A 57,215-nucleotide genomic window follows, 5' to 3' on the forward strand; every position below is an offset into this window, starting at 1 on the left:
CCGGTGAACTCAAGCAGCTGGGCGTGACCAACTACTTCATCATGGGCGAAGGCAGCCCGACGCGCTGGGGCATTTCACTGGGCGTGTTCAAGTCCGAGACCAGCGCCCAGAATCACCTGGCCTCGCTCAATAAACAGGGCGTGCACAGCGCCCGCGTGGCGCCGCGCTACAGTTCGAGCAAACAGCTGGCCTACCAGTTCCGCGACCTCGATGCCACCACCCGCGAACGGCTCGACGCGATTGCAGCGAAGTTTGACGAACAGAGTGTGCGCAGCTGCAAATAAGGTGCGTAGGTCGGATTAGGCCCTTTGGGCCGTAATCCGACAACATTGTTGGCGTCAGTGGTGTTGTCGGATTACGGCCTGCGGCCTAATCCGACCTACCCTCTTCCGGATTACCTTACCGCTCAATCACAATCGGCTTGATCCCCGCCGATGCCGGCAGGCTGGCCGCGGCGCGCGCGGCGTCGGAACGGCTGGCAAACGGGCCGCCATACAGGCGGAACAGCGCGCCGGCCTGCACCACGCCCAATTCACCAAGGGTGGACGAATACGGCGCCAGTTGCTGCTTGCCCGCTTCGGCATTGTCGGCGCGCGAGTAGGCACCCAGCTGCAGGTAAAAGCCGGTGGCCAGCGCGGTGGGCGCCGGCGCCGCCACGGTCGGGTCCACCGCCATGGCGGTGATTTCCGGCTCGATCACCGCCCCCGTCTCGGGCGGCGTGTCGATCGAGATGGCCTGTACCGTCGGGTTCTGCGCCTTGGGCGCAGCGCGCGCGGCCAGGATGGCGTCGATATCGGCCGGCAGCAAACGCTCGACAATCACCTGGTGGCTACCCTTGCCCAGAAAGCCCAGCTTGAGCGCTGCCGTGTACGACACATCGATCACGCGCGTGGCATGGAACGGGCCGCGATCGTTGATGCGCACGATCACCTGTTCGCCGCTGTCGATGCTGGTCACGCGCGCATACGACGGGATCGGCAGCGTCGGATGGGCCGCCGTCATCTTGTACATATCGTAGATTTCACCGGACGAGGTGCGCTGGCCATGAAACTTCTTGCCATACCAGGTACCGGTGCCGCGCTGCGTGAACGGCTGGTTGTCGGTGATCGGCGTATAGGTCTTGCCAAACACCACATACGGGCGGTTCGAGCGGGTCGAATACGGTTCGTTGCGCACTTCGGCGTCAGGCACGTCGCGCAGGTTGGCCGGCGGGTTGTCGCCCGGGCCGTCATCCTTGTAGTAGCCGCCGCGGCCGGAACCGGCAGCCGGCAAGGCCGGCAAGGTCGGGTCCTGGCGCACCGGCACCTTGACCTTGCCGCCTGACGGCATCGGCACGTGGACCGGCTTTTGCGGCGTGGTGCCGCAGGCGGCCAGCAGGGCCAGTACAGCCAGCGAGATGGCCGCATTGGCGCCGCGCGTGCGCAGCATGTTGGTCGGCGCGCGCATCACGTCTGCACCAGCTTGCGGTGGCGCTGGATGCTCATCAGGAGACCCGAAGCGATGCCCAGCGTCAGCAGCGCCGTGCCGCCGTAGCTGAGGAAAGGCAAAGGCACGCCGACCACCGGCACGATGCCGCTGACCATGCCCATGTTGACAAAGGCGTAGGTAAAGAAAATCATGGTGATGGCTCCTGCAAACAAGCGAGTAAAAAAGTTCGGTGCATTGGCCGCGATCATCATGCCGCGACCGATCAGCAGCAGATACATCAGCATCAGGATCAGGTTCCCGATCAGGCCGAATTCTTCCGAATACACAGCAAAAATAAAGTCGGTGGTGCGCTCGGGCACGAAGTCCAGATGGGCCTGGGTGCCGTGGGTCCAGCCCTTGCCGGTCATGCCACCCGAACCGATGCCGATAATCGACTGGATAATGTGAAAGCCCTTGCCCAGCGGGTCCTTGGTCGGGTCGATCAGCATCATCACGCGGTCGCGCTGGTAGTCATGCATGTGCGACCACGCGATGGGAGCATAGCAGGCCACGGCCAGCACCACGCCCAGCATCACGCGCCACGACAGGCCGGCCAGGAAAATCACCGTAAAGCCGGCCGCCACCACCAGCAGCGAGGTGCCCAGGTCGGGCTGGCGCGCAATCAGGTAGACCGGGGCAAACAGCAGCACGGCGGCAATCAAAAAGGACTGCCAGCGCAGGGTGCCGGCATTGTGCTGGAAGAACCAGGCCAGCATCAGCGGTGCGGCGATCTTCAGGAACTCCGATGGCTGGATATCGATCACGCCGATATGCAGCCAGCGCCGTGCACCGAGCTTGATGGTACCGAACAGCGCCACCGCAATCAACAGCATCACCGAAATGGTGTAGGCCGGCACGGCGATGCGCATCATCATTTGCGGCGTGATATTGGCGGCGACCCACATGACGAAAAAGCACAGCGCGATATTGCGCAGATGGTCTTCGATCTTGCCGGGTATGCCGATGCTGGCCGAATACAGCGTGACCAGGCTGGTGGCAAACAGCATCATGATAATGACCAGCAGCGGGCCGTCGAATACCGTCAGGTAAGGCTTGGCGCGCCGCCACAGCGAGCGCCTTTCATTGATGGACATGCATTTCCTTATTGCCTGGCAGGCGGCGCGGCCTGCTCGTCATTGATCTCTTCGAGGGTGCGCACTTCGTCGACGTCTTCCTTGGGCACCTTGGTGGTGTCGCGGTCCTTGTCGGCGGGACGCTTGCCCAGCAAGTAGTAATCGAGCGCCTTGCGCGCAATCGGCGCGGCCACGCCAGCGCCGAAGCCGGCGTTTTCCACCACGATGGCCAGCACGATGCGCGGCTTGTCAGCCGGCGCAAAGGCGGTAAACAGTGCGTTGTCGCGCAGGCGCTCGGCCAGCAGCTTGGCATTGTACTTCTCGTTTTTCTTGATGCCCACCACCTGCGCGGTACCGGTCTTGCCGCCCACCGTGTAAGGCACGCCGGCAAAGATCTTGGCGGCCGTGCCACCTGCTTCACTGGTCACGCCGACCATCGCGCGCTTGATGATATCGATATTTTCCTGCTTGAGCGGAATGCGATAGCTTTCCTTGGGCACCGTCAGCGTACGTGCGCGGGTGCGCGCATCTTCGATGATCTTGACCAGATGCGGCTTCATCACCACGCCGTTGTTGGCCAGGTTGGCCGTGGCGTGGGCGATCTGCAGCGGCGTGTAGGAATTGTAGCCCGAACCGTTGCTGACCGAGATGGTGTCGCCGCCAACCCACTTTTTCTGCTGCGCCGTCTTGAAGCGGTTGCGCTTCCATTCGGTCGACGGCAGCACGCCGGTCTTCTCGTTATTGAGGTCGATACCGGTCAGCTGGCCGAAGCCGAACGGCTTCATGAAGTCGTGGATGGAATCGATGCCCATGTCACGGCCCAGCTGGTAATAATAAGTATTGCAAGAAACCACAATCGACTTGTGCAGGTCGACGATGCCGTGGCCACCGACTTTATCGTCGCGGAAGGTATGGCCGCCCAGGATGAAAAAGCCCGGATCGACAATCGCCTGGCTCGGCGTGCGCTTGCCCAGTTCCAGCGCGGCCAGCGCCATGAAGGGCTTGAAGGTGGAACCGGGCGCATAGGTGCCCGACAGCGGCCGGTTGATCATCGGCCGGTCCAGCGAGGTATTGAGTTCGTTCCAGCTTTGCTGATCGATACCGTCGACAAACAGGTTCGGATCGTAGCCGGGCTTGGACACGTAAGCGAGGATATCGCCGGTGGCCGGATCGATCGCCACGGCCGCGCCGCGCCACTCGCCAAACGCTTCCTCGATCACTTTTTGCAGTTCGATATCGACCGACAGCACCAGATTATTGCCCGGGATAGCGGCCGTGCGCGACAGCGTGCGCATGGCGCGCCCGCCGGCCGACACTTCCACCTCTTCGTAGCCGGTGGTGCCGTGCAGCTGCTTCTCGTAGCTTTTTTCCAGGCCTTCCTTGCCGATATGGTCGGTGCCGTTGTAATTGGCTGCATCGTCACCCTCTTCGATCGCCTTGGCCTCGTTGCGGTTGATGCGGCCGATATAGCCGACCACATGGGCGGCCGTTTCGCCCATCGGATACTGGCGGAACAGGCGTGCCTGCACTTCGACGCCCGGGAAACGGAAACGTTGCGCCGAAAAGCGCGCCACTTCTTCATCGGTCAGGCGCGTACGCAGCGGCACGCCGACAAAATTCTTCGACTCTTCCAGCAGTTTCTTGAAGCGGCGGCGGTCCTTGACGTCGATCTGAATCAGCTTGGACAGCTCGTCGATCACCGAGTCCAGGCTGGCGCTCATTTTGGATGGCGTGATTTCCAGCGTGAAGGCTGAGTAATTGCGCGCCAGCACCACGCCGTTGCGGTCGGTGATCAGGCCACGCGTGGGCACGATAGGCACCAGCGCAATGCGGTTGTCTTCGGCCTTGGTGGCATAGTCTTCATGCTTGATGATCTGCAGCCAGACCAGGCGCGCCAGCAGCAGCGAAAAGCAGACGAAAACCAGGCCGCCTATGACCGTCAGGCGCCTGCGGAAGCGATGCAGTTCGCGCTCGGTATTCTTAAGTTCAGTCATGGTTGAAATCAGATCGGCCGGTTATGGTCGCGGTCAACGGCGCGCCGCTGCGGCGCCAGCAGAATCCAGGTAATCACGGGCCACAGGATGACGGCCACCACGCTCTCGATAAAACTGAGCCAGCCGGCAAAACGGCCCGAGACGATAAAACGCGTCAGCAGTTGCAGCGCCTGCGTCAGCAGCAGCAGCGGCAGCACGTGCAGCGCCTGTGTCATGATCGGGAACCACATCACGCGGCGGTGCACCATGATGGCCAGATAGGACAGCAAGGTATAGGCCAGCGCGTTCTCGCCCAGCAGGGTCGAATCATGCACGTCCATCATCAGGCCCATGAAAAAGGCCAAGCCGATGCCGACCTTGCGCGGCTGATGGATGCCCCAGAACACCAGCACCAGCGCCACGAAGTCGGGTGCGCCGACAAAATGCCCCCAGGGCAGCAGGTTGAGCAAAAATGCGCACAGCAGCGAAAAGCCGATAAACACCTGGCTGACCGGCAGCAATATGTAATGCGGGCGGCTCATCGCGTTGCCTCCTTCGGTGGCGTGGCCGCTGGCGCCACTGCTGGCGCCGCCGGCGTGACAGTTGGTGGAGCAGCAGGCCTGGCCGCGGGCGTCGTGGCCGGTTTGGCAGCAGCAGGGCTGGCTGCCGCTGGTTTATCCGTACTGGCAGGCGGCTTCTCGGCAGTGGCCGTATCCTTGATCGGCGCCATCTTGCCGGCGATCTTGCGCCCGACCTTGACATCTTCAACCGGCGGGCGCGGCGCCATCTCGGGCGACGTCATCAAGATCAGCAACTGGCGGTTACGCTCGATACCGGCCAGCGGCTGGCATACCACGCGGCCAAACGGGCCGTGCGCATTGCGCTCGACCAGCGTCACGCGCGCCACTGCCAGGCCAGCCGGGTACAGGCCGTCCAGGCCGGAAGTGATCACGATGTCGCCGATCTGGATATCGGCGCTCGGTTCGGTAAAGCGCAGTTCCATGGCGCCCGACTTGCCGCGGCCATAAGCGACGCTGCGCACGCCATTGCGCAGCACCTGCACCGGTATCGCCTGCTCTTCGTCGGTCAGCAGCGTCACTTCCGAGGTAAACGGGAAAACGCGCGTGATCTGGCCTACCACGCCCTGGTTATCGATCACCGGCCGGCCCAGTTCCACGCCGTCCTGGAGGCCACGGTCGAGCACGATCTTGCGCGTGGCCGAGTCGCGCGTGTCGTACAGGATTTCAGCCAGCTTGGTCTTGACGGGCACGCGTTCGCGCGCCTCCATCAACTTGCGCAGCTGGTTGTTTTCCGCAATATTGAGCTGCGCCTGCTGCAGCACCTGGGCCGAGGCGATCTGCTCGAGCTTGAGGTCGTGCACCTGTTTTTCCAACGCTGAAATGGAGGAAAAATAATTGCCCACGCCCAGCACCACATCGCGCGGCACCAGTGCGGCCATCTGCACCGGGTAGAGCACCGTGCCGACTGCCTGGCGCACGGCGGTCAAAGCGTGCATGCGCGAATCGACCAGCAGCAGGCCGATCGAAATGCCGGCAAACACCATCATCTTGACGCGGGCGGAGGCGCCTTGTTTGAAAAGTGGCGGAGGACTGTATTCCATGACTTCCAATGATCAGGCCAGGCGCAGAGCGCCAACGTGCGGGCGCCCGGCCAGTGCCGGCGCCAGAATCCAAAAAAAGGCCGGAACGAGGTGCCGGCCTTGGTACAGTCAGATTATTCGTAGGAGAAGATCGAGCCGAGCTTGTCCATACGTTCCAGCGCCATGCCCGAACCGCGCACCACGCAGGTCAGCGGGTCTTCGGCCACCAGCACCGGCAGGCCGGTTTCTTCCATCAGCAGGCGGTCCAGGTCGCGCAGCAAGGCGCCGCCACCGGTCAGCATCATGCCTTTTTCAGCAATATCGGCGCCCAGTTCCGGCGGCGTCTGCTCCAGCGCGTTCTTCACGGCCGACACGATGTTGTTGAGCGGGTCGGTCAAGGCTTCCAGGATTTCGTTGGAAGAAATCGTAAACGAGCGCGGAATGCCTTCGGACAGATTGCGGCCCTTCACTTCCATCTCTTTCACTTCCGAACCCGGGAAAGCCGAACCGATGGCTTTCTTGATCGCTTCGGCGGTCTGTTCGCCGATCAGCATGCCGTAGTTGCGGCGGATGTAATTGACGATGGCTTCATCGAACTTGTCGCCACCCACGCGTACCGAACCCTTGTAGACCATGCCACCCAGCGAAATGATGCCCACTTCGGTGGTGCCGCCGCCGATGTCGACTACCATCGAACCGGTCGCTTCCGACACCGGCAGGCCGGCGCCGATGGCTGCCGCCATCGGCTCTTCAATCAGGTAGACCTGCGAGGCGCCTGCGCCCAGCGCCGATTCGCGGATCGCGCGGCGTTCCACCTGGGTCGAACCGCACGGCACGCAAATGATGATGCGCGGCGACGGACGGAAAAATTTCGAGTCATGCACCATGCGGATGAACTGCTTGAGCATCTGCTCGGTCACGGTGAAGTCGGCGATCACGCCGTCTTTCATCGGACGGATCGCTTCGATATTGCCTGGCACCTTGCCCAGCATCTGCTTGGCTTCCTTGCCGACCGCCTGGATGGTCTTCTTGCCGTTCGGGCCACCTTCCTGGCGGATCGCAACAACCGATGGCTCGTCGAGCACGATGCCCAGGCCGCGTACATAGATCAGGGTGTTGGCCGTGCCCAAGTCAATGGCCAGATCGGTGGAGATATACCTGCGTAAAAAACCAAACATGAGTGTCCTGTAGCGCATCGAGCTGCGCAAAAGCTGTTTATGGGGAGTTTCAAAGCGGGCGCTGCAAAACACCTGGAAAAATCCATCGCGGCGACTTTTCCGGGGTGTGCTTGACGCTTGCGCAATCTTTTCTATGCTGCGGCAGCAGTCCATCGGCGCCGACAACGCATTAACCCGCCATTCTACCTTATAATTTGAATGCGATTTGCTCAAAAACCATGGAAAAGTGCGCATCCTGGCGCCGCGAATTACGCGGCATTCCCGAGTTTTTGTGAGCAAAAGAGCAGTAAATACCTGCGTTTTATCAGAACGCCAACTTAATATCAAGCGCTCACTGCGCGCCCCATGCCATGTCCCTGACACTATCCGACGTAAAACGCATTGCCCATCTGGCACAACTCGATATGGCCGACGACCAGGCCGCCACTTCGCTCGAACAATTGAACAAGATTTTTGCCCTGGCCGAGCAGATGCAGGCGGTCGATACCGATGGCGTCGCGCCGCTGAGCCACCCGTTGGCGGCGCATATGGACAATATCGCGCTGCGCCTGCGCGCAGACGTCGCCACCGAAGGCAATCACCGCGACGCCTACCAGGCCGTGGCGCCAAAAGTACAGGATGGCCTGTATCTGGTGCCGAAAGTTATCGAATAGGCCACTGCCGCGCCGCTGTCCTTCCGCTGAATCCCACACTAGAAACGCCATGCATACAAAATCCATCAAACAGTTGTCCACGCTTTTGCAGAACAAGGAAATTTCCGCCGTTGCACTGGCGACGCATTTCCTCGACCGCATCGAAGCCGACACCAGCAACGCCTTTTTGCACGTCGACCGTGCGCTGACACTGGCGCAAGCCGCCGAGGCCGATGCACGCATTGCCGCCGGCACCGCCACACCGTTGACCGGTGTGCCGATCGCCCACAAGGACCTGTTTGTCACCCAGGGCTGGCGCACCACCGCTGGGTCGAAGATGCTGGCCGACTATGTCAGCCCGTTCAACGCCACCGTGGTGGAAAAATTCCTCGCCGCCGGCATGGTCAGCCTGGGCAAGGTCAACTGCGATGAATTCGCCATGGGCTCGGGTAACGAGAACTCGGCTTTTGGCGCCGTGAAAAATCCGTGGGACCACAGTGCCGTGCCTGGCGGCTCGTCGGGCGGCTCGGCTGCCGCCGTGGCTGCCGGCCTGACGCCGGCCGCTACCGGCACCGATACCGGCGGCTCGATCCGCCAGCCGGCCGCATTTTGCGGCATTACCGGCATCAAGCCCACCTATGGCCGCGTATCGCGCTTCGGCATGATCGCGTTTGCCTCGTCGCTCGACCAGGGCGGCCCGATGGCCCGCTCGGCCGAAGACTGCGCGCTGCTGCTGTCGGCGATGGCCGGCTTCGACGACCGCGATTCGACCAGCCTCACCGAAGCCCAGGGCGGCGTGACGGAAGATTTCTCGCGCCTGCTGGAGCAGCCCTTGAACGGCCTGCGCATCGGCGTGCCGCGCGAGTATTTTGGCGAGGGCCTGTCGAAAGACGTGGAAGACGCCGTGCGCGCCGCGCTGGCGCAGTATGAACAGCTGGGCGCGACCCTGGTCGATATCTCGCTGCCGAACACCGCGCTGTCGATCCCGGCGTATTACATGATCGCGCCGGCCGAAGCGTCGTCGAACCTGTCGCGCTATGACGGCGTGCGCTACGGCCACCGCACCAGCGCCTACAAGGACTTGCAGGACATGTACAAGAAGTCGCGCGCCGAAGGTTTCGGCGCCGAAGTCAAGCGCCGCATCATGGTCGGCACCTATGTGCTGTGCCACGGCTACTACGACGCCTACTACCTGAAGGCGCAGAAAATCCGCCGCCTGATCGCGCAGGACTTCGAGGCCGTCTTGAATGGCCCGAACGCCGTGTGCGACGTGATCATGGGACCGGTCGCGCCGAGCGTGGCATGGGACCTGGGCGCAAAAACCGACGACCCGGTTGCCAACTACCTGGCCGACATCTACACCCTGTCGACCAGCCTGGCTGGCCTGCCCGGCATGTCGATTCCATGCGGCTTCGGCGCCGGCGACAAGAAAAGCCGCCGCCCGGTCGGCCTGCAGATCATCGGCAATTACTTTGGCGAAGCCAAGCTGCTCAACGTGGCGCACCAGTACCAGCTGGTGACCGACTGGCATACCCGCGCCCCGGCCGGCAAGTAAGCTGCAAGTAAGCGGCAACTAAGAATATCTTGCGCCGCCAGTGGCGGCGCCATCAAAAATAAGCGAGAACACTATGCAATGGGAAGTCGTCATCGGTCTTGAGAACCACGTGCAGCTCACGACCGACTCCAAAATTTTCAGCGGTTCGCCGATCAAGTTCGGCGCCGACGCCAATACCCAGGCCAGCCCGGTCGACCTGGCGCTGCCGGGCGTGCTGCCGGTGATGAACCGGCAGGCGGTCGACCGCGCCATCCGTTTCGGCCTGGCCGTCGGCGCCACCATCGCGCCGCAGTCGGTCTTCGCGCGCAAGAACTATTTTTACCCCGACCTGCCAAAAGGCTACCAGATCAGCCAGTTTGAAGACCCGGTGGTGATCGGCGGCGCGCTCACTTTCGGCTACGAAAAGGACGGCGAATTCGTCACCAAGACCGTCAACCTGACGCGCGCCCACCTGGAAGAAGACGCCGGCAAGTCGCTGCATGAAGACTATGCCGGCATGAGCGGCATCGATCTGAACCGCGCCGGCACGCCGCTGCTGGAAATCGTCTCGGAACCGGAAATTCGCAGCGCCGCCGAAGCGGTGGCCTACGCCAAGGCCCTGCATTCGCTGGTGATGTGGCTGGGCGTTTGCGACGGCAACATGCAGGAAGGCTCGTTCCGCTGCGACGTCAACGTTTCGGTGCGTCCGGTCGGCCAGAAGGAATTCGGCACCCGCTGCGAAATCAAGAACCTGAACTCGTTCCGCTTTATCGAAGAGGCCGTGCATGTCGAAGTGCGCCGCCAGATCGAACTGATCGAAGACGGCGGCAAGGTGGTGCAGGCCACACGCCTGTACGACCCGGACCGCAAGGAAACGCGCGAAATGCGCAGCAAGGAAGACGCGCAGGACTACCGCTACTTCCCCGACCCGGATCTGCCGCCACTGGCCATTTCGCCGGAGTGGATCGCCACCGTGAAAGCGTCGATGCCCGAGCTGCCAGCAGCCATGCGCGCGCGCTTTGTCAGCGACTATGCGCTGCCCGAGTACGACACGCTGGTGCTGACCCAGTCGAAAGCCATGGCCACCTACTTTGTGGCCGTGGTGGAAAAAGCCGGCAAGGAAAACGCCAAGGCTGCCGCCAACTGGCTGATGGGCGACGTCGCATCGACCCTGAACCGCGAAGGCGTGGACCTTGACGAGGCACCGGTATCGGCCGCGCAACTGGCCGCTCTGCTCAAGCGCATTGCCGACGGCACCATTTCCAACAAGGCGGCCAAGGAAGTATTTGCCGGCATGTGGGAAGCGAAGTCCGACGACGAGAACCTGGTCGACACCATTATCGACGCCAAGGGCCTGAAACAGATTTCGGACTCGGGCGCGCTCGAAGCCATTGTCGACGAAGTGCTGGCGGCGAACGCCAAGTCGGTCGAACAGTACCGCGCCGGCAAGGAAGCGGCCATCAACGCGCTGATCGGCCAGGCCATGAAAGCGTCCAAAGGCAAGGCCAATCCGGCCCAGCTGACCGAAATGCTGAAAGCCAAGCTGGCGGGCTGATTATCCCTGCTCCACGAAAAAGACGCTCGGGCGTCTTTTTTTTCGCCTTCTAAACAAATCTGTCTGGATCAATGATTGAGCATTCAAAGGCTTTTCTGCTCATTGCAAGTTTTAGTATACATTTTTGTCTACAACGTTTAACCTGAGCTTGTTGAATTTCAGGCAAAGGAAAAAAGCATGGCCAGGTCCCCCCACATTCCCAAACCCACCGCAGCCGAACTCGATCTGCTGCAGGCACTGTGGCCGCTGGGTGCCGCCACGGCCAAGCAGGTGCATGAAGCGATGGCGGTTGCCAAGCCGGCCATCACCTACGGCACCGTGCTGCGCCTGATGCAGATCATGCATGGCAAGGGCCTGCTGATCCGCGATGAAAGCGCCCGCTCGCATATCTATGCGCCGGCGCAGGCGCAGGACAGCCTGCAGACCAACCTGCTGAAAGACCTGATGCAAAAAGCCTTTGCCGGCTCGGCCAAGGCGCTGGTGCTGGCGGCGCTGCGCACCGGCGTGTCGCGCGCCGAGCGCGAGGAGATTGAAAAAATGCTCAAGGACGAACAATGAACGCCTTCGTGCAGGCACTGGGTTGGACCTTGCTGCACTTTTTGTGGCAAGGACTGCTGATAGCCGGCGCCACGGCACTGGCGCTGGCCGCCCTGCGCAATGCGCGGCCCGAAGCGCGCTATGCGGTGGGCTGCGGCGCCCTGCTGACCTGCCTGGCGTGGCCAGCGCTGGGCCTGTACCTGCGTTTGACGGACGGCGTCAACGCCACAGGCATGTATGCGGGCGGGCTGCTGCCAGCGGCGCTGCTGGCACCCGACAGCCTGCCCGACATCTCCACCCTGCTGCGCGCCGTGGTCGGCATCTGGGCCCTGTGCGCCGCCCTGCTTGCCGCGCGCATGGCGCTGGGCATGCTGTGGATAGCGCGCAGCGCCAGCGCGCCGGCGGGCCGCAACGCGCAGTGGCAGGCGCGCCTGTCCGGCATGGCGCTGGACGCCGGCATCACCCGCACCATCCGGCTGCGCGTGGTCGACGGCATCGCCAGCCCGCTGGCGGCCGGCATCTGGCGGCCGGTGGTACTGGTACCGGCGTCGCTTGTTAGCGGCATGCCGCCGGATCTGCTGGCCGCGCTGCTGGCGCATGAACTGGCGCATATCCGCCGCCACGATTATTTGATCAACCTGCTGCAAAACGCCATCGAGGCGCTGCTGTTCTTCCACCCTGCCGTCTGGTGGATTTCACGCAGCGTGCGCATCGAGCGCGAACATATTGCAGATGATTTCGCAGCAAGACAACTGGGCGAACCGCGGCGTCTGGCTCTTGCACTTTCCGAACTGGAGCGTCTCCAGTTCTCCCACCACGACCTGGCCCTGGCGGCCAATGGAGGAAATCTTATGTCACGTATCAAACGACTGCTGCGCCCTGCACCACAAGCATTGAACTGGAAAGCAGCCGTACCGCTGCTGGCTCTTGCCGGCGCCTGCCTCGGTATTTACGGGCAGGCAGTGGCAGCTGACAGCAACAGCGAAGCCGACCGCCGTCCGGTACTCGACTTTACCAGCTGCGCCAAGCCGGTCTGGCCTGCCGAGGCGCTGCAGGCAAAACAAACCGGTACGGTCACACTGTCGTTCCAGGTCACCGCTGCCGGCAAGGTCGAAGGTTCCAGCATCGCCCGAAGCAGCGGCCATCCGGCGCTTGACGAGGCGGCGCGCAGCGGCATTGCCAAGTGCTCGTTCAAGCCGGCGCTCGCCAAAGGCAAGACGATCAGCTCGCCAGTGCAGGTGCAGTATGTCTGGACGCTTGAATAAGCACGGCTGATGCAAGCTGGCCGGCAGCGTCTTGATTGACAGTGCTGCCGGCCGCTTGCAGGTATGATCATGGCATTGTTCACCTTTAGAAATGCCATGAAAAAAATCAAAACCGGTCTGATCGGCTACGGCTTTGCCGGCGCCACCTTTCACGCTCCCGTGCTGTCCACCGTCGAAGGCCTGGAACTGGCGGCAGTCGCATCGAGCAAACCCGAACTGGTGCACAAGGACTGGCCGCAGGCTATCGTCTACGCCGAACCGGCCCAGCTGTTTGCCGACGCCTCGATTGAACTGGTGGTGATTGCCGCCCCTAATGAAGCGCATTTCAGCCTGGCGAAAGCGGCGCTGGAGGCAGGCAAGCATGTGGTGGTCGACAAGCCGTTTACCATTACCAGTGCCGAAGCACAGACGCTGATCGAACTGGCCAAGGCGCGCCAACTGGTGCTGAGCGTGTACCACAACCGCCGCTGGGATGGCGACTTTTTGACCATCAAATCCTTGCTGGCGCAAGGCACGCTGGGCCGCGTGGCCAGTTTTGAGTCGCATTTCGACCGCTTCCGCCCCGAAATCCGCCAGCGCTGGCGCGAGTCCGCAGCACCCGGCGGCGGGCTGCTGTACGACCTGGGACCGCATATGCTGGACCAGGCCGTGCAGCTGTTCGGCATGCCGCAAAAACTGTATGCCGATATCGATCTGCAGCGCGATGGTGCCGAGGCGACCGACTACGTGCATATCGTGCTGTACTACGACCGCTTGCGCGTGGTGCTGCAGGCCGGTTGCCTGGTCAAGGCGCCGACGGCGCGTTTCGCCATCCATGGCGACAAAGGCAGTTTTGTGAAATTCGGGCTCGATCCGCAGGAAGATGCACTTAAGGAAGGCGGGCGTCCGGGCCAGAGCGGCTGGGGCGTAGATGCGGCTGGCGGCCAGCTGTATGCCGGTACGCAGCCTGATGGCCACGCCGAACAGCTTGATCTGCTGCCGGGGCGCTACCAGGATTTTTACCAGGGCATGCATGACGCCATCGCCCATGGCGCACCGGCGCCGGTGGCCGCCGAAGACGCGCTGGCGACCATTCGCCTGATCGAGCTGGCGCAGCAAAGCGCGGCCGAAGGCCGCGTGCTGCCAGTAGTCTGAAAACTTAGTTCTTGTTGGTACCGGCTGGCCAGACCAGTTCGAGGCGCGTCGAGGTACGCGCCTTGACCTGCACCTGCTGTTCGAGCACCTTGCCCGACAGCGTAGCATGCAGCTCATACGTGCCCGGCTCCAGCTTGACCAGCAGGTACGGTCCGCTGCCGGTCGTTTCCAGCACCACGGCGCCCTTGGCGTCACGCACTACCAGCGTGACGTTGGACGCATATTCGGCGCCTGCACCCGATTTGACGGAAAACACCAGGCTCAATGGCCACTGGCCGGCCACATTCTTGATCGCGGTCGATTCATCGATGCCGATGCCGCCACTCAGATACTCGATGCTGCCGCTGGTTTTAACGGCCGGCAGCGCGCTGTCCGCCTGCGCCAGTGCTGCCGTACCGTGCATCAATCCGGCAGCCAGCAAGCTCGCTGCCAACAGGGATACTGCACGCTTGCCATGATTTCGGTTTTGCATGTGAACCTCCTTTATCGATCAATGTTCAATAACGACGGGTAGCGTCGGCAATCTTCTGGTCGGTCTTGAACTGGCTCAGTGCATACACGGCCCAGATGGCGGCCGGCAGCCAGCCGATCAGAGTGACCTGCAGTATCAGGCAGATAATGCCGGCAATCGGACGGCCGATGGTGAAAAAAGTCAGCCACGGTAAGATCAGGGCAATCAGTAAACGCATGATGTTGTTCCTTATGTTCTGCCCCTGTGCCGCGGGGTCCGGCTGGTGCATCGGCTGCATCAAGCATGCCTTGCCGACGACTTTATCTGGAAACGATTATAGATGCATCAAGAAAGCGCGTTTGAGCGCTAGCGCACCAACGGCAGCGAAAGCCGGTCCAGGCGCTGCTAGGCCTTCAGATGCTCGATCAGCTGGCGCGCATACAGCGGCAATTCGCCAAACTGGCGTACGCAGATGGTCAGGTTGCGCACCGACCAGGGGTCGCTCAACTCCATGCAGCGCAGCGCCATCGTCTGCTGGCAACGCCGCGCCGCAGCCAGCGGCACCACGCTTACGCCCACGCCGCTGGCCACCATCCGGCAGACAGCGTCGAAACTGCGCAGGCGCACGCGCACCTTGAGCGGACGCCCGGCGCGCGCCGCATGCAGGCCCAGGTACTGCTGCATGGCGCTGTCGTCGGCCAGGCCGATAAAGTCGTGCTCGAGCACGCTGGCAAAATCGACCGTGCCCTGCTCGCCCAGCGCGCGGTGATGCACGCCGTCGGCAGCGGCAATCACCACCAGCCGGTCGGGCCGGAACAGAAAAGTCTGCAGGCCGCGCATGTCGACCGAGTCCGAGACGATCCCCATGTCGGCCAGCCCTTGCGAGACGGCCTTGACGATATCGTCGCTGAGGCGCTCTTCCAGATCCACTGAAATGTTCGGATGGCGGTCGAGAAAGGCGCCCAGCGCTTCGGGCAGGAATTCGCTGAGCGCCGCCGTATTGCACAACAGGCGCAACTGCCCTTTCAGGCCTTGGGCAAATTCGCCGAGTTCGCCGCGCATTTTTTCCATCTGCTGGCCCACCAGTCGAGCATGATGGAGCAGCGTCTGGCCCACCGGCGTCGCTTCCACGCCGCGCCGCCCGCGCAGCAGCAGCGGCATGCCCAGCGCCTGTTCCATGCCGCGCACGCGCGCACTGCCGGATGCCAGCGACAGATGGCTGCGTGCAGCGCCAGCCGTCAGACTGCCCGTTTCCACCACATGGATAAACAACTGCAGATCGACCAGATCAAAGCGCATGGCGCCTCCTTTCCGACCCATCATAACAGCCTGTGGATTTGGCAGAGTCTGGCTGCGCATCATCGCGCTTTGCAGTTCAATCATGCGCGCGCACAATCACCGCCTGTTCACTCTGATGGCAAGAACGTGCAAACATCCACCATGCTGGCAATCGGCGCCAGTTTTATGCTGGCAGGCTTTGTCAAAGGCGTAGTCGGCCTTGGCCTGCCTACCGTGGCCATGGGTCTGCTGAGCCTGGCCATGGCGCCGGTGCAGGCGGCCAGCCTGCTGATCGTGCCGTCGATGGTCACCAATATCTGGCAGTTGGCAGCCGGCCCGGCGCTGCGCGCCCTGCTGCGCCGACTGTGGCCGCTGCTGGCTGCCTGCATGGCGGGCACGGTAGCGGGCGGCATGCTGCTGCCGCTCGATGGCGGCGATGGTGGCCAGTGGCCGGTGGTGCTTCTGGGACTTGCCCTGATGGCTTATGCGCTGGCCGGCTGGTTTGCGCTGCGCCTGCAGGTGGCGCCACAGCACGAGGGCTGGCTAGCGCCCGTGATCGGCTTGTTGACCGGACTGGTCACGGCCGCCACCGGCGTGTTCGTGATTCCGGCCGTGCCCTATCTGCAGGGACTGGGACTGGCGCGCGACGAACTGGTGCAGGCGCTGGGCCTGGCGTTTACCGCTTCGACCATCGCGCTGGCCGCCAGCCTGGCGCTGCAGGGGCAATGGAGCATGGGCGCCGCCGGCGCCTCGGCCTGGGCGCTGCTGCCGGCGCTGGGCGGCATGCTGGCCGGCCAGTGGCTGCGCGCGCGCATCAGCCAGGATCTGTTCAGGAAGTGTTTTTTTGCCGGCCTGTTTGCACTGGGCCTGCATTCGGCGCTCAAGCCATGGCTGGCGTGATGGCCGCAAGGATCGAAGTGGCGCCATGGGGCGAGCATGCGCTGTCAGCCTCCATCGACGGCCAGCAGGTAGCCATGCTCGACTTCAGCGTCGACAACGGCCAGGCCACGCTCAATATGGTCTTCGTCAAGCCGCCGTTTCGCCATCTCGGGGTGGCCAGGGCGCTGCTGCGCGACGCCTTGCGACGCCATGCACAGGTACGCTGGCTTAATCGAGGCCGAGTATGGCTGCGACCGAAGCTTCCAGCTGCTCGACCAGTTCCGGCTGCATGAACTGGTAGTCGTCGGGAATGTCCAGCACATGGATGGTCTTGTGTTCGAGCAGGCGGCCGAACTGCGCGCGCAGGCGCGACTTGTGCTTTTCTTCCATCACGCAGATCACGTCGCACCAGGCCAGGTCGCCGGCGTTGACCGGGTGGCGCGCGTTCGGGCTGGTACCACCCGAACGCACGGCCATGCCCGGATGACGGCGGAACATGCGTTCAGCCGTCGGGCTGCGCCACTGGTTGCGGCTGCAGACAAACAGGACGTTGATATCAGATCCCGTAACGGCTGCGATAGGCCGAAACGGCGTCCTTGTGCTGCAGCAGATTCGGATCGGCACCGTCGCCATTGAGGTAGCCAAACAGGTCGTCCAGGTTGCCGATTGAAATGACCGGGATGCCGTATTGCTTGCTCACTTCCTGTACTGCCGAACTTGGCGAGAGCTGGCCGTCCGGGCCCGAACGCTCCATGCGGTCCAGCGCGATCAGCACGGCGCAAGGCTCGGCGCCTGCCGCACGGATCATGTCAACCGATTCGCGCACCGAAGTGCCGGCCGAGATCACGTCGTCGATAATGACGACCTTGCCCTGCAATTTGGCGCCCACGATGGTACCGCCTTCGCCGTGGTCTTTGGCTTCCTTGCGGTTGAAGGCAAACGAGGTGTTGCGGCCCTTGCCGGCCAGCGCCACGGCGGTAGCCGAGGCCAGCGTGATGCCCTTGTAGGCGGGGCCGAACAGCATGTCGAACTCGACGCCCGAATCGAGCAGGGTCTGCGCGTAGAACTGCGCCAGCTCGGCCAGCGTGGCGCCGTCATGAAACAGGCCTGCATTGAAAAAATACGGCGACTGGCGGCCGGCCTTGGTGGTGAACTCGCCGAAGCGCAAGACGCCCTTGGATACGGAAAACGCGATAAACTGCTGGCGTAAATTAGTCACATTGGCCTCATTTTTTTAAAGTGCCTGTATTTTAATCTGCGCGCTGCGGCGAGACAATCGCCGCGTTTGCCGCCCATCTGCATTCAATCTGTCTCCTCACATGCCAAAAATTATCTCCGCCAACCTCAATGGCATCCGCTCCGCCGCCAAAAAAGGCTTTTTCAACTGGATGGGCAAGCAAACGGCCGACTTCATCTGCGTGCAGGAACTTAAGGCACAACTGCCCGACATGACGCCAGAGTTTCTTAATCCGCACGGCTACCATGGCCACTTCCACTACGCCGAGAAAAAAGGCTATTCGGGCACCGGCGTGTACAGCAAGGTCGAGCCGGACGCCGTGCATATCGGTTTCGGCAGCCCGGAATTCGATGCCGAAGGGCGCTATGTGCGCTGCGACTTCGGCAACCTGTCGGTGATCTCGGTGTACTGCCCGTCCGGCTCGTCCGGCCCCGAGCGCCAGGAAGCCAAATTCCGTTTCATGGAACTGTTCCTGCCCCATCTGCTGATGCTCAAGGCCCTGGGCCGCGAAGTGGTGATCTGCGGCGACTGGAATATCGCCCACAACGAGATCGACCTGAAGAACTGGAAAGGCAACAAGAAAAATTCCGGCTTCCTGCCCGAGGAACGCGCCTGGCTCACGCGCGTGTTCGATGAAGTGGGCTTTGTCGACGTGCACCGTGGCCTGGACAAGCGCGAAGAACAATACACTTGGTGGAGCAACCGTGGCCAGGCTTACGCCAAGAACGTCGGCTGGCGCATCGATTACCATGTCGCCACCCCTGGCATCGCCGCGCAGGCCCATACCGTGAGCGTGTACAAGGACGAACGCTTTTCCGATCATGCGCCGCTGATTATCGATTACACCATCAGAACGTAATCGACATCATTATTGACACGTCTGCGGTGGTGTCGGGTTACGCGCTTCGCGCTAAGCCGGATTATTGATACGCCTGTGGTGATGTCGGGTTACGCGCTTCGCGCTAACCCGACCTACGTAACCGTGCGCAGTCATACCGTAGGTCGGATTAGGTGCGAAGCACCGTAATCCGACACCATTGTTGACACGTTTATGGTGGTGTCGGGTTCAGGCGGTTTTATCCCGCCCCGGTCAGCTCGCGCCGGCTGTCAAATCGCCGCAGCTCGCCTGTGAGTGGATCGGCAAACTCAATCGACCGCGCCAGCAGCTGCAAGGGCTGCGTCATGTCGTCCTGCTTGCACGGCAGCGCTACCGGATAGAAAGCGTCGTTGACGATGGGAATACCGAGCGAGGCCAGATGCACGCGCAACTGGTGCTTGCGGCCCGTATGCGGATGCAGGCGGTACAGCGCCAGCGCGCCGCGCAAGGCGATCAGTTCGACCAGGGTCTCGGAATTGGGCTCGCCCGCCTCCTCGCGCATAATGAAAAACTTGTCGCCATCGACCATGCGGCTGCGGTGCGTAAACGGAAAATCACGGCCCGGCAGCTGCGGCGCCAGCGCCTCGTAGACCTTGCGCACTTCGCGCCGCTGGAACAGCGTCTGGTAGGCGCCGCGGCTGGCCGGTTGGCGCGAAAACACCACCACGCCGGCCGTTTCGCGGTCGAGACGGTGGATTGGCGTCAGCTCCGGACAATCGAGTTTTTTCTTCAGCCGCGTGAGCAAAGTCTCCTGCACGAAGCGCCCGCCTGGCGTCATCGGCAGGAAATGCGGCTTGTCGGCCACCACCAGGTGGGCATCCTGGAACAATATCTGCTCCTGGAACGGAATCGGCGTTTCGTGCTCGACTTCACGGTAGTAGAAAATGCGCATGCCGCGCCGGAAAGGGCTGTGCGGCACCAGCTGCTCGCCCTCGCCGCTGACCACTTCGCCGCGCGCCATGCGGTCGCGCCACTGCGCCTCGCCGATCTGCGGGTAGCGCTCGAGCAGAAAACTGAGCAGGTCAGGCCAGCCGCCTTCGGGCAGCCACAGATAGCTGGCCGCCACGCCGTCGCGCATCGGCAAGGGTGCAGCGGCCATGGTCTTATCGGGCGGCGACGGTGTTGCTGCGATACGGCGGCAAGGCGTCGACGGACACGCCCTTGCTGCGCGCGTACAGCGGCAGCACCTGCGTCATGTGCTTGTTCATCTGCGAGATGCGGTCGCTGCCCGACGGGTGGGTCGACAGGAATTCCGGCGGCGCGCCTTTGCTGATGGCCGCCATTTTCTGCCACAGCACCACGCCGGCGCGCGGATCGAAACCGGCGCGCGCTGCCAGGTCCATGCCGATCAGGTCGGCCTCGCGTTCGTCGTCGCGCGAGAATTTCAGCATGGCGCCCTGCGCCGCCATATTGGTGACCGTGCTGGTGACGTTCGGGTCCACCCCCAACCAGGCCGACAGGCCGGCGCCGGCCAGCTTCGAGCCGATGGCGGCCAGGTTGCCCTTGCCGGCCTGCGCCTGCGAATGCTCGCGCAGCGCATGTGAAATTTCATGGCCCATGACGACGGCGACTTCATCATCGGTCAGATTAAGCTTGGTGATGATGCCGCTGTAAAAGGCGATCTGCCCGCCCGGCATGCAGAAAGCGTTGACCTGGTCCGAATTGAGCAGATTGATCTGCCAGTCCCAGTTGGCGGCCGCTTCGTTCCAGCGCGTGGCAAACGGAATAATGCGCTGGGCGATGGCGCGCAGGCGTTTGACCTGCGGGTCGCTGTCTGGCACCAGCGCGTTTTTCTGCTTGGCCTCGTTGACCAGCTGCGCATACTGCAGCTTGGACTGTTGATTGAAGTCCGTGCCGCCGGCAAAAATACGGCTGGTCGACAGCGGGCGCACCTTGATGCCATCCTGTACCACTGCCTGCTGGGCGGTGGCGGACAGGGGCGAGAAGATCGTGGCGGCGCACAGGCTCGCCATGACGGCGTAACGTTGCAGGGCGGGGCGGGTTTGTATCATGGTCAGACCTCCATGGACGATGTTGGACGGCGAAAAGCCGACGATGATAAACCATAAACGATCGGTCCCCGCACGCAAACCGCTTTCATCAATGCGCGGCCTTTTTGCGCAGCCTGAACACGGCAAGGTCGCCACGCAGATTGGGCAGCACGGACACCATCCTGCCTTCGGCCAGCGCCACGCAGTCAATCACTTCCAGGCCGCATTCCTCGGCCAGTTCGCGGAAGTCGTTGATGGTTGCGCAGCGCACGTTGGGCGTGTCGTACCATTGATACGGCAGCGATTTTGAGACCGGCATGCGGCCCTTGGCCAGCGCCAGCCGATGCGGCCAGTAGGCAAAGTTGGGAAACGAGACGATCGCCTCGGTGCCGACACGCACGATATCGCGTAGCAGCGGCTCGACCTGCTTCATCATCTGCAGCGAGGACAGGCACAGCACCGTGTCAAAGCTGTTGTCGCCAAAAATCGACAGGCCGTTTTCCATGTCCTGCTGGATCACGTTGACGCCACGGCGGGTGCTGGCCAGCACCTTGTCATCGGCAATCTCGATGCCGTAGCCGCTGCAGGCCTTGTCGCTTTGCAGATACTCGAGCATCACGCCGTCGCCGCAGCCCACGTCCAGCACATGCGCCGACTTCGGCACCCAGTGGGCGATAAAGGCCAGGTCGGGGCGCAGCGCGCTCAGTTCTTCGAAATTCATGCGGCCTCCCTGTTTGCCGGTTGCTGTGCCACCGCAGGAATGCCTGCGGCGATCTCGTTCCATACCTGCCCGTAGTAGGCGCGCACCATATTCATATAGCGCGCGTCCTCAAGCAGGAAAGCATCGTGGCCGTGCGGCGCATCGATCTCGGCATAGGTGACCTGGCGCCGGTTGCACACCAGCGCCTCGACGATTTCGCGGCTGCGCTCGGGCGAAAAACGCCAGTCGGTGGAAAACGAAGCGAGCAGGAATTTGGCGCGCGTGCCGGCCAGCGCCTTGGCCAGGTTGCCGCCATGCGCGCGCGCCGGATCGAAGTAATCGAGCGCCTTGGTAATCAACAGATAGGTATTGGCGTCGAAGTATTCGGAAAACTTGTCGCCCTGGTAGCGCAGATACGATTCGATTTCAAAGTCGATGCCGAAGCCGAATTTGTAGTCGCCCGTCTGCGCGGCATCGCGCAGCTTGCGGCCGAATTTTTCAGCCATGTCATCGTTCGACAGATACGTAATGTGGCCGACCATGCGCGCCACGCGCAGGCCGTTTTTCGGCACCACGCCATACTCGTAAAAGTCGCCGCCGCGATAATCGGGATCGGACAAAATCGCCTGGCGCGCCACATCGTTGAAGGCGATGTTCTGCGCCGACAGCTTGGCGGTCGAGGCGATCACCACGCAGTGGCGCAGGCGATCCGGATACTTGATGCTCCACGACAGCGCCTGCATGCCGCCCAGCGAGCCGCCCATCACGGCCGCAAACTGCGCGATGCCCAGCTGGTCGGCCAGGCGCGCCTGCGCGCTGACCCAGTCTTCCACCGTCACCACCGGGAAGGCAGCGCCATAGGGCTTGCCGGTGGCCGGATTGGTGTGCATCGGACCGGTCGAGCCGAAGCAGGAACCGAGGTTGTTGACGCCGATAACAAAGAATTTGTCGGTGTCGAGCGGCTTGCCGGGACCGACCATATTGTCCCACCAGCCGGTGCTTTTCGGCTGGTCGGCATACACGCCGGCCACATGGTGCGAGGCGTTCAGCGCGTGGCAGACCAGCACCGCGTTGGACTTGTCGGCGTTGAGGGTGCCGTAGGTTTCATACACCAGCATATAGTCGCGCAGCGAGGCGCCGCTCTGCAGCTGCAGGGGTTCCGCAAAATACATGGTTTGCGGTGAGACGATTCCAATCGATGACATGAGTGTGTCGGTTTATCAGAGGGGGGTTGGCCCCACGGGCCATGATCGATGCGGCGCCGCGATGATAGGCGCTGCAACTTGGAAGAAAAGCCCGTGTCTTGCCGCGCGCGACACCGGGCTTCTTCCAGCGCTAGTTTACATGAGCTGCAGCTGTTCGACTGCTTCGGCGATCACATTTGGCTCCATTGAGCGCATGATTTTGCGCATTTGTGGCGCAATTTGCGTCAGATCGCTGTTGAGGATCTCGTTTTTGACCGCCAGCAGCTGGGCCGGATGCATCGAGAACTCGCGCAGGCCCATGCCCAGCAACAATCGCGTGAGCTTGACGTCGCCCGCCATTTCACCACAGACGGCGACGTCAATGCCGGCCTTCTGTCCGGCCGCAATGGTCATCGAGATCAGCTGCAGCACGGCCGGATGCAGCGGGTTGTACAGGTGCGCCACTTCGTAGTCGACGCGGTCGATCGCCAGCGTGTACTGGATCAGGTCATTGGTGCCGATCGACAGGAAGTCCATGCGCTTGACGAACATCGGCAGCGCCAGCGCGGCGGCCGGGATCTCGATCATGGCGCCCACTTCCACGTCGTCGTCGAACTTGACGCCCTCCTCGCGCAGGCTGGCCTTGGCCTGGGCGATCATCGCCAGCGACTGGTCGATTTCAAACGCATGCGCCAGCATCGGGATCAAAATGCGTACCTTGCCGAAAGCCGAAGCGCGCAGGATGGCGCGCAGCTGCGTCAGGAACAGCTGCGGTTCGGCCAGGCAGTAGCGGATCGCGCGCAGGCCCAGCGCCGGATTGAGCGCCGTCTGGTCGGCCTGGTCGAGCGGCTTGTCGGCGCCGATATCGAGCGTGCGGATGGTGACCACGCGCCCCTTCATCGACACCACCGTATTGCGGTAGGCCTCGAACTGCTCGTCCTCGGACGGTATCTTGTGCGCCCGCCCCATGAACAGGAATTCGGAGCGGAACAGGCCCACGCCGCTGGCGCCGGACTCCAGCGCAAACGCACAGTCTTCGGGCAGTTCGATATTGGCCAGCAGCGTGACCGGCGTGCCGCATTTGGTCACGGCCCGGGTTTTTTTCAGCTTGCCGAGCTTTTTCTTGGCGTGCGCGAGCAGCGCCTGGCGCTCGCGGTACTGTTCCAGCACCAGCGTGCTGGGATTGGCAATGACCACGCCGGCATCGCCATCGATAATGAGCCAGTCGTCCTGCTCGATCAGGGTCGAGGCCTGCGACATGCCGACCGCCGCCGGGATATCGAGGCTGCGCGCGACGATGGCCGTATGCGAGTTCTGTCCGCCCATATCGGTAATGAAGCCAACAAAGGAGCGGTCGCGAAACTGCAGCATGTCGGCCGGCGAGATATCGTGCGCCACCACGATCATCTGCGCCATTTTCTCGTCTTCGGCCGCCACTACCGGCAGTCTCTGTTCGGTGCCCAGCAGGACTTTCAGCACCCGCTCGGCCACCTGCTCGATATCGGCCTTGCGTTCACGCAGGTAAGGGTCTTCGATTTCGTCAAACTGCGCCGACAGCTCATCGATCTGCGTCAGCAGCGCCCATTCGGCGTTGTAATGGCGCGAACGGATAATGTCGAGCGGCGCTTCGGAGATCATCGGGTCCGACAGGATCAATGCATGCACATCGATAAAGGCGCCCAGTTCAGTCGGCGCATCCTTGGGCAGGTCGTTCCACAGCGTCTGCAGTTCCTTGTGCACGGCGGCAATGGCGTTCTGCAAACGCTGTACTTCGGCTTCGATCTGCTCCTGGGCTACCAGGTAATGCTTGACGTCCAGCGCAGCCGGCGCCAGCAGATGGGCGCGGCCGATGGCGATGCCGCGCGAGACCGGAATGCCGTGGAGCGTGAAAGATGCCATGGGTTGACCTGTGGAGGGGCGGCTGCGGCTGCGTTCGACGGGCATTACTCGCCTTCGCCAAACCTGTCATTGATCAGAGCGCTCAAGGCGTCGACGCAAGCCTGCTCGTCGGCGCCATCGGCCTCCAGCGTCACCTTGGCGCCCTTGCCGGCTGCCAGCATCATCACGCCCATAATCGACTTGGCGTTGATGCGGCGCGCATTGCGGGTCAGCCAGACATCGCTCTTGAACTTGGCGGCCATTTGCGTAAATTTGGCCGATGCGCGTGCATGCAACCCCAGCTTGTTGATAATTTCGAGTTCTTTTTGAATCATTTTTATCTAGTCTCTATGCCTGAATTACGCTAATCGGTATGGCCTGCAACGCTATTGGCCCACCCTGATACGATTGTCGACCCGCACGGCGCCGCTCTGCGCGCCGGCCAGCGCCATTTCTACCACCACATCGAGCGTATCGCGGCGATACGTGATGGCGCGCAGCAGCATCGGCAGGCTGATGCCGGCGATCACTTCCACACGCCCCGCATCGGCCAGCTTGTTGCAGCAGTTCGACGGCGTGCCGCCCTTGACGTCGGTAATGACCAGCACGCCCGAACCATCGTCAAGGCGGCAGATGGCGGCCGAAGCGAGCTTCTGCACCTCGGCCAGGTCCTGGTCGGCCAGCACGTCGATGGCCTCGAAACGCTCGGTCGGCCCGCGAAACACGTGCGCGCAGGCGGCGATAAACGCCTGCCCGAGCGGTGCGTGGGTCATGAGCAATATCCCTACCATCATCTGTCTGCCTTTACGATTGCTTTGCCGCTATGCTGGCCTCGACGGCGTCGATAAACATGGCGGGTACATCAAAACCGGTCTGCTGCGTGATTTCCTGGAAGCAGGTCGGGCTGGTGACATTGACTTCCGTCAGATAGTCGCCAATCACATCCAATCCTACCAGCAACAGGCCACGGGCGGCCAGAATCGGCCCCAGCTTTTCTGCAATCTCCAGGTCGCGCGCCGTCAACGGCTGCGCCACGCCCAGGCCGCCGGCAGCCAGGTTGCCGCGCACTTCCGTGCCCTGTGGAATGCGCGCCAGCGAAAACGGCACCGGCTTGCCGCCGATCACCAGGATGCGCTTGTCGCCCTTGACGATATCGGCAATAAAACGCTGCGCCATGATCGTTTGCGTGCCATTGACCGACAGCGTCTCGATAATCGCACCCAGGTTGAGCGCATCGGCCTTGACGCGGAAGATGCCGGTGCCGCCCATGCCGTCGAGCGGCTTGAAAATCACATCCTGGTGCTTGGAGTGGAAGGCGCGCAGGCGCGCTTCGTTCGACGTGACCAGGGTGGGCGAGGTGAATTCCGAAAATTGCGCAATGGCCAGTTTTTCATTGTTGTCGCGGATTGCCGACGGGCGATTGATCACATGCGCGCCCTGCTTTTCGGCCAGCTCCAGCAGATAGGTGCCGTACACATATTCCATGTCGAACGGCGGGTCCTTGCGCTCGATAATGGCGTCAAACACGGTCAGGCGCACTTCCTCGCTCGACACCACCTTGTACCAGTCGTGCTCGTCGCCGGTCAGTTCGATCTGCTTGACCAGCGCCGTGACGATGCCTTCTTCCAGCGCCATGTCTTTTTGTTCGAACGCATACACGGCGTGGCCGCGGCGGGCCGCTTCGCGCATCATGGAAAAGGTGGAATCTTTGTAGGTCTTGAAGCCTGCCAGCGGGTCGGCAAGGAATGCAATTTTCATGAATCGGTCCAGTCGGAATACTTTTGGGAATGCCTGATTCTAGCCGAGATCGGCGGGCGCGGCTGAGCGGCGCCCGTCGTGACCGCTCAATACACTTCGGGGTTGGGATCGGTGCGTTCCATTTCCAGCGACGCGGCCAGCAGGGCCAGACGCGCCACCACGCCGTACACATAGAAACGGTTGGGCGCCGCCGTGCCCGGCTTGGCCTTCAGATCCGGCACGGCATGCTGCTGGGCAAACGCCAGCGGCACGTATTGCGAGCCCGGCGCGTTGAGGTTCTGGTCCACGCCCTTTTCGGCATGCACGCGGTAGAAGCCGCCCACCACATAGCGATCGATCATGTAGACCACCGGCTCGGCCACCGCCTCCTTGATGCTTTCAAAGGTCGGCACGCCTTCCTGGATAATCACGTCGGTGACCACCTTGCCGTCCTTGACGATGGACATGCGGTCGCGCTGCTTGCGCGACAAATCGCGCACTTCACTGGCGTCGCGCACGGTCATGATGCCGGTGCCATAGGTGCCGGCATCGGGCTTGACGATCACGAACGGCTTTTCCTTGATGCCGTATTCCTTGTACTTCTTGCGGATCTTGGCCAGCAGCACGTCGACGCTGGCGGCCAGCGCGTCTTCGCCCTCGCCTTCCTGGAAATTGATGTCGCTGCACTTGGCGTGGAAGGGATTGAGCATCCACGGATCGACATCGATCATCTTGCCGAACTTTTTCACCACTTCATCGTAGGCCGTGTAGTGATTGCTCTTGCGGCGCAAGGCCCAGCCCGCATGCAGCGGCGGCAACAGGCTTTGCTCATGAATATTTTGCAAAATATCGGGGATGCCATCCGACAGGTCGTTATTGAGCAGGATGGTGCACGGATCGAAGTCCTTCAGGCCCAGGCGGCGGCCATTGTTCAGGCGTACCAGCGGTTCGATCACCAGCATATTGCCGTCAGGCAGCGCCAGTGGCGTCGGCTGGGTAATCTCGGGCGACCATGAGCCGAAGCGCACATGCAGCCCGGTCTGGCGGAAGATCTGCATCAGGCGCGCCACGTTCTGCAGGTACTGCGGCGTGGTGTTGTGCAATTCCGGCACGATCAGCAGGTTGCGGGCATCCGGGCAATACTTGTCGATCGCGGCCATGGCGGCCTGTACCGACAGCGGCAGCATTTCAGTGGCCAGGTTATGGAAGCCGCCAGGGAACAGATTGGTGTCGACCGGGGCCAGCTTGTAGCCGGCATTGCGCAAATCGACCGAGCAATAGAATGGCGGCGTATGCTCCTGCCACTCCATGCGGAACCAGCGCTCAATGGCCGGCGTGGCGGCCAGGATCTTTTTTTCGAGGTCGAGCAGCGGTCCGGTCAGGGCCGTGACGAGATGGGGAACCATAGTTACATCCTTAAATTATGTGCAGTATTTAGAAAAAGCACACAGAACTGCCGACTATATTACCGTGTAAGTGCCCCAAATCGGGGCAAAAGCCCCGTTTTAAAGGCCTTTTCCATCCGCATCAACAAAAAAAGGCGCCTCGATGAGGCGCCTTTTGGACGGTCAGACCGGAAAATCAGACATTACATGTGATAAGCCTGTTCGCCGTGGCTGGTGATGTCCAGGCCTTCGCGCTCTTCTTCTTCCGGTACGCGCAGACCGATCACGATATCGACCAGTTTGTAGGCGATCACCGAAACGATGGCCGACCACAGGATGGTGGTGCCGACTGCCTGAATCTGTACCCACACTTGATGGCCGATCGAATACTCGGTTGCCATTTTGTTGGTGACATAGTCAAACGTACCTTGGCCGCCCAATTGCGGCGCAGCAAACACGCCGGTCAGGATGGCGCCCAGGATGCCGCCTACGCCATGCACGCCGAAGACGTCGAGCGAGTCGTCGGCGCCGATCAGGCGTTTCAGGCCGGTTACGCCCCACAGGCAGACCACGCCAGCGAGCAGGCCGATGACCAGGCCGCCCATCGGGCCGACAAAGCCGGCGGCCGGGGTGATGGCTACCAGGCCGGCTACTGCACCGGAGGCGCCGCCCAGCATGGAAGGCTTGCCTTTGGTAATCCACTCACCGAAAACCCACGACACGGTAGCTGCTGCGGTAGCGAGCATGGTGTTGACGAAGGCCAGTGCTGCCAGGTCGCCGGCTTCCATCGAGGAGCCCGCATTGAAACCGAACCAGCCCACCCACAGCAAGGACGCACCGATCATGGTCATGGTCAGCGAGTGCGGCGCCATCGATTCACGGCCGTAGCCGACGCGCTTGCCAATCATGATGGCGCCAACCAGGCCAGCCACGGCGGCATTGATATGCACCACGGTACCGCCGGCAAAGTCCAGCGCGCCTTTCTGATAAATCCAGCCTGCCTTGAGGGCTTCGCTGGTAGCCGTTGCTGCGCTGGTAATGGCGTCAGGACCGGTCCAGAACCAGACCATGTGGGCCGCTGGCAGGTAGGCAAACGTAAACCACAGCACGATAAAGGCCAGCACGGCGGAAAACTTGGCGCGCTCGGCAAAGGCACCGACGATCAGCGTGCAGGTAATGGCGGCAAACGTGCCCTGGAACGCGACAAACACGAATTCAGGAATCACCACGCCCTTGCTGAAGGTCGCAGCCGTGGCAAAGGTGCCGGCAACCGGATCCCAGATACCGTTCAGGAAGACGCGGCCGAAGGTGCCAAAGAAGGCGTTTCCTTCGGTAAAGGCGATTGAATAGCCGTACATGCACCACAGCACCACCACCAGCGAAAACACCATAAACACCTGCATCAGTACCGACAACATGTTCTTGGCGCGCACCAGGCCACCGTAGAACAGGGCCAGGCCAGGGATCGTCATCAGAATCACCAGCAGCGCGCAGATCATCATGAAACCCGTATCGCCCTTGTTGGGAACTGGCGCTGGTGCTGCGGCCGGTGCTGCAGGAGCAGCCGTAGTAGCAGCAGGAGCGGCGGCAGGGACGGCCAGCGACGCGACTTCCGGCGTGGCGACCGTGGCGGTCGCGGCAGCAGGCTCGGCCTTGGCTGGCGCATCGGCAAAACTTGGCGCGGCAAAGCCCAAGGCAAACAGACAGGCAACCCCAGCTAATACTTTTGTTATATTTTTACGCATCAATCTTCCCCTTAGAGTGCTTCGTTGCCGGTTTCACCGGTACGAATACGGATGACTTGTTCCAGGTTGTACACAAAAATCTTGCCGTCACCGATTTTACCGGTACGCGCCGCGCCTTCGATCGCTTCGATGGCCTGGTCCAGCACGGCGTCATCGACCGCCGCTTCGATCTTGGTTTTGGGCAGGAAATCAACCACGTATTCGGCGCCGCGATACAGCTCGGTGTGGCCTTTCTGCCGGCCGAAACCCTTGACTTCGGTCACGGTAATGCCTTGTACATTGATAGCCGACAGCGCTTCGCGCACTTCGTCGAGCTTGAACGGTTTAATGATTGCGGTAATCATTTTCATGATAGGTCTCGCTTAAAAGGTTTTGGAAACGGTCACGACCAGACCGGTTTTCGCCAGGTTTTTGCCGTTAGGCGCCAGCGATGTGATGTTGGCCTTGACGACAGCGACCGAGCCGGTGACCACGCCAAAATCCTTGGTCACGCCGAGCTTGTAGTCGTTGTAGCTAAGGCTGTCGTTATGCTCGACTTTCTGGCGGCCTACATGCAGATTCAGCATATAGCCGTCGGTCATGTCGAAATTGGCGCCTACGTCCAGGTAGCCGCTGTTCTTGCTGTCGGCCACGCCAAACAGATTGGTGGTCGAGTGCGAGTACTTGATATAGGCCGGGCCATAGCCGAGCTGTCCATACAGTTCGAACGTATTGGCATTGGTGGACAGGCCGTTCGATGGATAGAAGTAATACAGACCGCCCACGTCATAGCTGAAGCCGTTGCCGAACTCGCCGCGCTTGCCGCCGTAGACATCCCATTCAAAATTGGTATCGCCACCGCCATCCTTGATCCACTTGATGCTCGACAGCCAGGTGCCAACGTACAAGCCGGTCGGATTATTGGTGTAGTCGGCGCCGCCGCTGACGGCCGGTTTCAAACGGCTTTGCGATACGCCGCGATAACGGTAATCGCTGGTCAGCGCCACGTTATAGCTGACTACATTGTCGGGAACGGCTTCGGCCGCAGGGGCGCTTGCCGCTTCCTGGGCCATGGCATTGCCGGCAAAAGCAGCCAGGGCCAGCGTCACGGCAGCAGCTAAAGTCATGTTCTTGGACAGATTCTTCATGGCGATTCCCTTTTATTGAACTTTTAAAGCGGTTGAGGTTTAAAATCTGGTCTTGGAGATCACAAAGCGTTCCTCTACTCTTTAGCAGAATGCGTGCCAGCTAACATTTCATCGAATTGACAGCTTGACAGCTGACTTTCCGTCCATACATGGCTTGCATGCCGCAAGTGTTATGGAAATGTAGTAATAAAGGCCATTGCAGCGCCCGATTTCGCACCAGATTAACGCCATCACGCACCTTAATGGTGCGGCATATATAAAGGAAAGACCATGGACATGAATACCTTCTTCAATGATTTGCAGGGCAAGATCCACCAGGCCATCGAAAACTCGCCCGCCAAGGATATTGAAAAAAATGTCAAATCAATGATGACCCAGGGCTTTGCCCGCCTCGATCTGGTCACGCGCGAGGAATTCGATATCCAGGCACAAGTCCTGGCCAAGACCCGCGCCAAGCTCGACGCACTGGAACTGCGCATGATCGAGCTGGAAGCACGCCTGAACGAAGGCAAGCCGCTGTAACTGAATCGGTGCTTGCTGGCGCACCGCAAACGCCGGATAGCTGTCACCGGCTAGACTGAACCTGCCCGCGCCCGCGGTGCAGGGAGAACCGATGAGCCTGGCAGTCCTGAAAAGCCGTGCGCTGGCCGGCATGGAAGCGCCCGAAGTCAGTGTCGAAGTCCACCTGGCCAATGGCCTGCCTTCTTTTACGGTAGTGGGACTGCCAGACACGGAAGTGAAGGAGTCGCGCGACCGCGTGCGCGCCGCGTTGCAAAATTGCGGCTTTGACATGCCGGCCCGGCGCATTACCGCCAACCTGGCGCCGGCCGACCTGCCCAAGGAATCGGGTCGTTTCGACCTGCCTATCGCGCTTGGCATCCTGGCCGCTTCCGGCCAGCTGCCGGCCGAGCACTTATGCGACTATGAATTTGCGGGCGAACTGTCGTTATCGGGGCAGCTGCGGCCGATACGGGGCGCGCTGGCGATGACGTTTGCCATGCAGCAGCACGGTGGCGGTCAACGCGCTTTCATTTTGCCGCATGCCAATGCCAATGAAGCCGCGCTGGTGGCGCAGGCCGCCATTTTCCCGGCGCATACCTTGCTCGACGTGTGCGCACATTTTGCAGCGCGCGACAGTCAGTGCCGCTTGCAGCGCTACCAGCCGCAACCGCTGGCGACAGCTGTCCCCTACCCCGACTTTGCCGACGTGCACGGACAGCAACAGGCGCGCCGCGCCCTTGAAGTTGCCGCCGCCGGCGGTCACCATGTGATGATGATCGGCCCACCTGGCGCCGGCAAAACCATGCTGGCCAGCCGGTTTCCCGGCATCTTGCCGCCGATGAGCGAACAGGAAGCGCTTGAATCTGCCGCTTTATACTCATTGAACGGCAACTTCAAGGTTGAAAACTGGAAACAACGTCCGTTCCGCTCGCCGCACCACACAGCTTCCGGCGTGGCGCTGGTTGGCGGTGGCTGTCAATTGCAGTTAAATCAGCGACTATCCAGCTAAATCGGCGACTTGCAACTAAATCGGCGACTACCAAAGTGCGCGGTGGCTGGCTAGCTAATGAGGCAGTCACGCGGCTTCTACAGCGGGGTTAAGCATGCGAAGGAACTGAACAAAACCACAGCTGTATGCGGCTGTTAGCAATTGCATATAGTGTGAGCCTCGGCGTAACTTCGGACGTCCCAGCATTCGGCAACAAGCTGCTATCTAGCAGCGCTGCGCGGTTCAACACGCACACAAGCAAATGCCAAAGTAGGGATAGCGCTGATGGCTGGCTTCGCATGTTCATTTGCCAGTTAGGCAGGGCACCAGAATGGGCGGCGGCAACTTATGAAAATCGCTGGCGACAGTGAACCAACGTCACCGGCGGAAGATACGCCCAATGAATCGAGCTGCTCGAAGGATTAGTTTAAAAAGCAAATATCCCAAGTACAGAAAACACGGCAAGGCCATCAAATCCTGGTGCCACCGCATGACCGTAGCAACCACACTCACGCACATGAGTCCGAACACGATCATAACGTGCCCGGTCCAGTGTATCTCTCCGCCACTTTCATACATACAAGATCCGCAAATCGGACAAATGTGCTGAGTCTTCATATATCGCCCGGGAATTCTGGACGGGAAGTGCCATAGACGCGGGACGACAGAACTGTAGCAGCTTGGGCAATTTACGGTAGATCTCATAGATAACTTCCAACTATAGACGGCAGAGCACATCCAAGAATAACCCAAATGTCACTTAAAGTTAACTAAATGAATTATTAAGTTGGTGGACGTCCTTAGCTAGGCCACTGATGCTGTGGGGTATGGAAAAGCCCCCACTCACCCCAACTCCGAGGCAGATATTCGGCACCAATTTACGACGGGCTCGTAGATTGAAAGACGTTTCTCAGGAGGAGTTGGCATTTCGCTCGAACCTCAGCAGAACATACGTCAGTGAAGTGGAGCGAGGAATTCGCAATGTCTCGATCGACAATATGGGGCAGTTATCGGATGCTCTTGGCGTCCCACTGAAAGACCTGGTTGATCCGGAGATGTTCTCTGCGCTTGGCAGTAAGCTCACTTAAACCGCTCACTTCGCCGAGCGGTCTTGCTCGGCATTCAATAGCCGTTTGCACGCTATTTTCGACTGACCTCAAAATACTCAATCGGGCAGGAAATCTCCGGCATAGTTCCTTCCACACATCGCTCCAGGGTTTCGATAAAGTCTCCGGTTGATAACGACGACTGTATCATTTCCACAAGAGCGATAAGAACCGCACCAACGCCATTCTGGACATTACCGAGTGAGCCCATGTCCCGTTCAACGGCCGCACGTTTAGTTGAGTCAAAGTGATACTGATACGAATTTAGCCAGTCCATCACCACTTGATATGAAAGCGGAGGCCGCCCCACTCCTTGCAGATTTAGGCGCCGCTCCAACTGTTTGAGCGTATATGCATCACGCAGCAAATCGAGGTGCCGGTGGAATGCCACATGAGTCAACCGCCTCTTTAACGCACCGATTGTCGAAGGTACAAAGCTGAGTTCGTTTTGCAGCACAAACGGGCGCAACTTGAGTAGCATTGCCCATACAGCTTCTTCATCAACGTGCTTGGTGGTCACATGAGCACTCCCAGCGGCGCCCCACCTGAGACTAATACTGCCGCCATGTCGCTCCTGAACAAACCGCGTCGCGCGAAGATTATCGGCATGCCGGCGAAACTGAAGAAATTGTTCCCACTCATTATCGGGAATGTCGAAAGACACGGACTCCTTGCTGGAGCCATCGTTTGCAACCAAAGAAGTTTCGATCAGCAAGGGATGTATACCTAATTGATGTGATGTTCGGCGTGCCAACTGCCCAGTCCCCTGATTATCTTGGCATAACTTTCTAAACGACAAGCCCCAAATAACTTCACAACGCCTATTTCGGAGACGGAAAAGGCGGGCGGCACCTGGACTGGCAAGAGACGATGTTTCGTAAAAACAACAAAAAGAAAACAAAAATACAAAATTCGTTGCTCCTTCGAAAGGAATGCGTTAGCTTTATGTAAAAAATAGGCGCATTGTGGCTGTTTACTTTCAAATGAAGGCCATTTAAATCGACGACTGAGTTACATTAGGGCATCAGTTGCCCTACGGTAAATCATGTCCAGTAACCAAGAACCATTCGAAAATTTCCCTCAAGATGACGGTCTTTGGGCAGTTAAGCACATTGACCAGTTCCACCAGGCGCACGAAGGCACGAGATCGGCGGCAGTGAAAGTCATGCTGCAGCGCTTGCCTCCCATGAGCGTCGCCCAGCTAGCTCGGATGACAGAGAAGGCCTGCCAAGACGTCATCGGCAAACGCCGCGACGATCCATGGCCGCGGTTCGAATTCGTCGAGATATTAGTGGGCAGCCTCCCATTGGTTACCGTGGGCTTTGTTTTTAAGAACGGCGTTAAGGTAGGGCAACTGCCGCGCTGTCGAAAGGTCATAGTGCTCGCACCAGGCGAGTTCGACTCGATGGAGTTTAAGGCTGGCGAAGATACTCCACCACCACAAGGCTGGCCCGAAAACTCACGCCACCGCACGCTGAACATTGGGGAGTATGCGGGTGTAACTGACCATACGCTACGCAACGTTTTCTTTAGCAAATCACGCCTTTGGGTGCACACCCGAGATCATGGCGAGGATAAAGAAACATACGTTGTACCGCGTACCACGATCTTAAAAGCGTTCTACGCGCAGCACACTGAAATCGCGAAGGTAACGTGCGGTCGTTCGTGGGGGAAATATCTAGAAGAAATTATTTGCCTGAACGACATAGAGTCTGGCCTGCGGACAGAAATTATCGAGGGCGGCCGACAATGGAACATTATCCTGCGCACTCTCGTGCCGGATAATTACGCCCCCATCTTAGCCGTACTTTTATTTGATGAGTACGGTAGAGCCCGCGCAGAGTCCCTGTACGCGAAAAGCCTACAAGATATGGGCGGCAATCCTCGCGAGCCTTGGTATGCCAGCGCGGAAATTCCTTTGCAGGCGGTGAACGAGCGGCTTCTTCTTGAGACAAGATGTATTGCGCTCAAACCACGCTTCTTTTTTGACGCCGCCGGGGTGCGGCGGGAACACCGCAAGTTTCTTGTCACGGAAATTTCGGGTGGTAGTTGGCCAAAGCATTACCCCATCATTGGGCATTCCCGCACTAATGACGCACTGGATTCACAAAATCCAGTGCCGGTAGAACTCGATAAGCCTTATCCACAGCCACGCAAACCTAGAGATGGAGATCCAACGACTACCCTAACGCAGGGAGAAGACGCCAAAGCACAATCAAGTACGACCACCATGAGAGGTGGCGAATGGAATTGGCTTCATACCCCACCCGTCACCATAAAACTCGAAAAACTATTTAGCAAGCGGTACTTAGGATCGGCCGGAACGCCTAAAACTGACGATGAGACACGCGTATCAACCGGAGCGCACACGCACGAGAAAGACGCCGTTTCGAAAGCTGAAGCAGTGACCCTGGTGAGGGTATCAAACGAGCGATTTGAACGCGCCATTGAAGTTCTGGAAAAACTTAAAAAGAATGGAGATATCTCCGAGATCGCGGAAGTCGCCCCGCTGGAACCGGGTCAAATGTCGGATCGAAATGGTCGCCGCTGCTGGAAATTTATCGACCAGGAATCATTAAAAAATAAACGCCCGCCAAGCATAGGCTGGCGTGCGATATACCAGAACGGCAGGAGTAGTCTCGGTGCCGTTTATCGGAGTGCGCTGATTCTTTGCCTCACCATCAACGGCGCCGACCATTACTGGATCGAGATCGAGTGCAGACCTAAAGATCCAGGCTTCCGCTCAGTGCTGTTGTCTGGAAGCGGAGCCGGCACCTTCGCAATCTTAGAGGCTACGCTGGATATTATCGCGGAGGCAAAGGGCCGTGCTCTTAAAGAAAAAATCGCCCGTGCGTTCTCGCACGAATCAGTCAAAGTGGCGACCTACATACATAGCTACGATAAGACCAGGAAGCACCTGACGGAAGAGTCCGTGAAAAACTTCCTAACTGATGCTACCACCACCCAGTAAGAAGTATTCTCAATCAGATCGCAATGCACTATAGGGATGTGCCTCCAACCGCTGTTTGACCTCGATCATCTGCTCCTCAGTCGGCATGTAAATCGAGACCTCTCGCTGCCAACGCCCATACCCTTGGACTTCAAAGTCCAATCGAATGGGCAACCTATTTTGGGTAGCAAGTTTCGAAAGAAGTACCACATCATAAACGCGAGTAACGCATTGAAGTGGTGTACGCGCCCCATTGGAGCTGCTTGTCTTCAATGGTATAGATGCTTGCCGAATGACTTCGAGCTTCATCAGCGGGTCAAGCCAGGGGGAGTCATTGAACTCAGAGAAATACTCGAAAAATAATACGCCCCAATGAGGCTCGTATATACTTTCACCGCGCTGCATTGACAATAGCTCTTGCACCCGTTGTGGGAAGTAATCTAGTCCTGAAACCCTTGCGATGTTCCGGGTCTCATCAGGATAGATGTCATTGGTTTCCGGATGGTTTGCGATGCCACTTCCTATCTTCTGCGCGTTCACGCGTGACGCACTTGGCGCAACGTAGCAGACCAGGGAACATCCATTTTGCTGCCTGTTCAGGCTTGGAGCAGAGGCCAGTTGCCGGCCCTCTCCAAGCTCGTTGCTAAGAATGTAGTGTCTGTCAGTTGAGCTGTTTTCAAAGTCACTTACAAAGAGAACTAGTTCTTGGAAGTTCCCGATTAGAAAATGCTTTATCTTCAATGTCCAAGAACCTGCATCGACCCGTTCGAACCCACCTGTAAAAACCAGCTCTGGGCCCACAGCGAATAGTTGCACAGCGAAGTCAACGCCTGTGCCACTACGGACAGCTTTTGCACACGTCGCTTCATGGTCTCTTTTCATCGCGTGCAAAGCCGAAGGGGAATAAGTCACATCATCCCTATCGATTAAGGTACCGTGATCCGCGCACAACCAGATGCCGTTACCGATGCCGCGGCGTTGCTCAGGGCTCATGCCAGCGTCATAACGCCGTCCCCCTTTAGAGGCCGCGCAAATATGCGCGGCTACTCCGATGCTGGCAGAGGACTCGGGAGACTCGTCACTCGGCCCGATAGTCAGCTTCCCACAACCAGTGAATGAGCAGCACCAACCAGCACGCGAAGCTAATGCTCGTTTAGTTGGGTCTAAGAAGTCGGATTCACGCTGGCTCATGAACACATTGTAGCTGCCGAAGCCGATTTTTAATTCGGCGCGGCGGTTATAACGAGGATGCTGCAAATTCACGCCCAACTGGAGCCATGTCCAGCCACGCACGATCTTCGCTGTTGAATTTGTAGGAGGACAGCGTCCCCTTCTTGGCCTCCGCGAGACCAAGAAGAGTGTCTCTGATGAATTTAGATTGTCGGAGCCGCTGCATTTGTAGCTGCTTCTTACGAGCTCGGATTTTCATATTCGTCCCCTCTGCGTCGATTCACACCTTTGATACTCAAGAGGCTGGATGCTCGCATAGCGAACATCTCCCCCAAGGAGGACACAAAAGATTACGAAAATTGAGCTTCAATCTTTTGAATTAGCAGTTGAACGGTTTCGCTGCGGTTGTTTCCATCCAGAAGAAAATCGACCAACTCATTTCTCAGAGCAATTCCTGAGGCACTGGCGCCGGCTACTTGCGACCACGGTCCATAAAGGTGATCGGATCGCCCCCCTGTGCTGAACCCAACGCTCTCGAATATCTGTTGCAACTCCTCTTCTCCTGGAGAGCCTGGCGGCAAACTTCCGCGCCCCAAGGCGGAAAGACGAATATACTTTCTCGCCTGAACCGAGCGTCCGTCGCCGATATGTGAGGGGAAGAAAGCGCGAAGTGCACGGCGCAGGCATGCCTCGCCTGGGCTCGGAGACGGTGCTTCTTTCTTCTGAACAATCCCGGCCACAGGTTTCTCTATTCCAGTCCAATCTCCCTGCAACAAAGTGCCGAGTTCCCCCTCGGTGAAGCAGTTGTCGAATGCAACTACCGCTCCATAATCAGCATCTCCGAAAGCAGACTTAGTCTGCTGCACAACATTTCCCGCCGCCAGGAAAGAGCAATTGCGGAACATCAGCGCAGGCTTAAATTTAGACCGGATATCTCTAATAGAAATGTCCCTAAATAGACAATTATCAAAGGTGATAGGACCTTCGCAGTCGACCAATGAGATATTGAAGAACTCACAACTCGTAAAGATAACTCCTCGCATGGAAACGCCATTTAACTGAGCATTCGAGAGAGTCGAGTTAACAAATACCGATCCATCCAACATGAAGTCACTACCGCTCAGCTCGTCTGCGAATTCGAATCCAACGAACTCTTGATCAGTGATTTCTGCCAGAGGAAGTGGATTTAGAACTCGTGCGCCCAGCCTTTCATCACCGATTGCAGCCCGCAGAGCCCACTGATTGGCGCTTGCGGCCTCGATATTGTCATTAACAGCAGCGTTGAGGGCTTCGCCGAGCTCGTCATACATCTGCATGTCTTCCAAAATAGAAGGTAGCAGTAATTCGAAAGTATATTTCGCACGAGTAGCTGAAGCCGCTAACTTGAGTACATCTGCCCGACTAAGCTGTCCGACAGGCGGTTTGCTCTTAAACATCTGCGCCAGCAAAGAGCACCTGATCCAATCGCTCAAAAATTGAGGGCGGTAAGCCCCCGCAGCCTCGGTTGCGTAGAGCAGAGCGTGCTTCGCATTCTGTCTTACGATGGCCACATTAATTTCAGGCGAGTTGACCGGATCTACATCAAAAGCGCGCGGGATTAGTTCATATGGGGTTGGTATGTTCGCGAGAGTCGGCGCAGATGCAATCGCAGCTAAGCCCTGCAGTACGGTCATCTGTCCCAATACGGTGTATTTAGGCTTAGCGACAGCGTCAATCTTTGTACATTCGCGTAGACAAGCATACAGCGCTGCAATTAGGCAAACATCTAATATCGGAGGAACATCCAGGCGTCCATCTGGCAGGCGTAGCGCTGCTCTGTTCCCGGCCCTCCGGCCTGCGGCAATCGCTGCCAAACCTTGCACAAAAAAGAGCGAAGGCTCTTGTGCGATCTCAGGAAGGACATCGATAATCCACTGCACAATGTCATCACGTTCGCGCTTAACTTGATCATCTGCCAAGCGCTCTCCGACAAGTCCGACGTACTCTTCTGGAATGTCAACGGAACTCGCACGCTGCTTTACGATTCCATCGACCACCGCACCTACATACACTCGGAAATCATCCGTTTCCAAACTCGGTAACTCAACGCTAAAAACGGACCACTCATCGGGACTTAAATGGCGTGCCTCTGTGCGACGTCCAGATAGAACCACGGCCGACTGATCAGAACGCAAGCGCCCGGTCATCAGCGCCAACAAGCTGACAATAAGGCTTTTATCGTAACGCCCAGAGACTTCGTCGATGCCATCGAGGAAAAGGGTAACCAACCCGGACTTGACAGCACGGCTCAGACGCTCAGCCCCCTCCCCAACAATGCCGATAAGCTGTGTAATACTTTCCCAAGCCACACCCGTATCAAGTGGCAATTTTCGAAGAGGAATAAAGATTGGCAACTTGTTGTTGGGCTGTGACCGCATTTTTTGCGCTTGAGATGCAAGAAGGATAGTCTTACCTCTCCCAGCCTCAGCCTCAATGAAAACAAGCTTTCCTTCCTTTCTGGTGGAGTCGTTGATTAATTCAGAAAGTCTTTCCCCGGCATTCGGATACGTCTCTTTATGCTCGTTCACTAGTTGCATCGCGATAGGATGGGCATCAAGCAACTTCAGTGGCGAGAGCGCCTCCTCGATCAGGTTTTGCTGGGATTTTTCAAACGTAGCAGGGATATCAAGCAGCTTTCGCACGGCGAAATTTGCCGTCACTGCCGTCTTCCCTAACGTCAAAGCGACGTGGTCTGTCTCTGAGGCCTTGCTCGCAGCCTGCCCCAATGGAATCCAGTTTAGAAGGACATATCTAACTGCAGACACCTCTTGCAATAACACATCGCAAATATCACTCGCTAGCCTCAGATCATCTGGACTGGCGATGGAGTGACGATCCACAAAAACCCATTGCTCTTGGTCATAAACAAACGCCTGGGTGTCGCCAGCTATCGTAACCGGAAGCAAATCCAACGTGCTTGCAAGTGCATTTGCGATATCAAAAGGTTCTGGTTTCATATCATCCATTACACATTAGTAGATCAGAAAAGTATTTGATTAATCGTTAATAGAATATCACTAGTGCAATCTCCAAAACTCACCAATTCTCACACCGCAACCTGATCGTAGGGTTTCGAAAGAAAGAAAATGCAATGTAAATCATGTCAGGACGAAGGCTTCCCAATCCGCAAATAACCATTCAACGCCAATTGAAGTGTTCTTAAAAGTGGGTACTGTTCAGGAATTGCACACCTCGACACCAATCCTTGCCGAATAATGGCAGCTTGGATATCTGCCATAAATGCGTCAATGCTAACGGCGTTCGCACCGGCGAAATTTTTACGAAATGGGGGAACCGAAGGAAAAATAGCCAGCCTCACAAGCGGCGTATCTTTTTCTAGCCAAGTGAAGACGTCTGTGAGAATAAATTTCTCCCCGCTATGAAATTTTTTCACATACCGTTGCTCACGGCGATCCCAGGAATGTGCATCAAGAGACGCTTCTATGTGGATTAAGTGGCGTGTATGCGGATGATAAGCCACAACATCAAGCTCCATTTCCCATCCTCCTGCAGAGCGCTTACCGACTTTGACATTTCGTTTAACTAAATACCCGCGCCAGTCGTAAAACTCAACAATAAGACTTTCAAGATGGGACACTCGGCGCTCCTGAAAATTACTCCTACAGCTTTATGATTTGAATACTTAAATATATTTTTAAATACATCTACTGCTGGTTTTGCGGTGTAGGCTTTGTTTTTTGCATCTTACGCATTTTCTGCACCCAGCCGGCGAGGCGGAATAACGCCAAGGTAGTTTCTAACGCAGTAAAAATGGCATATACAAAAAAGAAGTAACCTACTGCGGCACCAAAAGGCCGTAAATAGGACATGGTATCTGTCGGCAAACTCAAGGAATGGAATATACATGCGAGTCCACTCTTGGGACTTAGCTGATAATCCAGTGCACTGGCAACTAATGCAAGAACTAGAGCTATGCATTGCACCATTCCAAAGTGGGCAAAAATCGCACTTATCTGAACGTATCCAGAGCCTTTTTCGCCCTTTCCGATGTCCATCAGAGCTTCGCGCAGCTTCTCGTCCCCCCAACCAATCCATATCGCATATCCGGTGACCCCAAAGCCCAGCAGATTAGGCAGCAAACTCACAGCGGTCGCATGCCAAGGGCTGCTCATCCAATAGCCTGAAGACAGTACCGTGACGAAAATTGCTATATGAACAAAGGGCGAGCAGATGACCTCACGCCAAGCACCGTACGAACGCCAATAGCCGGCCACCCCGCTAGCCAGATCGCGATATTGTTGCCACGAAAATTTGGGTTCAGTAGATGTCATTTCATTTACGCTTACTTATAGGCCTAGTGACGTCGTGAATAACACTATTGGCCGCTTCTTCAAAAACGTCTTGCGCCAAGTGTACATTAGATTCGTAAGTAACCTTGTTCTGGTAGGGATGACTACGCGTTGATAGCTCCTCAACTCGGCCATTTTCGTTTTCCCCTTTTGCGGCAACATATCCATTTGACTGAGCAACTTTCGCTGCTAGTTGAGTATGTTCCGAAAGCTGCAATCCGGCTGGGTCATCACTGACTAATTCTTGGCGGTAAACGCTAGCATTTTGTTGCTCCAGAAATTCCATAAGTTCGCGCTCGACGTCTCCCAATGCATTCGGAGGGCGAATTTCCAACTCGATCTGTTTTAACCTTTTAAGCTTAAATATACGCTCAAGAGTTTCGCGGTCAGGCTCAATCGTTACCTTTACCTCGCCGTATTTAGCCAGATTTTGAGGGCAATTCAGATATTTAGATACCAAGGCCTGTGCCATTAAAGGTGATAGCGTATTATTTTGATCCACCCTAGTAGCAAAAACCAGTCTGTGAACTTTGGGAAAGAAAATATAAAAAACGCTATGAAGATTTGGACGGAATGAATCAGGAATAGAAACCCTTTCATCAACCTCATCCTGTTTCACGCGCTCTTTCGTAGTCAAATCAAGCCAGCGACTTTCCGCAATATTAACGAATTTCAGCAGGTCTCCAAATATAGCTTCCTTTGCTCGACTTCTGACCACATTGCGCACTAATCCACCCACATCACCACGCAGGCGCACTGGCTGCTGATGGCGGAAAGCCTCGACCCAAAGCTCCTCGTAGCGTGACGCCGCATGAGGTGGGGGCAGAACAATGTTAAGAGCTGACAAAGACAAGGTACGCATAGGAATCAAGAAAGTAAGAGATAAGGAAATAATAAATTATCACATTGCAACTTTGATGGCAAAATATATCCTTAAAATACTTCCCTATTTTGTGAATTATTCCGAAGAAAAATTAACGTTTAGGAGTTTTGTGGCATGAGTGCATATGAAATTACTGTCATAGATAAAGTTCAGCGAAACTTGCTCATTGGGGAATTAGTATCACAGAGTAGAGATGCCCGGATTGACCACGCAGTCAGGAAGGGACGGGCTCGATTAAAGATCATTAGCATACCAATCGACGCCTTGGTATATCGGTTAGAGAACTACCGGACAAGGAGTATTCAGCTGAGCCTGCAGGCTCAACACAAGCATGGCGCCGGCTTCTTCAATGTGGAGCGTACGGAAGAACAACCTGCACAGCAGGCACAACACGAAATTCTTGTTGGGGAGGCCAAGCGCGGCTCAGGCGAAACCATCAAACCAATTTTCAACGAGTTCGAACGCGTCAGAAGACAAACAGAAGACCTCTTGATCACCCATGACGGCATTGTCCTTAATGGAAATCGTCGTTTAAGTGCAATGCGAGAGCTCTACGCTCAAGACCCGTCGATGTATCAATCGTTTGAGGAAGTTGTTTGTGCTGTTCTACCTGATGACATCACACCTCCTGAGATGCGCGCCATTGAGATCACGCTTCAGATGCAGCCAGATACGAAGCTCCCATACGATTGGACTGCGGTTGGGCGTGCTGCAAGAGATCTTCGCATCAGTGGTCATACTGATGAGCAAATTGCTGCTCAAATGAATCGAGAGAAGAAGGAGGTTGAACGCTTTATTTCCAAGCTCGATGCGGCTGACATATATCTGACCGAGTGGATATGCTTCCCTGAGGACTATAGCCTCCTAGACGCGACAGAACAGGCCTTCCATCAAGTTGCTACACGAAACATCGCGGGAGGTAGGGAGACCGATCAGCGCGAGGCAACGTTAGCGTTTGATTTCTTCCTGATCGAACAAAGAGCATTGCTAGCCGACCGCGCCTACAAGTTCATCAATGATATTGAGGAGAATCCGGAGATTTTCTTAGAGCAAATTGCTAAGGAGCTCGGTGTTCCTATAGAAAATAAGTCAGCTGCTTTGCCAATGGGGCAGCTGTACATTCAGCTCGATGAGCATGACTTAGTGACCCCAGACTATCAACCGTTGATAGATAGGCTTCGTCAAATTAGGCTCGATAAAGATTTGGTCGTCGGAGTGACTGCGACGATTCAGAACGTGTGCATGAACGTTTCTGAGCAAGGCAAAAACAAAGGGGGGGCAGCGAAGAAGTTCGCTATCGATGCCCTCAACAAACTCAATGCCATTGACATCACTACAGCAGCGGCCGCTACGATACCCGACATCATCGATACGCTTGGTGCGATGATCAGCCGCATTGATCAGATACATCGAGACATCGAGCGTCATGCTCAGGCGGGGAAATAATGGAACATCCTGTCGTCACATTATCTTACGATCCCGTCTCGGGCCGCGGGCTTTACTCTCATGCAGCCGATATCCCGATGACAGTCTGGATACGAATTCGGCAGCAGGCACAGCGCATGTTGGGCAGCGGCGTCCAGTACGGTGAGCGCAGCTTGAGCATGCCCTGGCCATCTTGCTTGAATCTGTTAAGGACAATGTCGTCTTTACAGCTAAAGCTTGGCTTCAGATTCGTTACCGATAGCTCATCAGAAGAGCGCGTAAAACAATTCTTGGATAACTTCCGCTCCGTTGCGCGGCAGGACTCTGCGACACAAGAGTTTAGTTCAATAGCCGGGATAGATCAGGCACTTAGTAATGTGGGCTGGGATCACGAGAAGCGGCAACTGCGATCTTACCAGAGCGCCAATCTTAACCACCTGATCCGACTTGCCAACGGAGCTAACTTTTCGGTCCCAGGCGCAGGCAAAACAACCGTTTCCTTCGCTTTGCATTTGCTCTTACAGGACAAAGTGGATTTCCTCATTGTCGTAGGCCCCGCTAGTGCCTATCCCGCTTGGAAAAGCGTAATGAGCGAGTGCCTGCGAGAAAATGCTCCAACCCATATCCGGGCACCATTTTGCCATCTGACAGGTGGAAAAAACAAAATTGAGAAGCTGCTTCAGACCAACCATCGGCGATTCTTCATTACCTATGAACAGCTTGTTAAAGTCGATCAGATCATTGCCCAGTTCTTGAGTACAAACGCTACGCACTTGATTCTTGATGAGTCGCATCGGATGAAGGAAGGATACCTCGTAAAACGAGGACGGATGTTGATGGACATGGCCCACCTTGCCAAGCGTAGAGACATTCTGTCAGGCACCCCGATGCCGCAGAGTGCTAGTGATATGCAGTCCCAGCTCGATTTTCTGTGGCCCGGAGTGGGTCTGGGCGCGCGCATTGATCGCGGTGAGGCGCCGCGTTCTGTACTCGGAAACCTTTATGTCCGCACTACAAAAAGTGATTTGGGTCTCCCTGATCGCATTCTCAATTTCGTAAATGTCCCTATGCACCGCGAACATTTAGCGCTCTATCTGGTGCTCTGTAACGAGGTGCGGTCGAGGGCTAGCAATTTACGGCGGGGCAATGCAGGGTTACATTTAGCCAGTGCGCGAAAATCCGTAATGCGTGTACTCCAAGCGGCAACGGTGCCCGAAGTTTTGATTAACGCCTTCGGATCAGGAGAGCCACAAAATATCTCGCTGCTTCAAGCTGCTATCGATGCAGGTCCTTCGCTGCGCATATTGCATGCTGTAGAGATGGCCAGGGAGCTGGCAAAAAAAGGGGAGAAGGTCTTGATCTGGACAATCTTCACTGCCGCCGTCGAAACCCTTCTGGTGCTCCTCAGAGACCTCAATCCTGCCGTCCTTTATGGAAAAAATGGGCAACGGCCTGATACCGATCCGCAATCCAAAGAAGGGAATCTAAATAAATTCAAGAACGACCCTTCCTGTTGGGTGATGGTTGCAAATCCTGCTGCCGCAGCTGAGGGTATCAGTCTGCATATGCATTGTCATCACGCGATATATGTTGATCGCAGCTACAATGCCACCCACTATCTTCAATCGATTGATCGAATCCACCGCCTCGGTTTGTTGCCTGGAACTGAGACCCACATCTACATCTTGCGTAATCTCCTTCCTGCATTTGAGCCATCCATCGACACTGCAGTTGCACGCCGTCTGGAGACCAAGATATCGAACTTACAGCGGCTACTGGATGACGAAGATTTGCATCAGCTTTCTTTAGATGAACAGTCGGCCCCATCCGCTGTCGATAAGGATATTGACCCTCTCGACATCGACGATCTTATTAAGGAGATTGAGAGCGCTGAGCGCCAGAAGACGGAGCAAAGCACAAAAATTTCTTAAATGAGTAGATCTAAAACAAGATAAGATCTATCATAGTCAACAATTACACCATGTCCGTCTCATATGACCTCTCCTAAAATTTTAAAAACAGCTAGTACCGCTGCCAACTATGCTCTACACCAGGCCGCTGACGCTGTAGTGTTCCATGGTGACTGTATGAGGTTGATCAACGAGATTCCTGATGAGTCCATTCCGTTAGCCATAAGTTCACCGCCGTACAGCATCGGTAAAGACTACGAGAACACTGAGGACATCGATAGCTTCTTGGACCTGCATAAAAGACTTCTTCCCCAATTAGTCTCAAAGTTGCAACCTGGCGGTAGCCTGTGCTGGCAGGTAGGCTCGCACGTTAAGAATGGTGTTGTAACCCCGCTCGATTATCTGGTCATGGACTGCATGCGCGCCATGCCAGAGATGAAATTGAGAAACCGCATCGTCTGGACCTTCGGTCATGGTTTGCATTGCAGTAATCGCTTCAGCGGTAGACACGAAACTTTGCTCTGGTTCACCAAAGGTGATACGTACAATTTCGATCTAGATGCGGTTCGAGTTAAGCAAAAATATCCTGGAAAGCGATATGCCAGTGGCCCAAAGAAAGGCAAGTTAAGCGGAAACCCGTTAGGGAAAAACCCGGGCGATGTTTGGGACATCCCTAATGTCAAAGCACGCCATGTTGAGAAAACTACTCACCCGTGTCAGTTCCCCGTCGGGTTAGTGCACCGACTTGTTCGCGCTTTGAGCAAGCCAGGAGATCTAGTCTTCGACCCATTCTGCGGCGTGTCTTCTACTGGAGTTGCCGCCCTAGCCCTTGATCGCCGTTTTCTGGGCGCTGAAGTAATGGCAGAGTACATCGAAATCGGACGACAGCGCCTCAAATCCGCACTAGCTGGGGAAGCCGAATTTCGGCCGGCTGAACAAGAAATTTTTGTACCGGACCCCAATAGCAGTGTAGCACGCGAACCTGACCCCATCGAGTGGCAAGAAGTGGTACGGATAAGAACGCAGCCAATCCAAAATCAAGTGCGTGCATGCGCATAGTCCTCGCTTAGCGAAGACAATCAGGCCAGTGTGAGTTGTGCTAACTCACACTGGACCTTGAGCCGAACCACGGAAGCCGACCGGTAATATGTTTCGCAGGCTCCCCCTGCGCTCTAGCGCCCCTCTACCAAGACACGCTATGACAGCTACTGCGCCAATTGACACCACTAGCTTGCTAACCATACTGGGTGTCATCGCCGCAGTGTGGGCACTGATCTCTCCAACAAACAGACTTCGACTTCGCTTCTGCATGACATGGTGGGACTGGGGTATCGGGAGTTTGGTCTTTCTGATTATCCATTACTTGGTGTTTGCTCCAACTTTTCAAAGTCTTGGGCTGTACTATAGTTTGGGGCCATGGAAGTGGGGACTCGACAGCGGGAGTGCTGTCTATTTACTCCTCCTCTTCGTTGCCCTCTACTTCTTCTGGCGCACAAGATTTCCTACCTTAGCCAGAGGCCGGGTCGCCATTTTTCTTGAGTTAATTGAGAACTTACACCTCACCAATCGGTACGACGATTTGGTGCTGCTGGTCGAACCCCAATTACTGAAACTTATTTCCTTGACCAGGCAGCAGTCCTGGCTAAGTAGCTTGATTGATCGTCTCAACCATCCACATATTGATGTAGCTTCGCTGTTGCGTGGAGATGCACCAAAAGCACAGTCGAGTTGGAGCAAGTACCTGAGTTCGCTACTTCGATTTTTGAAGCACTGGAACTCGGCTCACTCAAGGGCTAGCATTCAAGCCCACGAAATTTTATTAAATCTCGTCACCTCCCCTAAGCTGACCACCCACCTTGCAGGAGCCCACCCGCATTTCTGCCTCAAGCTCCTTGGAACAGACGAAGCGATACAGTCTGACTTCATTGAACACTACATCGACGCGCTACTGGATACACCTGGAAGCCGCCTCTACGTAGAATTAAGAAACAACCAAAATCTGAACGGCGGCAATCGCCTGCACCTTCCGGAGAACAATCGATTGCTTCGATTCTTCTTCGCCGACGCAGATGCGGCGTTGAAGTACGGTATGGATAAGGCCATTGGTGAAGCGGTATGCAGGCGCTTGGATGAAGACGCACAACTGGCCGGGAGCTTGAACGAACCCTTGGGCTCGTACTACGAGACAAGAAGATTTCGCTGCCCTATAAATTCGGGTATCACGCTTTTTGAGATCATGGTCCACGAGGGCATCCATCAGGGCTTACAAGACCATATGTGGTTGCATTACTTTGGATACTTCGCGAAGAAAATTCTGAAGCAGATGCCAGTCGCAGTTAATCAAGAATCGCATGAGGAGTGGCAGACACCTTTTCACTACCTTCTCTACCGCCTGATCAGCATCGCCACAGATTGGGCCGAACAATGCGCGCGGTTGAAGTCCTCGGAGATTTCAGAGGCAGTGCGCACTGCCGACGGGTTTGATCGACACTATATTTCTAAAGAAGCCGCCACCGTACTTGGCTTGATGCTGGAAGATGTCATTCCAACTGAGAAGCTATCCACCGCCTTTAAGATATATTTATTGGAAGTAGTTATCCGCAGTCACATTACCCTTCAGCGGGATCCCGCTCTGGCCGATGTAGCATCCTCATTCATGACTGCTGTGATCTTGGGTACAACTTCCGAGACAACTTTATCTTATCGTGTAGAGCTCAGAACTGTGTTCAGAAGAATCGACCACAGGATTAGAGATCAAGCATCGGATTTTGAACAAACTTTGGATGCATCACTTGCATAGGGCACTTGGTCAAGTGCCTCTATGATGACGGCGCGAGACTCAAAGCTGGCGCATCGGCAGAAAAACTACCAGGCGGCACCATTTGACGCCCGGCGTTATACCCATCTATGCAAGCCTGGGTCATTTACTGACCAGGCTTTGCAACCGCTTTCCTACGCTTTCCGCCAACACCCTCAAACCTTCTTCATTATTAAGATATTTAACGTAGCGGATGTGGCGAAGGTCGAAAGGAATATCGCTCTCATGTTGTGCAATCAGGATCACATCCTGCCCCAGCGCATGTGCGATACCAGCTTCATAGAAAACGTTCGCGTTCTTGCCGGTCAGATCGCAGATCACAACTCTCGCACTCGCAATAAGCTTCACAACATCCTCGATAAGCAAATGGTGCTCCCAGATTTTGTCGGCACGTAGGCATCGCAGGCCGGCGGCACTTACTGCATTTTCCAGCGCAGCAAAGACCCCATTAAACCCGCCATCGAATGGCATCATCACCGAGACCAGATTTGGATCGACTGATCCTCGGGGTAAGGTAAAGACTGTCGGCTGCCGATACCCCAAGCCTTCAGTGTACAAAACACGAAAAAGATCAGCGTCTTTTACTGCCCAATGATTGGTGTGAAAATCGCCCCAGAATTGCTTTCGACGAAGTACGAAGTTCAGTTGGGGGGCAAGCGACTCAAGGACATCATTGGCAATCGGAGGGATGTCAGAATCGAGTGCGTACTCAATGTGGTACTCCGAATGGCCGCGTGTGATCTTAGTGATCGTGCCAACCCGAGCAAAAGCCCGGAAATCAGGGTCGCTACTGGATTCGTTAGTGATAACCAATGGAATCGACATCAGAGCAGCCCGATCAAGCACGCCTCCGGGGGCATACTTCTCCTCTACATCGGCGCTCGTATAATTAAAAACTCGGTCCGCCCCCAATGCGACCATACCACGCGGCGAAGAGATGTCCGCACCAGTCACCAAGAAGTTAAACATAGTTGTTCCTTTCTTTGTATCGCTAGGTGTTACTACTGTACCGCCGAACATCTTCCCACCGCAATAAACGCAGCTACCCAGCGGGGCTTATCAGTTGCACATAAATTTGGTGTTCGAAACCTATTAGAAAAATGTATCGCTTGAAAAGTATACGCAACTTCATTTCCTAAATTCGGAAAAATACGAGATATGGCATGATGTTGTTGGAGCTATAACCGCTATTTATTGTTTTTTGCAAAAGCCACGTCCCATGACTGTAATAATCTAGATGCGCCTAATGATGTGGAGACATTGGTGCGCCTCGCTATTTCTATCTTTAAGCATCATTGGTACTGGCGCTGAAGGTGCGAATCGAAAAGACGTTACGATCGGCGTTTTTGCCTATCAGGGTGAACGTACTGCCACATCGGATTGGCGTGATCTGGCGACCTATCTGGATCGCGAAATTCCAGAGCATCGCTTCCTCCTAAAGAATTACGATGCGGCCGGCCTACGGCGTGCTGTGGCCACTGGCGAGGTCGATTTGGTGATCACAAATCCTGGTTATTACATCGCACTGGAAACAGAAGTGGGGGTCAGCCGCATCGCCACCTTGTCCTCGCCAACAGTGCCTGCAATTGCTTCAGTGATCCTGACGCGCGCTGACCGTGCCGACCTGCGCGAACTGTCTGATCTAAAAGGAAAGCGCATAGCTGCCGTTTCGCCGGACGCTTTTGCCGGCTACCTAGTCGCGGCGCGGGAAATGCTCGATGCGGGCGTCGATCCCGAAACTGACTTGGGTGAGCGTCGGTTTATCGGCCTGCCTATGTTCAGGGCCATCGAGGCCATCATGGAGGGAGAGGTCGACGCCGGCATCGTCAAGGCATGCATGGCGGAACAGATGGTCCGCAAAGGACTGATAACCATAAATGCCGAGGTTATCGCGATTGATGCTGTCAGCAATGACCAGTACCACAGTTGATCGACCGTCGAACGATAGCGTCGGACCAATCTTGCGCGCCGCTCCCATCGCTTTAACAATCGCAATTTCCTGATCTAACCAGCTCTCTCTCAACGTGTTGACGGCTAAAGTGGACCCACTAGTCAAGACACTCAGCCGGTTAATTTAAGCTGTGCCCATTCCCACTTCTGCAGCTGCCCGGCGCTGCCCCGTGCCACTCAGTTTTTCTCCGTCTTGGTCCGCGTCGCCGAATTTGTCGACGATCAGCGCACCGCCACCAGTACCCGCGCTGTAGACGCGGCTCGGCGTCTCATAGCCCAGTGCCTGGTGTGGGCGCTCGTTGTTGTAGAACGCGAAGTATTGAGCCAGTCCCACCGTCAGCTCGGCCATGTTGGCGTAGCCCTTCAAATACACGTCCTCGTACTTCACGTTGCGCCACAGGCGCTCCACGAAGATGTTGTCCAATGCCCGTCCGCGCCCGTCCATGCTGATCGTCACGCCTTCACGTTTGAGCACGTCGGTGAAGGCGCTGCTGGTGAACTGTGAGCCCTGGTCGCTGTTGAACACCTCGGGCTTGCCATGGTGGCGCAAGGCGTCTTCCAGGCAGTCCACGCAGAACGCGGCATCCATGCTGTTGCTGATGCGCCAGGACAGCACCTTGCGGCTGTACCAGTCGATGATCGCCACCAGATAGGCAAAGCCCCGCGCCAAGCGGATGTAAGTGATATCTGTCGACCACACCTGATTCGGCCGCGTCACCGCTACGCCACGCAGCAGGTACGGATAGACCTTATGCCCAGGATGCGCCTTGCTCGTGTTTGGCCCCGGTGCCATGCCAGCCAAGCCCATCTCCCGCATCAGGCGCTGCACGCGCTTGCGGTTGACGCAGTAGCCACGCCCGCGCAAAAACACCAGCATACGCCGACTACCGTAGAACGGCCGGTTGGTGTATTCCTCGTCGATCAACGCCCGCAGCTGGCCATCCTCCTCGTCTACACATGGTGGGCGTGCCGCCGCTTCCAGTCGCCGGTAGACCGTGGAGCGCGGCACAGCTGCCAACTCGCACTGCATCGCCAACGGCACCTCGTCGCCTCGTTCAATCCACTGTGCCCGTTCGGCCGGGCTCATTCCCCGAGCTTTTTTTTGAGCCAATCCACTTGCATCTTCAGACGCCCAATCTCGCCATACAGCTTATCCTCGGGGCTGCTTTCATCAACAGGCTTCGGGCCACGCTTGACGTCGAATAGCGCCCCGGCGTTTTCCAGAATTTCCTTTTTCCACTGCCCGACCAGCACCGGATGCACGCCATACTCCTGCGCGATCTCCGTCACCGTCTTCACCCCGCGTACCGCCTCCAAGCCGACCTTCGCCTTGAACTCCGCCGTATGCACCCTGCGTTTTTTGCCTTCACTCATGCGCCATCATCCTTTCACGGACGACAGCTTAAACCACCGTCTCAGATTCGGGGTCCACTATAGGCAGCATGCCAGTTTGTCCAGTAAACGACTGGATGCAGGCGACGCCAGGGCTTACTCAAATAGGCCAAGGCACAAATCAGAAGTACTAATACGAGGATGAACTTGAGCGCACCACCGTAGCTTTTCTTAGGCTTTGGCTCGTCATATATGACTGTCGCCTGCGTAGCAGTATAGATAGCAAGGGCAAGCAACGATCCGGCAACGACCAGGGATGCAACCGCAGTAGCGAGCGGCCGCCACGACGTTTGGAGGTATTCCGAAGTTTCACTCGCGCTCGCATTGGCTATGGCGGTCAATACCACCGAGCTATCTGGCGGCGCCTGGTACAACAGCTCCAGATAGAACCGCGTGGCGCCGTCAGCAATAAACGCCATCCCAATCATCCAAACGACAACGGCTCGTACAGCACGCCAGGCAGGATTACTAATGCGTATAAAGAGTGTAGCGAATGCCGGCACAGCCAGCAGCAGCATTTGGATGATGCGGCGGTCCGAGTGGCCCGCGACGATGAACATGGCGGTAATAGCCAGTGCGGCGGTAATCGCGGCTGCAGCAATCGCTCGCCCGCTGGCATTTGGTAAGAAGTCGGTCATGGGGTCGACAGTGCGAGCATCACTTAGCTGAAAAGCCGACAATTTCAGGGCTGTGCGATCCTACGCAATAAGGATGCTTTACCACGACCTTATCTCCCCTCTCCAATTCCATCGTAGTTGGAACAAAGGCATAGGTGTAGCGGACCAGTCGATAGGTATGGAATTGAAGTTCCACATAGCGCCCCGCAGCACGCTTTTCAGGCGTCATCTCAACACGACAGCTGGTATTGATATCAGGTTCGGCCTGAGCAGGCATAATGTCGGTGACAATACCAACCTGCGTCCCGAGATCGTCGGGACGGTTGATGCTACAGCCTGCGACCGCAATCAGCATCAACAGCGCGCACAGCATATTTCTCAGTTTCATTTTCGTTCTCCTTCAAGCGTTATCCAGTCATGGACTTAAACAACGTGCTAATTTCCTTGTATTCGTCGAGCGCCTGTTGCGTCAGGAATTCATGCCTGATCGCCTGGTCGGTAAAGGCAGATCGCTCGGTATCCATTTCGACGGTATTGCCGTCAAGTGCACCTTGACTAGGTATCCGATAAAGCAGCGTTGCCGCGAAGGGAGCTTCCTTGTTTTTTGTTCCAGAGACCTTTACCTTGGTCACTGTTCCAGAGTTCGCGGCAAGCGCTTGCTGCAGCGATGTCCTAAAATCGATATCTCGCGCCTTGTAGTTGGGCGTGTCAGAATTGGCGATATTCGACGCCAACACGGTGAGGCGTTGCTCCGAAATTTTTAGCGCTTTCTCCCAGAAATCATCGTTGGCCTGACCTGCAATCGTTTTTGCGCCGGCGCCTTTCAAACTGTCCATTTCGTTCTCCTGAAAAGAATAAGACCGTGATGTGAAACCATCGGTCCGTCGACAGACCGATGGGATGATGAACTGCTAGGCATTGACCTTCTTGCGCGTTCGACGACGCCACCATGGAGACACCCACCACAGCGCCAGAATCATTGACGAAACAAGCGCTGCGACTCCACCGCCGAGTGGATGGCCTACGACTTCGGCGGTCACCAAATTGGCGCAAAGGACTAATGCGAGAGACAGAAACATCGCACCAACGAGCATTTGCTTGCTCGCGCCATTTTTGAACTTCTCCCGATCATCCAGCGGTCTGAGCACGCGATGCTGAACCGCAGGCGTGGTAAACAGGATCAGGCTCGACAGCGAACATAGGAAGGTCGCCATAAAAACCCATTTCTCCACCTGAACAATCTGCTGGAATCCGGAGTTAAATGGCAAGGTGATGAGGAATCCGTTTAGCAGCTGCGCGCCAGGAAGCAAGATGCGTAATTCGTTGAGCATCTCAGTCATATCCGTTTCGTCGTGCTCGGATTTGCTATCAGATTGGTCAACCATCATGCCCTCCTAACACGTCAACGACGTGGCAGCGCCGCCGGCATCGACGACTGAGCCTCACTTTGGATTGCAAGCTCATTTCGCACTCCCAGACTGAGATGTCTGCGATTCAAAGCTGTGCGCCCCGGCATCGATGCAGGGTGTGGCCTCAAACTGAATCGTCACATGATGGATGTCGAACTTTTCCGCCATCGTCTCGCGTATCTTGCGCAGTAATACGTACTGGCCAGGTGTTACCAACTCAGTGACCACGTGCGCAGTTAAGCTGGCTTTTCCACTCGTGATTGCCCATACGTGAAGTTCATGGACGCTGGATACGCAATTAATTTGTGCCAATGTGTCGGATATCTCAACGAGATTCAATCCTTCCGGAACGCCTTCCAGCAGGACATTCATGGACTCCTTGAGCAGCGTCCAGGTTCGCGGCAGTACCCACAAACCGATCAGCACCGCGATGGCCGAGTCGACCCAAGGCCAGCCCGTAAACCGAATGATGATGGCGCCGACGATAACGCCAACCGAGCCAAGCATGTCGCTCCAAACCTCCAGATAGGCTCCTTTGACGTTGAGGCTTTTGTCTTTGTCGCTGGTGAGCAGACGCATGCTGATGAGATTGATAAAAAGGCCTAGTGTTGCCACAACCAGCATCGCACCGGTCTGTATCTCCGGCGGATTATTGAGCCGCTGATAGGCTTCGTACAGGATGTACATCGCCACCAAAAACAGCAGCGCCGCGTTGAACGCCGCAGCCAGAATTTCGAAGCGGTAATAGCCAAAGGTGCGCAAGCTGTCGGCCGCACGCCTGCCAATACGAATCGCCACCAGGGACACCGCTAATGCTGCGGAGTCGGTGAACATATGGGCCGCGTCGGAGATCAGCGCCAGGCTGTTCGTCAGCACACCGCCCACTACTTCGGCGATCAAAAAGGTGGTGGTCAGTATCAGAGCAATCCAGAGGGGACGCTCGCTTTTCCCTTCGGTGACTTCGTTTGCGTGATTGGAACTCATCGCAGCGCCTCACTTTCTATGTTTATTGTGGCGCCGGTGGCCATGAGGTTTAGCCGGAGGGCTGACCAGCTCCAGGTGCGGCTTTCGATGTTTCTTGAGCCGCCGCTTGTAGCTGTAGTTCATCCACAAGATGAAGCCTCCCAATACCAGAAGCATCAAAATTGAGCCGTAGATGAGGTATGTCTGAAGCTGCTCGTGTGTTGATTCAGGTGTCATGATGAATATCCTCGCTTGATGGCACGTTTTTTAGGCGTGAAGAGCCCCGCCAGCTCGCTTTTCAGCGAGCCGGGAGAGCTGGCCGACAGTTGTCGGCCACTATGCGTAGTGGATTAGATTGAGTTAGTGAGCTGGCTGTGGGTCATCGGCGACGGGCTCCTTCACTTCGTCGTTGCGGTGCATGAGGCGGTACAGCAGAGGGAGCACCAGCAAGGTCAATGCGGTCGACGACAAGATACCGCCGATAACAACCGTTGCCAGTGGACGCTGCACTTCGGCGCCGGTACCGGTGGCCAGCGCCATCGGCACGAAGCCCAGAGAAGCGACCAACGCGGTCATCAAGACTGGACGAAGGCGAGTCAGCGCGCCGACGGTCACGGCTTGATCCAGGCCCATGCCTTGCTCACGCAGGGAGCGGATGTACGAGATCATCACCAGGCCGTTGAGCACAGCCACGCCTGACAACGCGATGAAACCAACCGCTGCCGAAATCGACATCGGGATACCTCGCATCGTCAGCGCGATGATGCCGCCAGTCAGCGCAAACGGAATCCCCGTAAACACCAGGAAACCATCTTTCGCGTTGTTGAACATGACAAACAGCAGCGTGAACACCAGGAAGAGCGCCAAAGGCACAACGATCTGCAAGCGCTGCGTAGCCGACTGCAGTTGCTCAAACGTTCCACCCCAACTGATCCAGTAACCTGTTGGAATCTTCACGCTTTTTGTGATGGCTTGCTCAGCCTCAGGCACAAAGGTACCGATGTCGCGGCCCGATACGTTGGCGCTGACGACGATGCGGCGTTTGCCGTTCTCGCGGCTGATCTGGTTTGGACCAGGTGCAAACTCCAGCGTTGCCACTTCACCGAGTGGAATGAACGACGTTGCAGAACCCGCAGGCACTGGCAACGAAATCGGCAGACGACGCAATGCGTCCAAATCGCTACGCATGACTTCAGGCATACGCACGAGGATCTCGAAGCGACGATCGCCCTCGAACATGGTGCCGGCTTCACGGCCGCCCGTGGCAATTGCGAGCGCGTCCTGTACATCACCGATGTTCAGGCCGTAGCGTGCGGTCTTCTCGCGATCGATTTTGACAGTGAGCATCGGCAGGCCGCCGGTTTGCTCAACTTTCACCTCGGTTGCACCAGGTATGCGCTGCAGGACCTCAGCAATCTCCTGGCCGGTTTTGGCCAGCACGTCCATGTCGTCGCCGTAGACTTTCACCGCTACGTCGCTACGCACGCCGGAAATGAGTTCGTTGAAGCGCAGCTGAATTGGCTGCGAGAATTCGTAGGCGTTACCCACGTACTTTTCTGCCTCTTCCTTGATTGCCGCGACCAATTCGTCTCGGGTTTTCCTCGGCTTAGGCCACTCCGCTTCAGGCTTGAACATGATGTAGCCGTCCGAAATATTCGGCGGCATCGGGTCTGACGCGATCTCAGCAGTACCAGTACGAGCGAAGACGCGGTCAATTTCCGGGAACTTGGCTTTCAGACCAGCTTCCAGACGCTTCTGCATCTCCAGCGACTGGGTAAGGCTGGTACCCGGAATGCGCAGCGCCTGGATGGCGATATCGCCTTCATTCAGGTTAGGAATGAACTCACTACCCATACGGGTAGCAAGCAAACCGCACAGTACGATCAGAACTGCGGAAGCGGTCAAGACCGTGGCGCCGTTACGCATCACTTTTCCCAGCAGCGGCTCGTATGCATTCTTCGCCCAGACCATCAGACGATTTTCTTTTTCCGCTACGCGCTTGCCAATGAACAGGGCAACAGCGGCAGGAATAAAGGTCATCGACAGGATCATGGCGCCCAGGAGCGCTGCGACGACGGCAAACGCCATCGGGTGGAACATCTTGCCTTCAACGCCGGTCAGGGCGAAGATCGGCAGGTACACCACCATAATGATCAATTGACCGAACAGCAGTGGACGGCGTGCTTCTTGGGCCGCAGCAAATACTTCATCAAAGCGCTCACGCAGGGTAAGCTGACGTTTCAGATGTTCTTGAGCATGTGCAAGGCGACGAACGCAGTTTTCAACGATCACAACGGCGCCGTCAATGATGATACCGAAGTCCAGCGCACCAAGACTCATCAGGTTGGCACTGACCTTGTATTGCAC

The 57,215-nt window shown here is 57.2% G+C and carries 55 protein-coding genes and 1 pseudogene (2 of these 56 running past the window's edge); 19 read left to right on the plus strand and 37 right to left on the minus strand.

The window, feature by feature from the left end; all coding sequences use genetic code 11:
* Positions 1-284, plus strand: the end of a protein-coding gene (locus GCM43_RS10830; protein ID WP_152244078.1) for an SPOR domain-containing protein. 421 nt of this gene lie to the left of the window's left edge; 284 of the gene's 705 nt are visible here — the last part of the coding sequence; the start codon falls outside the window, past its left edge; its stop codon occupies positions 282-284.
* A 115-nt stretch (positions 285-399) separates the two neighbouring features.
* Here the strand turns inward: GCM43_RS10830 and GCM43_RS10835 are convergent, their stop codons facing one another.
* The 6 genes from GCM43_RS10835 to GCM43_RS10860 form a co-directional block, all read right to left on the minus strand.
* Positions 400-1,446 (minus strand): septal ring lytic transglycosylase RlpA family protein, encoded by a 1,047-nt coding sequence (locus tag GCM43_RS10835; protein ID WP_226929433.1) that lies wholly within the window; start codon positions 1,444-1,446, stop codon positions 400-402.
* A complete protein-coding gene (gene rodA / locus GCM43_RS10840) occupies positions 1,446-2,561 on the minus strand; it encodes a rod shape-determining protein RodA (protein WP_152244080.1) in 1,116 nt (371 codons plus the stop codon). The genes GCM43_RS10835 and rodA overlap by 1 nt, the downstream gene beginning before the upstream one ends.
* Before the next feature lie 8 nt (positions 2,562-2,569).
* Entirely contained in the window at positions 2,570-4,534 is a 1,965-nt protein-coding gene (mrdA, locus tag GCM43_RS10845; RefSeq protein ID WP_152244082.1) for a penicillin-binding protein 2, read from the minus strand.
* An 8-nt stretch (positions 4,535-4,542) separates the two neighbouring features.
* Positions 4,543-5,055: a rod shape-determining protein MreD gene (gene mreD, locus GCM43_RS10850; protein ID WP_152244084.1), complete on the minus strand. Its 513-nt coding sequence runs from the start codon at positions 5,053-5,055 to the stop codon at positions 4,543-4,545.
* The gene (gene mreC / locus GCM43_RS10855) at positions 5,052-6,134 is read right to left on the minus strand and encodes a rod shape-determining protein MreC (protein ID WP_152244086.1); all 1,083 of its coding nucleotides are present in this window, start codon (positions 6,132-6,134) and stop codon (positions 5,052-5,054) included. The genes mreD and mreC overlap by 4 nt, the downstream gene beginning before the upstream one ends.
* Before the next feature lie 113 nt (positions 6,135-6,247).
* On the minus strand, positions 6,248-7,291 hold the full coding sequence (locus GCM43_RS10860; protein WP_010393186.1) for a rod shape-determining protein: 1,044 nt from the start codon (positions 7,289-7,291) through the stop codon (positions 6,248-6,250).
* Between the two features lie 350 nt (positions 7,292-7,641).
* Here GCM43_RS10860 and gatC point away from each other — a divergent pair, with 350 nt between their 5' ends.
* The 6 genes from gatC (at position 7,642) to GCM43_RS10890 (ending at position 13,948) form a co-directional block, all read left to right on the plus strand.
* A complete protein-coding gene (gatC, locus tag GCM43_RS10865; RefSeq protein ID WP_152244088.1) occupies positions 7,642-7,944 on the plus strand; it encodes an Asp-tRNA(Asn)/Glu-tRNA(Gln) amidotransferase subunit GatC in 303 nt (100 codons plus the stop codon).
* Positions 7,945-7,993: 49 nt separating this feature from the next.
* Positions 7,994-9,478, plus strand: coding sequence for an Asp-tRNA(Asn)/Glu-tRNA(Gln) amidotransferase subunit GatA (gatA, locus tag GCM43_RS10870; protein ID WP_152244090.1), 1,485 nt, complete (start codon positions 7,994-7,996; stop codon positions 9,476-9,478).
* Positions 9,479-9,536: 58 nt separating this feature from the next.
* Positions 9,537-11,012: an Asp-tRNA(Asn)/Glu-tRNA(Gln) amidotransferase subunit GatB gene (gene gatB / locus GCM43_RS10875; RefSeq protein WP_264372653.1), complete on the plus strand. Its 1,476-nt coding sequence runs from the start codon at positions 9,537-9,539 to the stop codon at positions 11,010-11,012.
* Between the two features lie 177 nt (positions 11,013-11,189).
* A complete protein-coding gene (locus tag GCM43_RS10880; protein ID WP_152244094.1) occupies positions 11,190-11,570 on the plus strand; it encodes a BlaI/MecI/CopY family transcriptional regulator in 381 nt (126 codons plus the stop codon).
* Positions 11,567-12,814 carry a M56 family metallopeptidase gene (locus GCM43_RS10885; protein ID WP_152244096.1) on the plus strand — a complete coding sequence of 416 codons (1,248 nt, stop codon included), beginning with the start codon at positions 11,567-11,569 and terminating at the stop codon, positions 12,812-12,814. Before GCM43_RS10880 ends, GCM43_RS10885 begins: the two co-directional genes overlap by 4 nt.
* 96 nt (positions 12,815-12,910) lie before the next feature.
* Entirely contained in the window at positions 12,911-13,948 is a 1,038-nt protein-coding gene (locus GCM43_RS10890) for an oxidoreductase (RefSeq protein WP_152244098.1), read from the plus strand.
* A 4-nt stretch (positions 13,949-13,952) separates the two neighbouring features.
* Here the strand turns inward: GCM43_RS10890 and GCM43_RS10895 are convergent, their stop codons facing one another.
* The 3 genes from GCM43_RS10895 to GCM43_RS10905 form a co-directional block, all read right to left on the minus strand.
* Positions 13,953-14,420, minus strand: coding sequence for a carboxypeptidase regulatory-like domain-containing protein (locus GCM43_RS10895; RefSeq protein WP_152244100.1), 468 nt, complete (start codon positions 14,418-14,420; stop codon positions 13,953-13,955).
* Positions 14,421-14,445: 25 nt separating this feature from the next.
* Positions 14,446-14,637 carry a YqaE/Pmp3 family membrane protein gene (locus GCM43_RS10900; RefSeq protein ID WP_152244102.1) on the minus strand — a complete coding sequence of 64 codons (192 nt, stop codon included), beginning with the start codon at positions 14,635-14,637 and terminating at the stop codon, positions 14,446-14,448.
* Positions 14,638-14,804: 167 nt separating this feature from the next.
* Positions 14,805-15,698, minus strand: a complete 894-nt coding sequence (locus GCM43_RS10905) for a LysR substrate-binding domain-containing protein (RefSeq protein WP_152244104.1) — start codon at positions 15,696-15,698, stop codon at positions 14,805-14,807.
* Between the two features lie 141 nt (positions 15,699-15,839).
* Between GCM43_RS10905 and GCM43_RS10910 the strand changes: the two genes are divergently transcribed.
* Together GCM43_RS10910 and GCM43_RS26560 are read left to right on the plus strand one after the other, a co-directional pair.
* The gene (locus GCM43_RS10910; RefSeq protein WP_152244235.1) at positions 15,840-16,577 is read left to right on the plus strand and encodes a sulfite exporter TauE/SafE family protein; all 738 of its coding nucleotides are present in this window, start codon (positions 15,840-15,842) and stop codon (positions 16,575-16,577) included.
* Between the two features lie 74 nt (positions 16,578-16,651).
* Positions 16,652-16,849 (plus strand): N-acetyltransferase, encoded by a 198-nt coding sequence (locus GCM43_RS26560; RefSeq protein WP_413770947.1) that lies wholly within the window; start codon positions 16,652-16,654, stop codon positions 16,847-16,849.
* Here the strand turns inward: GCM43_RS26560 and GCM43_RS10920 are convergent.
* Both GCM43_RS10920 and pyrE read right to left on the minus strand, forming a co-directional pair.
* On the minus strand, positions 16,785-17,054 hold the full coding sequence (locus GCM43_RS10920) for a low molecular weight protein tyrosine phosphatase family protein (RefSeq protein WP_226929435.1): 270 nt from the start codon (positions 17,052-17,054) through the stop codon (positions 16,785-16,787). The genes GCM43_RS26560 and GCM43_RS10920 overlap by 65 nt on opposite strands.
* Before the next feature lie 58 nt (positions 17,055-17,112).
* On the minus strand, positions 17,113-17,775 hold the full coding sequence (gene pyrE / locus GCM43_RS10925; protein WP_152244108.1) for an orotate phosphoribosyltransferase: 663 nt from the start codon (positions 17,773-17,775) through the stop codon (positions 17,113-17,115).
* Positions 17,776-17,875: 100 nt separating this feature from the next.
* Here pyrE and GCM43_RS10930 point away from each other — a divergent pair, with 100 nt between their 5' ends.
* A complete protein-coding gene (locus tag GCM43_RS10930; protein ID WP_152244110.1) occupies positions 17,876-18,652 on the plus strand; it encodes an exodeoxyribonuclease III in 777 nt (258 codons plus the stop codon).
* Positions 18,653-18,869: 217 nt separating this feature from the next.
* Here the strand turns inward: GCM43_RS10930 and GCM43_RS10935 are convergent, their stop codons facing one another.
* The 12 genes from GCM43_RS10935 to GCM43_RS10990 all read right to left on the minus strand — a co-directional run bounded on the left by GCM43_RS10935 (position 18,870) and on the right by GCM43_RS10990 (position 30,417).
* Positions 18,870-19,769 (minus strand): RluA family pseudouridine synthase, encoded by a 900-nt coding sequence (locus GCM43_RS10935; protein WP_152244112.1) that lies wholly within the window; start codon positions 19,767-19,769, stop codon positions 18,870-18,872.
* 4 nt (positions 19,770-19,773) lie between these two features.
* Positions 19,774-20,682, minus strand: a complete 909-nt coding sequence (locus tag GCM43_RS10940) for a M48 family metallopeptidase (RefSeq protein WP_152244114.1) — start codon at positions 20,680-20,682, stop codon at positions 19,774-19,776.
* An 88-nt stretch (positions 20,683-20,770) separates the two neighbouring features.
* Entirely contained in the window at positions 20,771-21,382 is a 612-nt protein-coding gene (gene metW, locus GCM43_RS10945) for a methionine biosynthesis protein MetW (RefSeq protein WP_152244116.1), read from the minus strand.
* Positions 21,379-22,566 (minus strand): homoserine O-succinyltransferase MetX, encoded by a 1,188-nt coding sequence (metX, locus tag GCM43_RS10950; RefSeq protein WP_152244118.1) that lies wholly within the window; start codon positions 22,564-22,566, stop codon positions 21,379-21,381. The genes metW and metX overlap by 4 nt, the downstream gene beginning before the upstream one ends.
* A gap of 135 nt (positions 22,567-22,701) precedes the next feature.
* Positions 22,702-24,444, minus strand: coding sequence for a phosphoenolpyruvate--protein phosphotransferase (gene ptsP, locus GCM43_RS10955; protein ID WP_152244120.1), 1,743 nt, complete (start codon positions 24,442-24,444; stop codon positions 22,702-22,704).
* Positions 24,445-24,488: 44 nt separating this feature from the next.
* Positions 24,489-24,758 carry an HPr family phosphocarrier protein gene (locus tag GCM43_RS10960; protein WP_152244122.1) on the minus strand — a complete coding sequence of 90 codons (270 nt, stop codon included), beginning with the start codon at positions 24,756-24,758 and terminating at the stop codon, positions 24,489-24,491.
* A 51-nt stretch (positions 24,759-24,809) separates the two neighbouring features.
* Positions 24,810-25,214, minus strand: a complete 405-nt coding sequence (locus tag GCM43_RS10965; protein ID WP_152244239.1) for a PTS sugar transporter subunit IIA — start codon at positions 25,212-25,214, stop codon at positions 24,810-24,812.
* 13 nt (positions 25,215-25,227) lie between these two features.
* The gene (gshB, locus tag GCM43_RS10970) at positions 25,228-26,181 is read right to left on the minus strand and encodes a glutathione synthase (protein WP_152244124.1); all 954 of its coding nucleotides are present in this window, start codon (positions 26,179-26,181) and stop codon (positions 25,228-25,230) included.
* A gap of 86 nt (positions 26,182-26,267) precedes the next feature.
* Positions 26,268-27,566 carry a glutamate--cysteine ligase gene (gene gshA / locus GCM43_RS10975; RefSeq protein ID WP_152244126.1) on the minus strand — a complete coding sequence of 433 codons (1,299 nt, stop codon included), beginning with the start codon at positions 27,564-27,566 and terminating at the stop codon, positions 26,268-26,270.
* 182 nt (positions 27,567-27,748) lie between these two features.
* Positions 27,749-29,290, minus strand: coding sequence for an ammonium transporter (locus GCM43_RS10980; protein ID WP_152244128.1), 1,542 nt, complete (start codon positions 29,288-29,290; stop codon positions 27,749-27,751).
* 11 nt (positions 29,291-29,301) lie between these two features.
* Positions 29,302-29,640: a P-II family nitrogen regulator gene (locus GCM43_RS10985; protein WP_152244130.1), complete on the minus strand. Its 339-nt coding sequence runs from the start codon at positions 29,638-29,640 to the stop codon at positions 29,302-29,304.
* A 12-nt stretch (positions 29,641-29,652) separates the two neighbouring features.
* The gene (locus GCM43_RS10990; protein WP_152244132.1) at positions 29,653-30,417 is read right to left on the minus strand and encodes a TorF family putative porin; all 765 of its coding nucleotides are present in this window, start codon (positions 30,415-30,417) and stop codon (positions 29,653-29,655) included.
* Between the two features lie 270 nt (positions 30,418-30,687).
* Here GCM43_RS10990 and GCM43_RS10995 point away from each other — a divergent pair, with 270 nt between their 5' ends.
* The 3 genes and pseudogenes from GCM43_RS10995 to GCM43_RS11005 all read left to right on the plus strand — a co-directional run bounded on the left by GCM43_RS10995 (position 30,688) and on the right by GCM43_RS11005 (position 32,994).
* Positions 30,688-30,939 carry an accessory factor UbiK family protein gene (locus tag GCM43_RS10995; RefSeq protein WP_152244134.1) on the plus strand — a complete coding sequence of 84 codons (252 nt, stop codon included), beginning with the start codon at positions 30,688-30,690 and terminating at the stop codon, positions 30,937-30,939.
* A 91-nt stretch (positions 30,940-31,030) separates the two neighbouring features.
* Positions 31,031-31,891, plus strand: a pseudogene (locus GCM43_RS11000) (YifB family Mg chelatase-like AAA ATPase); the annotation flags it as partial.
* Between the two features lie 842 nt (positions 31,892-32,733).
* On the plus strand, positions 32,734-32,994 hold the full coding sequence (locus GCM43_RS11005; RefSeq protein ID WP_152244136.1) for a helix-turn-helix domain-containing protein: 261 nt from the start codon (positions 32,734-32,736) through the stop codon (positions 32,992-32,994).
* 52 nt (positions 32,995-33,046) lie between these two features.
* Here GCM43_RS11005 and GCM43_RS11010 read toward each other — a convergent pair whose 3' ends face one another.
* Complete coding sequence (locus GCM43_RS11010; RefSeq protein ID WP_152244139.1) at positions 33,047-33,727, minus strand: hypothetical protein; 681 nt, start codon at positions 33,725-33,727, stop codon at positions 33,047-33,049.
* Positions 33,728-34,057: 330 nt separating this feature from the next.
* On the opposite strand from GCM43_RS11010, the gene GCM43_RS11015 reads away from it, so the two are divergent.
* Positions 34,058-35,983, plus strand: coding sequence for a hypothetical protein (locus tag GCM43_RS11015; protein WP_152244141.1), 1,926 nt, complete (start codon positions 34,058-34,060; stop codon positions 35,981-35,983).
* Between the two features lie 9 nt (positions 35,984-35,992).
* Here the strand turns inward: GCM43_RS11015 and GCM43_RS11020 are convergent, their stop codons facing one another.
* From GCM43_RS11020 to GCM43_RS11040, 5 genes are all read right to left on the minus strand, one after another.
* Positions 35,993-37,225 carry a hypothetical protein gene (locus GCM43_RS11020; protein ID WP_226929436.1) on the minus strand — a complete coding sequence of 411 codons (1,233 nt, stop codon included), beginning with the start codon at positions 37,223-37,225 and terminating at the stop codon, positions 35,993-35,995.
* A gap of 257 nt (positions 37,226-37,482) precedes the next feature.
* Positions 37,483-40,128, minus strand: a complete 2,646-nt coding sequence (locus GCM43_RS11025; RefSeq protein ID WP_152244143.1) for a hypothetical protein — start codon at positions 40,126-40,128, stop codon at positions 37,483-37,485.
* Between the two features lie 146 nt (positions 40,129-40,274).
* The gene (locus tag GCM43_RS11030; protein WP_152244145.1) at positions 40,275-40,769 is read right to left on the minus strand and encodes a hypothetical protein; all 495 of its coding nucleotides are present in this window, start codon (positions 40,767-40,769) and stop codon (positions 40,275-40,277) included.
* Positions 40,770-40,836: 67 nt separating this feature from the next.
* Positions 40,837-41,463, minus strand: a complete 627-nt coding sequence (locus tag GCM43_RS11035) for a hypothetical protein (RefSeq protein WP_152244147.1) — start codon at positions 41,461-41,463, stop codon at positions 40,837-40,839.
* Position 41,464: 1 nt separating this feature from the next.
* Entirely contained in the window at positions 41,465-42,343 is an 879-nt protein-coding gene (locus GCM43_RS11040; protein ID WP_152244149.1) for a DUF4747 family protein, read from the minus strand.
* Positions 42,344-42,478: 135 nt separating this feature from the next.
* Here GCM43_RS11040 and GCM43_RS11045 point away from each other — a divergent pair, with 135 nt between their 5' ends.
* From GCM43_RS11045 to GCM43_RS11060, 4 genes are all read left to right on the plus strand, one after another.
* The gene (locus tag GCM43_RS11045; protein ID WP_152244151.1) at positions 42,479-43,810 is read left to right on the plus strand and encodes a hypothetical protein; all 1,332 of its coding nucleotides are present in this window, start codon (positions 42,479-42,481) and stop codon (positions 43,808-43,810) included.
* Positions 43,810-45,720, plus strand: coding sequence for an SNF2-related protein (locus tag GCM43_RS11050; RefSeq protein WP_152244153.1), 1,911 nt, complete (start codon positions 43,810-43,812; stop codon positions 45,718-45,720). The genes GCM43_RS11045 and GCM43_RS11050 overlap by 1 nt, the downstream gene beginning before the upstream one ends.
* A gap of 156 nt (positions 45,721-45,876) precedes the next feature.
* The gene (locus GCM43_RS11055; protein WP_226929437.1) at positions 45,877-46,758 is read left to right on the plus strand and encodes a DNA-methyltransferase; all 882 of its coding nucleotides are present in this window, start codon (positions 45,877-45,879) and stop codon (positions 46,756-46,758) included.
* Between the two features lie 139 nt (positions 46,759-46,897).
* Positions 46,898-48,499, plus strand: coding sequence for a hypothetical protein (locus tag GCM43_RS11060; protein WP_152244157.1), 1,602 nt, complete (start codon positions 46,898-46,900; stop codon positions 48,497-48,499).
* Between the two features lie 120 nt (positions 48,500-48,619).
* On the opposite strand, the gene GCM43_RS11065 is transcribed toward GCM43_RS11060, so the two are convergent.
* Positions 48,620-49,486 carry a hypothetical protein gene (locus GCM43_RS11065; protein ID WP_152244159.1) on the minus strand — a complete coding sequence of 289 codons (867 nt, stop codon included), beginning with the start codon at positions 49,484-49,486 and terminating at the stop codon, positions 48,620-48,622.
* Positions 49,487-49,763: 277 nt separating this feature from the next.
* On the opposite strand from GCM43_RS11065, the gene GCM43_RS11070 reads away from it, so the two are divergent.
* Positions 49,764-50,447 (plus strand): phosphate/phosphite/phosphonate ABC transporter substrate-binding protein, encoded by a 684-nt coding sequence (locus GCM43_RS11070; protein ID WP_193315594.1) that lies wholly within the window; start codon positions 49,764-49,766, stop codon positions 50,445-50,447.
* Between the two features lie 144 nt (positions 50,448-50,591).
* Here GCM43_RS11070 and GCM43_RS11075 read toward each other — a convergent pair.
* The 7 genes from GCM43_RS11075 to GCM43_RS11105 form a co-directional block, all read right to left on the minus strand.
* Positions 50,592-51,841 (minus strand): IS3 family transposase gene (locus GCM43_RS11075; RefSeq protein WP_152244163.1). Its coding sequence is split into 2 segments (ribosomal slippage): positions 50,592-51,556 and positions 51,556-51,841, totalling 1,251 coding nucleotides; the frame shifts between segments, so codons are not numbered across the junction.
* Between the two features lie 41 nt (positions 51,842-51,882).
* Positions 51,883-52,497: a hypothetical protein gene (locus GCM43_RS11080; RefSeq protein ID WP_152244165.1), complete on the minus strand. Its 615-nt coding sequence runs from the start codon at positions 52,495-52,497 to the stop codon at positions 51,883-51,885.
* Between the two features lie 19 nt (positions 52,498-52,516).
* On the minus strand, positions 52,517-52,864 hold the full coding sequence (locus GCM43_RS11085; protein WP_152244167.1) for a hypothetical protein: 348 nt from the start codon (positions 52,862-52,864) through the stop codon (positions 52,517-52,519).
* Between the two features lie 19 nt (positions 52,865-52,883).
* Positions 52,884-53,312, minus strand: a complete 429-nt coding sequence (gene flgB / locus GCM43_RS11090; RefSeq protein ID WP_152244169.1) for a flagellar basal body rod protein FlgB — start codon at positions 53,310-53,312, stop codon at positions 52,884-52,886.
* Positions 53,313-53,387: 75 nt separating this feature from the next.
* The gene (locus GCM43_RS11095; protein WP_152244171.1) at positions 53,388-53,864 is read right to left on the minus strand and encodes a DUF6328 family protein; all 477 of its coding nucleotides are present in this window, start codon (positions 53,862-53,864) and stop codon (positions 53,388-53,390) included.
* A 72-nt stretch (positions 53,865-53,936) separates the two neighbouring features.
* The gene (locus tag GCM43_RS11100; RefSeq protein ID WP_152244173.1) at positions 53,937-54,869 is read right to left on the minus strand and encodes a cation diffusion facilitator family transporter; all 933 of its coding nucleotides are present in this window, start codon (positions 54,867-54,869) and stop codon (positions 53,937-53,939) included.
* A 339-nt stretch (positions 54,870-55,208) separates the two neighbouring features.
* A protein-coding gene (locus tag GCM43_RS11105; protein WP_152244175.1) for a CusA/CzcA family heavy metal efflux RND transporter crosses the window boundary here: on the minus strand, positions 55,209-57,215 show its 3' portion. It continues 1,158 nt past the right edge of the window; only the last 2,007 of its 3,165 coding nucleotides appear in the window; its start codon lies beyond the right edge, outside the window; its stop codon occupies positions 55,209-55,211.

Source organism: Janthinobacterium aquaticum, from assembly GCF_009208565.1.
Lineage (GTDB): Bacteria > Pseudomonadota > Gammaproteobacteria > Burkholderiales > Burkholderiaceae_D > Janthinobacterium.

Excerpts from the sequence above, each read along its gene's own strand:
- GCM43_RS10835 (WP_226929433.1), bottom strand. The coding sequence starts at position 1,446 with ATGCGCGCGCCGACCAACATGCTGCGCACGCGCGGCGCCAATGCGGCC.
- rodA (WP_152244080.1), bottom strand. The coding sequence starts at position 2,561 with ATGTCCATCAATGAAAGGCGCTCGCTGTGGCGGCGCGCCAAGCCTTAC.
- mrdA (WP_152244082.1), bottom strand. The coding sequence starts at position 4,534 with ATGACTGAACTTAAGAATACCGAGCGCGAACTGCATCGCTTCCGCAGG.
- mreD (WP_152244084.1), bottom strand. The coding sequence starts at position 5,055 with ATGAGCCGCCCGCATTACATATTGCTGCCGGTCAGCCAGGTGTTTATC.
- mreC (WP_152244086.1), bottom strand. The coding sequence starts at position 6,134 with ATGGAATACAGTCCTCCGCCACTTTTCAAACAAGGCGCCTCCGCCCGC.
- GCM43_RS10860 (WP_010393186.1), bottom strand. The coding sequence starts at position 7,291 with ATGTTTGGTTTTTTACGCAGGTATATCTCCACCGATCTGGCCATTGAC.
- gatC (WP_152244088.1), top strand. The coding sequence starts at position 7,642 with ATGTCCCTGACACTATCCGACGTAAAACGCATTGCCCATCTGGCACAA.
- gatA (WP_152244090.1), top strand. The coding sequence starts at position 7,994 with ATGCATACAAAATCCATCAAACAGTTGTCCACGCTTTTGCAGAACAAG.
- GCM43_RS10880 (WP_152244094.1), top strand. The coding sequence starts at position 11,190 with ATGGCCAGGTCCCCCCACATTCCCAAACCCACCGCAGCCGAACTCGAT.
- GCM43_RS10885 (WP_152244096.1), top strand. The coding sequence starts at position 11,567 with ATGAACGCCTTCGTGCAGGCACTGGGTTGGACCTTGCTGCACTTTTTG.
- GCM43_RS10890 (WP_152244098.1), top strand. The coding sequence starts at position 12,911 with ATGAAAAAAATCAAAACCGGTCTGATCGGCTACGGCTTTGCCGGCGCC.
- GCM43_RS10895 (WP_152244100.1), bottom strand. The coding sequence starts at position 14,420 with ATGCAAAACCGAAATCATGGCAAGCGTGCAGTATCCCTGTTGGCAGCG.
- GCM43_RS10900 (WP_152244102.1), bottom strand. The coding sequence starts at position 14,637 with ATGCGTTTACTGATTGCCCTGATCTTACCGTGGCTGACTTTTTTCACC.
- GCM43_RS10905 (WP_152244104.1), bottom strand. The coding sequence starts at position 15,698 with ATGCGCTTTGATCTGGTCGATCTGCAGTTGTTTATCCATGTGGTGGAA.
- GCM43_RS10910 (WP_152244235.1), top strand. The coding sequence starts at position 15,840 with ATGCTGGCAATCGGCGCCAGTTTTATGCTGGCAGGCTTTGTCAAAGGC.
- GCM43_RS26560 (WP_413770947.1), top strand. The coding sequence starts at position 16,652 with ATGCTCGACTTCAGCGTCGACAACGGCCAGGCCACGCTCAATATGGTC.
- GCM43_RS10920 (WP_226929435.1), bottom strand. The coding sequence starts at position 17,054 with ATGTTCCGCCGTCATCCGGGCATGGCCGTGCGTTCGGGTGGTACCAGC.
- GCM43_RS10930 (WP_152244110.1), top strand. The coding sequence starts at position 17,876 with ATGCCAAAAATTATCTCCGCCAACCTCAATGGCATCCGCTCCGCCGCC.
- GCM43_RS10935 (WP_152244112.1), bottom strand. The coding sequence starts at position 19,769 with ATGGCCGCTGCACCCTTGCCGATGCGCGACGGCGTGGCGGCCAGCTAT.
- GCM43_RS10940 (WP_152244114.1), bottom strand. The coding sequence starts at position 20,682 with ATGATACAAACCCGCCCCGCCCTGCAACGTTACGCCGTCATGGCGAGC.
- metW (WP_152244116.1), bottom strand. The coding sequence starts at position 21,382 with ATGAATTTCGAAGAACTGAGCGCGCTGCGCCCCGACCTGGCCTTTATC.
- metX (WP_152244118.1), bottom strand. The coding sequence starts at position 22,566 with ATGTCATCGATTGGAATCGTCTCACCGCAAACCATGTATTTTGCGGAA.
- ptsP (WP_152244120.1), bottom strand. The coding sequence starts at position 24,444 with ATGGCATCTTTCACGCTCCACGGCATTCCGGTCTCGCGCGGCATCGCC.
- GCM43_RS10960 (WP_152244122.1), bottom strand. The coding sequence starts at position 24,758 with ATGATTCAAAAAGAACTCGAAATTATCAACAAGCTGGGGTTGCATGCA.
- GCM43_RS10965 (WP_152244239.1), bottom strand. The coding sequence starts at position 25,214 with ATGGTAGGGATATTGCTCATGACCCACGCACCGCTCGGGCAGGCGTTT.
- gshB (WP_152244124.1), bottom strand. The coding sequence starts at position 26,181 with ATGAAAATTGCATTCCTTGCCGACCCGCTGGCAGGCTTCAAGACCTAC.
- gshA (WP_152244126.1), bottom strand. The coding sequence starts at position 27,566 with ATGGTTCCCCATCTCGTCACGGCCCTGACCGGACCGCTGCTCGACCTC.
- GCM43_RS10980 (WP_152244128.1), bottom strand. The coding sequence starts at position 29,290 with ATGCGTAAAAATATAACAAAAGTATTAGCTGGGGTTGCCTGTCTGTTT.
- GCM43_RS10985 (WP_152244130.1), bottom strand. The coding sequence starts at position 29,640 with ATGAAAATGATTACCGCAATCATTAAACCGTTCAAGCTCGACGAAGTG.
- GCM43_RS10990 (WP_152244132.1), bottom strand. The coding sequence starts at position 30,417 with ATGAAGAATCTGTCCAAGAACATGACTTTAGCTGCTGCCGTGACGCTG.
- GCM43_RS10995 (WP_152244134.1), top strand. The coding sequence starts at position 30,688 with ATGGACATGAATACCTTCTTCAATGATTTGCAGGGCAAGATCCACCAG.
- GCM43_RS11005 (WP_152244136.1), top strand. The coding sequence starts at position 32,734 with ATGGAAAAGCCCCCACTCACCCCAACTCCGAGGCAGATATTCGGCACC.
- GCM43_RS11015 (WP_152244141.1), top strand. The coding sequence starts at position 34,058 with ATGTCCAGTAACCAAGAACCATTCGAAAATTTCCCTCAAGATGACGGT.
- GCM43_RS11025 (WP_152244143.1), bottom strand. The coding sequence starts at position 40,128 with ATGAAACCAGAACCTTTTGATATCGCAAATGCACTTGCAAGCACGTTG.
- GCM43_RS11035 (WP_152244147.1), bottom strand. The coding sequence starts at position 41,463 with ATGACATCTACTGAACCCAAATTTTCGTGGCAACAATATCGCGATCTG.
- GCM43_RS11040 (WP_152244149.1), bottom strand. The coding sequence starts at position 42,343 with ATGCGTACCTTGTCTTTGTCAGCTCTTAACATTGTTCTGCCCCCACCT.
- GCM43_RS11045 (WP_152244151.1), top strand. The coding sequence starts at position 42,479 with ATGAGTGCATATGAAATTACTGTCATAGATAAAGTTCAGCGAAACTTG.
- GCM43_RS11050 (WP_152244153.1), top strand. The coding sequence starts at position 43,810 with ATGGAACATCCTGTCGTCACATTATCTTACGATCCCGTCTCGGGCCGC.
- GCM43_RS11055 (WP_226929437.1), top strand. The coding sequence starts at position 45,877 with ATGAGGTTGATCAACGAGATTCCTGATGAGTCCATTCCGTTAGCCATA.
- GCM43_RS11060 (WP_152244157.1), top strand. The coding sequence starts at position 46,898 with ATGACAGCTACTGCGCCAATTGACACCACTAGCTTGCTAACCATACTG.
- GCM43_RS11065 (WP_152244159.1), bottom strand. The coding sequence starts at position 49,486 with ATGTTTAACTTCTTGGTGACTGGTGCGGACATCTCTTCGCCGCGTGGT.
- GCM43_RS11070 (WP_193315594.1), top strand. The coding sequence starts at position 49,764 with ATGATGTGGAGACATTGGTGCGCCTCGCTATTTCTATCTTTAAGCATC.
- GCM43_RS11080 (WP_152244165.1), bottom strand. The coding sequence starts at position 52,497 with ATGACCGACTTCTTACCAAATGCCAGCGGGCGAGCGATTGCTGCAGCC.
- GCM43_RS11085 (WP_152244167.1), bottom strand. The coding sequence starts at position 52,864 with ATGAAACTGAGAAATATGCTGTGCGCGCTGTTGATGCTGATTGCGGTC.
- flgB (WP_152244169.1), bottom strand. The coding sequence starts at position 53,312 with ATGGACAGTTTGAAAGGCGCCGGCGCAAAAACGATTGCAGGTCAGGCC.
- GCM43_RS11095 (WP_152244171.1), bottom strand. The coding sequence starts at position 53,864 with ATGATGGTTGACCAATCTGATAGCAAATCCGAGCACGACGAAACGGAT.
- GCM43_RS11100 (WP_152244173.1), bottom strand. The coding sequence starts at position 54,869 with ATGAGTTCCAATCACGCAAACGAAGTCACCGAAGGGAAAAGCGAGCGT.